Genomic DNA, 55,477 nt, shown 5'->3' on the forward strand with positions numbered 1-55,477 from the left:
TGTAGACCTCGGTCAGCAGCTCCCAGGCCCACTTGAGCGACTCGCGCTTGAAGTAGTCGCCAAAGCTCCAGTTGCCCAGCATTTCAAAGAAGGTGTGGTGGCGCGCGGTGTAGCCCACGTTTTCCAGGTCGTTGTGCTTGCCGCCGGCACGCAGGCAGGCCTGCACCGAGGCCGCACGCACATAAGGGCGCTTGTCGGTGCCGAGGAACACGTCCTTGAACTGCACCATGCCCGAGTTGGTGAACATCAGCGTCGGGTCGTTGCCCGGCACCAGCGAGCTGGACGGCACCACGGTGTGGCCCTTGGACGCGAAGAAATCCAGGAAGGTCTTGCGGATTTCCGAGACGGTGATGACAGGCGTGGTGGTGGACGTGGGGGTGGATGTGCTCATGTTCTGCCAGTTGGGGGCCGCCCGCAGCCAAAACAATGCGTTCCGGCTGGGGCGAAATGCCTAAATGCTTGATTTACTTAAACATTTGATTATAAGTTTGGCAGCCAGAGACGGGGCTGACCGGGGTCAAGCTTCCCGGGGGCGACAGCGGGGATGGCCCCAACGCGCTATGCTTAAAAGCTGCCCAAGCGGCCCCGGCCGCCCCTCCCCCCTACAGAGCACCTGAAAAGAGACAAGCCATGGATATGAAAACCTCCCCGATTTCCCTGCTGAAAGACCCCAGCCTGTTCAAGACCGACGCCCTGATCAACGGCCAGTGGGTGGCCGGCCAGGCCCGGTTTGACGTGAATGACCCGGCCACAGGCCTGAAACTGGCCGACGTGGCCAATCTGGGCCCTCAGGAGGCCGAAGCCGCGATTGCCGCTGCCAACGCCGCCTGGCCCGCCTGGCGCAACAAGACCGGCAAGGAGCGCCACGCCATCCTGCTCAAGTGGTACCAGTTGCTGATGGCCAACCAGGAGGACCTGGGCCGCATCATGACCGCCGAGCAGGGCAAGCCCTTTGCCGAGGCCAAGGGTGAAATCGCCTACGGCGCCAGCTTTGTCGAGTGGTTTGCCGAAGAAGCCAAGCGCGTTAACGGCGAAACGCTGCCCCAGTTCGACAACAACCGCCGCCTGATGGTCATCAAGCAGCCCATCGGCGTGTGCGCAGCCATCACGCCCTGGAACTTCCCGCTGGCCATGATCACCCGCAAGGTCGCCCCGGCCCTGGCCGCCGGCTGCCCCGTGGTCATCAAACCCGCCGAGCTGACCCCGCTGACGGCGCTGGCCGCCGCCGAGCTGGCCGTGCGCGCCGGCATCCCGGCCGGTGTGCTCAATGTGTTGACAGCCGACAGCGGTAACTCGATTGCCGTGGGCAAGGTGTTCTGCGCCAGCGACACGGTGCGCCACATCAGCTTCACCGGCTCCACCGAGGTCGGGCGCATCCTGATGGCGCAAAGCGCGCCGTCGGTCAAAAAGCTGGCGCTGGAGCTGGGCGGCAACGCACCCTTCATCGTGTTTGACGATGCCGACGTGGACTCGGCCGTCGAAGGCGCGATGGCCAGCAAATACCGCAACGCCGGCCAGACCTGTGTATGCGCCAACCGCATTTATGTACAGGACGGTGTGTACGACCAGTTCGTCGAAAAATTCGCCGCCAAGGTCAAGCTGCTGAAGGTGGGCAACGGCTTTGAAGACGGCGTGGCGCAAGGGCCGCTGATTGAAGACGCGGCTGTCGAGAAGGTGCAGCGCCATGTGGATGACGCACTGGCCAAAGGCGGCAAGCTGCTGGTGGGCGGCCACAAGATCAAGGGCCAGTTTTTTGAGCCGACCGTGATCTCGGAAGCCACCGCCGGCATGCTCTGCGCCAAAGAAGAAACCTTCGGCCCGTTCGCGCCGGTGTTCCGCTTTCACAAAGAGCAGGAAGCGGTTGATGCGGCCAACAACACCGAGTTCGGCCTGGCCAGCTACTTCTACAGCCGCGACATCGGGCGCATTTACCGCGTGGCCGAGGCGCTGGAATACGGCATGGTCGGCATCAACGTGGGCGTGATCGCCACCGAACACGTGCCCTTCGGCGGCGTCAAGCAGTCGGGCCTGGGCCGTGAGGGCTCCAGCCACGGCATGGAGGAGTACCTCGAGATGAAGTACCTCTGCCTGGGCGACATCCAGCGTTGATCTGACCCGCTAAACGCCACACCTATGCGCATTCTTCTTGTCGAAGACGAAGCCGAGATGGCCGCATGGCTGGTGCGCGCTTTCAAGCAAAGCGGCTTTGTGCCCGACCACGCGCCCGACGCCGGCACCGCCGAGTCGCTGCTGGCGGGCAATGAATACGATGCGGTGGTGCTCGATTTGCGGCTGCCCGACAAACACGGGCTCAACCTGCTGGCCGACATCCGCAAGGCGGGCAACCGCACGCCCGTGCTGGTGCTGACCGCGCAGGGTTCGCTGCAAGACCGCGTCAAAGGCCTGAACGTCGGGGCCGACGACTTCCTGACCAAGCCCTTTGCGATTGAAGAGCTTGAGGCGCGCCTGGCCGCGCTGGTGCGGCGCAGCCGCGGGCGCTCGCACGCGCCGCTGCAATGCGGCTCGCTCTCGTGCGCCCACGACAGCCGGGCCTTCACGCTGGCCGGCACGCTGCTGCAGCTCACGCCGCGCGAGGGTGCGGCCCTGTCGGTGCTGCTGGCACGCAGCGGCTCGCCGGTGGAAAAATCGCAGCTCTCGGCCAAGGTGTTTCCGGCCGACAGCAACGCCGGCCCCGATGCCATCGAGCTGGTGCTTCACCGCCTGCGCCGCAAGCTCGATGGCGGTGACGTGCGCATCGTGACCGTGCGCGGCCTGGGCTACATGCTGGAGGCTATTGCGGACGAGGCGCATGAAGATACTGCGGACTGACCCCGACCGCTTCGGCATTCGCGCGCGCCTGCTGACGCTGCTGCTCCCGGCCATCCTGGGCCTGCTGGCCCTGGACAGCTGGAACGACTACAGCGCCCTGCACAAGCAGGTGCAGGACGCCTACGACCAGGCCATGCTGGAGTCCGTCCACGTGCTGCGCGGCAGCCTGTCGGTGGCGCAAGACGGTGTGCTGCGCCTGAACGCACCGCTGGCGGTGCAGGCCTTGATCGATGCGACCGGCCCCTTGCAAAAGCACCTGCATATCGGGTTGACGCCGCAAGGCGCGGCAGCCCCGCGTGAGCTGACCCTGCTGGGCGAAACCGACCTGCCGGCGCCGCCCGCACGGCCGGTGGGGGCTGCCGCCCCGGAAATCCCCGTCACGGCCTGGTACGACAGCGACTACCGGGGCCAGACGGTCCGCGTGGTGGCGCTCCAGAGCAAGGTGTTTGACGGCCGCGGCCAGGCCTTTGACCTCCTGATCCAGGTGGCCGAAAGCACCGAGCCGCGCGACCGTGCGCAGGCAGCCACGCTGCGGCAGGAACTCATACGCGACACCCGCATGGTGCTGGTGATGGTCCTGCTGGTCTGGCTGGGCGTGACGTGGTCGCTGCGGCCGCTGGAGCGCCTGCGCAAAACCGTGCTGCAAAACAAAGGCCGCGACCTCCAGCCGCTGGACACCAGCGGCGTGCCGCATGAAGTGGCGCCGCTCGTCGACGCCGTCAACCAGCACCTGGCCAGCTACCGCGAGCTGCTCGAGCAGCAGTCGCAGTTCCTGGCCGACGCATCGCACCAGTTGCGCACCCCGCTGGCCATCATGCTGACCCAGGCCGGTGTCGCGCTGCGCGAAAAAGACCCGGAACAGCTTCACGCCACTTTGCGCGCCATGGTGGTACAGATCTCGCGCAGCCGGCGCCTGTGCGAGCAGCTGCTGTCGCTGGCTCACGCCAATGAGAGCGCACCGCCGGAAGATGCACCCGGTCTTGTATATCTCAACAGTGTTGCCAAAGGCGTAGTGCTGCAGCACCTGGCACTGGCCCGCGAGAAAAACCAGGACCTGGGCTGGGTGGATGCCGCGGGGGACGTGCCGGTGCTGGCGCGCAGCCTCGAGCTGCACGAGGCGCTCTCCAACCTGGTGCACAACGCCATCGTCTACACGCCGGCGGGCGGGCACATCACCGTGAAGGTGAGCAGCCAGGGCGGCATGGCACTGGCCGAAGTGCGCGACGACGGCCCCGGCATTGCCCCAGCGCGGTGGGCCGAGGTGTTTGAGCGCTTTCATTCGGCCGGCCCGTCCGGCAACGGCGCGCGCGGCGCCGGGCTGGGCATGGCCATCGCGCGTGCTTATGCCAGGCGCAACGGCGGCGACATCGAGCTGGCCGACCCGGCCTCCGGCACCGGACTGCGCGCCCTGCTGCGGCTGCCGCTGGCATCAGGCTCATAGCGTCAAGTGCACGCGATCGGGCCGCAGCCGGCGGCTTCACGGGTGCGCCCGTCGCTGTTAGTGATAACACGTATTTTGGGATCGGCCGCGTAAAACGAAAGCCGATTGGAAGCCTCGCTTCCTAACATCCGCTCCACCCCGAAAGCCGGGACACCACCACAAGGAGACAGGATGACACACCCCCCGTTTGTGACAACGCCCGCAGTGGCGCAGCCATGGAGCAAGCCCCTATGAACATGAACAACCGCAACTTCGTGCGGGGCCTGTGCCTCATGGCGATCGCCCTGCTCTTTGGCCTGGTGTCGCTGAATTACAAGACAGGCGAGTTAAGCAGGTCCGGGCCCGGGATGTTTCCCCTGATCGTGAGCTCCCTGCTGTTTGTGATTGGCGTGCTCACGGTCGTGCGTTCGCACTTCTACGACCCAGTCCCCCTGGACTACGGTGTCAAGAATATCGCCCTGATTCTGCTGAGCCTTGTCGGGTTTGCCGTGATCTCCCATTACATCAACATGATCCTGGCCATCGTGTTTCTGGTGTTTTGCTCCACCCTCGCCGGCACGTCCTATTCCCTGGTGCGCAACGTCAAGATCTCGCTGGGCCTGATCGCGGTTGCCTTTGCCTTTAAAAACTTTCTCGGCCTTAGCCTGCCTCTCTACTGATGGATATCCTGCACAACCTTTCGCTGGGTTTCGAGCATGCGCTGACCTGGCAGAACCTCCTTTATTGCGCCCTTGGCTGCACGGTGGGCACACTCATCGGGCTGCTGCCGGGACTGGGGCCTTTGTCCACCATCAGCTTGCTGCTGCCCCTGACGTATTCGATTCCCACCGGTGGGGCGCTCATCATGCTGGCCGGCATTTACTACGGGGCCCAATACGGCGACAGCGTGAGCGCCATCACGATGAAGATTCCGCATGCCAGCAGCATCGTCGCCTGCATAGACGGCTACCAGATGACGCTCAAGGGGAAAACCGGCCTGGCCCTGTTCACCGCAGGCATCTCCAGCTTCATCGGCGGCACCGTGGCCATTGTGGTGTTGTCGACCCTGGCGGTGCCACTGGGTGAGGTGGGCTTCCTGTTTGGGCCGGCCGACTACTGCGCCCTCATGCTGCTGGGGTTTTTCTGCGTGAGCTTTGTCAGCAGCGGCAGCCTGCTCAACGGCCTGGCCATGGCCATGGTCGGCGTCCTGCTCGGGATGGTGGGCACCGATGTGAACAGCGGCACCGCGCGCTACACCATGGACCTGCCTTTCCTGATGGACGGGATTGGCCTGATCAGCATCGCCCTGGGGTGCTTCGGTATTGCCGAGGTCGTGAAAAATCTCGACAACAAAAACGTGCTCACACCGTTCAACGGCGAGATCAAGCTCATGCCGACCTGGCCGGAGTTCAAGCGCATCATCCCCAGTGCCTTGCGCGGCAGCGTGATCGGCTCGGTCCTGGGCATCCTGCCCGGCGGCGGCCCAACGATTGCCCAGTTCGCGGCCTATGCGGCCGACAAGAAGTTCAGCAAATACAAGCATGAGATCGGCACCGGCTGCATCGAAGGCGTGGCCGGCCAGGCCGCCGCCGACGAGGCGGCCGCACGCACCAGCTTCATCCCGCTCATGGCCATCGGCATTCCGGAAAACGCCGTCATGGCCTTGATGATGGCCGCCTTCGTCATCAAGGGAGTCCAGCCCGGGCCCAACATGATCGCCAGCCACCCCGACCTGTTCTGGGGCCTGGTCGCCAGCATGTGGGTGGGCAATTGTTTTCTGGTCATCCTCAACGTGCCCCTGGTGCGCTACTGGCTGTCGGTCTTCAAGATTCCGTACACGGTGCTGTTCCCGGCGATTCTCTTTTTCTGCTGTATCGGCACCTTCAGCATCAACAACAGCCTGGACGACATCTACATCACGGCGGTATTCGGCCTGATTGGTTACCTGTTCCTGCGCCTGGAGATGGAGGCCGCGCCGCTCCTTTTGGGCTTCATCCTGGGGCCCATGCTGGAAGAAAACTTCCGCCGCGCCATGCTCCTGAGCCGGGGCAGCTTCAACGTGTTCGTCAACCGCCCCATCAGCGCCACCTTGCTGGCCGTGATCGGAACGCTGGTCGTCTGGCAGGTGGTGGTGTTTGTCCGCAGGCTGTGGAAGTCACCCGACCATGTCATTCATGCGGGCGCCGCTACACCGGCGGCCGTTGCGGCAGCCGCCGCTGCGCCGGTGCCCGTCGCCGCCGGCGAATAAGGCCGCCCGGCGAAGCCGGCGCGCCCCCTGAGCCCTCTTGCAGCGGTTCGGGGGGCTTGTTTCATGGGGCCGTTGTGTTGAAATAAGCCCTCCTTCAGGAGACCCTTCACCATGAACCGCAGACTCTTCGTCCAGGCCGGTGCCGCCACCGCAGTTGCTACATTTTTGATAGCTGCACATGCACAATCCACGATGGCTACAGGCATAAAACGCCAAGGAATCGTGATCCAGGTCAGCGACAACGACCCGGCCAAATGGAACCTGGCGCTGAACAACGCGAAGAACCTGCAGGACGACGTGGGCGCCGCCAATGTCGACATTGAGATCGTCGCTTACGGCCCGGGCATCGGCATGCTCAAACTGGAGTCACCCACCGGCGCGCGCATCGCCGACGCGGCCAAGGCCGGCATCAAGGTCACCGCCTGTGAAAACACCATGCGCGGCCAGAAGCTGACCAAAGACGACATGCTCGGCGGCATCAGTTATGTGCCCGCCGGCGTCACCGAAATCATGAAGAAGCAGCACGAAGGCTGGGCCTACCTGCGGCCCTGATTTCCGGGGTCTGCCCGACCCCTTCAGGCGGGCGTTGAAGATCAGGATGACTGGGCCTTAGTGACGCGAGCAGGCTCGCTACCTATAATGACTTTCCGGGCGGGTGTCGTTCAATGGTAGGACTCTTGCTTCCCAAGCAAATAACGTGGGTTCGATTCCCATCACCCGCTCCAGTCTTCCTGCACAAGGGCCTCCGACGAGGCCTTTGTCGTTTCAGGCGAGCCAATTTGCCCGTCTTGCCGCCAATAAACCCTACCGATTGTTCTAAAAATAGAACGCAGACATGCGGTTTTGGTATCTATTGCAGGCACCTTTCGCCCCCATCTTCCGTGCATGACCCGGTTTTGCCGGCATCACACAGCATAGAAGGAGCAGCGCGATGAAAAACATTCTGGGCATCTACAGCAACCCCCACGGCCACTGGGTAGGTGACGGCTTTCCTGTGCGTTCGCTGTTCAGCTACAACACCCTGGGCGCTCAAGTCAGCCCCTTCCTGCTGCTGGACTACGCCGGCCCGGCGCAGTTTGAGCCGGCCGCCAAGCCGCGCGGCGTCGGCCAGCACCCGCACCGCGGTTTTGAGACCGTGACCATCGTCTACAAGGGCGAAGTCGAGCATCGCGACTCCACCGGCAACGGCGGTGTGATCGGCCCGGGCGGCGTGCAGTGGATGACGGCGGCCTCGGGCATCCTGCACGAGGAATTTCACTCGCGCGAGTTCACCCGCACGGGCGGCCCGTTCGAGATGGTGCAGCTGTGGGTCAACCTGCCGGCCAAAGACAAGATGGCGGCGCCCGGCTACCAGGGCATTTCAGACAAAGACATCCCGCAAGTCGACCTGCCTGACGGCGCCGGCTCGGTGCGCGTGATTGCCGGCGACTACCAGGGCACCCGTGGACCGGCGCACACGTTTACGCCGATTGACGTGTGGGACATGCGGCTGAAAGAAGGCAAAACCGCCTCGCTGACCATTCCCGAAGGCCGCACCGCGGCCGTCGTGGTGTTGCACGGCACGGTGCTGGTCAACGGCAAGGAAGTGGTGCGTGAAGCGCAGATGGCGCTGCTGGACCGCGAAGGTGTTGGCCTGCAGCTTGAAGCCAACGGCGACGCCACCTTGCTGCTGCTCAGCGGCGAGCCGATTGACGAGCCCATCGTCGGCCATGGCCCCTTCGTGATGAACAGCCGCGAGGAGATCATGCAGGCGATGAAGGACTTCAACGCGGGCCGCTTCGGCCAGATGGCGCACTGACAGGCCGGCACAGCTTCAATCGGGGCTGTGCCGCCACCTTGTTCCGTGTTCCGTGTTTCAGCCGAACTTCAGGTTCACGTTCTTGGTGTAGGTGAACTCCAGCAGTTCGGCGAAACATTCCTCACGCCCAATGCCCGACTGCTTCACGCCGCCAAAGGGCGCGCCCATGAAGTGTTGGCTGGAATTGTTGATCCACACATAACCGGTGTGGATGCGTTTGGCCGCGCGGTGGGCGGTGTTCAGGTTCTGCGTCCAGATCGAACCTGTGAGGCCGAAGTCCACACCGTTGACCTGTTCAAACAAAGTGTCTTCATCGCTCCACTTGAAGACCGACATGATGGGGCCGAACACCTCCTCTTGCGCCAGCCGCATGTGCGGCTTCATGTCGGCGAATACGGTGGCTTCGTAGAAAAAACCGTCTTTAAGCGCCGGGTCGGTGGGCTGCTTGCCGCCGCACATCAGGCGTCCGCCGTCTTCCAGGCCGACGGCCACATAACGCTGAACCTTTTCCAGCTGCGCGCGGCTGACCAGCGAGCCCATGGTGGTCTGGGGATCGGTCGGGATGCCGGGTTTGTGCCGCTCGGGCAGCAGCTGGACGACTTTTTCCAGCACTGCGTCGTGGATGGACTCATGCAAAAACACGCGGCTGGTGGAGCCGCAGCTCTGTCCCGACCAGGTGAAGTTCATGCCGCCGATGATGCCGTTGACGAGTTTGTCGATATCGGCATCGGGATAAGCGATGAGCGCGTTCTTGCCGCCCAGCTCCAGCAGCACGGGCTTGAGGTTGTCGGACGCCGTTTTCATGACGGCCTTGCCGGTGGGCACGCCGCCGATCAGCGTGATCTTGCGCACCAGCGGGTGCTTGCCCATGGCGTCGCCGCACTCGCGCCCGCCGCACAAAAAGTTGGCCACACCCGGCGGAAAGATGTCGCCCACCAATTCGGCCAGCCGCAGGATGGACAGCGGTGCCTGGTCGGGCGACTTCACCACCACCGTGTTGCCGGCGGCCAGCGGCGCGGCCAGGCGCGCGGCAGCAAACATGAAGGGGTGGTTGTAGGCCACGATGCGGGCGATCACACCCAGCGGCTCCTGCAGGGTGTAGTTGAAGTTGCCGTCACCCATGGGAATGGTCTCGCCCTTGATCTCCGTGGCCAGGCCCGCAAAATAATCCAGGCAGTCGGCGGCAAAACCCGCATCCATCGCAAGCGCCGATACCGGGTTGCCGTTGTTGAGCGAGTCCAGCAGCGCGAGCGGCTTGGCATGCTCACGCAGTACGGCGGCGGCTTTGCGCAGGTAGCGCCCGCGCTCCACCGGCGGCGTGGCGGCCCAGGCGGGAAAGGCAGCGTGCGCAGCCTGCACCGCGGCATCCACATCGGCCGCATCGGCAACCGGTGCGCTGGTGATGACTTCGTTGTAGGTCGGGTTGAAGGTGTCGGCCTTGCCGCCCGCCTTGGGCGCGTGCCAGGCGCCGCCATAGTAGAGGCCGCGTTGCGTCGGCAAGACGCCGGCGGGGATTTCGTGTGCGCGCATAAATTTTTGTGTCCTCAGTCAATCAAAGATCAGTCTTTCGACCGCGTCAGCCCCGCCGTCATGGCCGCGCTGTAGCCGGTCTGCACCACCACGTCGACCACCACGGTCTCGCCCCGCTTCACGGCGGCAATGGCGTCGACCAGGATTTTTTCCAGCTCTGCGGCATCCTCGACCGGGCCAATGCCCGTCAGGCCCTGGCCGCGCGCCATCATGGCGAGGTCGGGCGCCGGGTCACTGATGCGTTGGCCTATCCAGCGGTTTTCAATCGGCCGCAGGCGCTGGCGTGCCACGCGTTCCTGGTGCACTTCATCATTAAAGAAAGACCGGTTGTTGCACACCACCACCAGCATGGGGATGCGGGCGTTGGCCGCAGTCCACAGCGCATTGACGCCCATCATGTAGTCGCCGTCGCCGATCACCGCGACCGGCAGGCGGTCAGTGCCCTTAAGGCCCAAAGCGGAGCCGATCGACATGCCGGGGCCGGAGCCTATACCGCCACCGCCGTCGTAGCCCAGGAAGTCCAGCGGATGTTTGAAATCCCACATCTCGCCGCTCCAGCTGAGCGGCAGGCGCATCAGGCACACCTTCTGGTCGCCGACGGCGCGTTTCAAGGTCGCCGCGAGCGTGGACACCATCATGTTGCTGGCGCCTGACGCGCCGGGCACGGGCTGCACCGGCGCCACCACCGGCAGCGGCCGCTTGGCCGGCGCAGGCGTCTTGCGCGCCTTGACCTGCTGGTTCAGCAAGGTCACGGCGGGCTCGGGCTCGCACAGCATGAAGACATCCACCGGCGGCAAGCCCTGGTGGTCCATGCTCCAGCCGTTGTGGCTGTAGTGGTCGACCGAGACCTGGATGATCTTGCTGCCCACGGGCTTGTCGCCCCAGGCCTGCTTGAGCGTGCCCGACAGGTCCAGCCAATCCAGGCTCAGCACCACGTCGGCTTCGCGCAGAACCTGCTGCGCGTTCGGCGTGAGGAAGGCGCCGCTGGGCGCCGCATGCAGCGCGTGGTCGGTCGGGAAGGCCGCGCCCACACGCAGGTCGGTCAGCACTTCGGCGTTCAGGGTTTCGGCCAGCTGGATGCGCTCGGCCCACGCGGCTTCGCTGCGTGTGACGCGGCCCATCAGGATCACGGGGCGGCCGGCGCCCGACAGCAGTGCTGCGGCCTGCGCGACAACATCGTCCGAAGGCCGCCCCTGGGGCGGTGCGAGGTAACGCGCCGGATCGGGGATCGCCGGCTTCTCAGCCAGCTTGGACTCCTGCAAGGCCGCATCGAAGCACACATACACCGGCCCCTGCGGTGCCGTCGTGGCGATCTGCCGCGCACGCAGCAACGCCTCTTGCGCCGACGGGATGGATGCCGGCTGGCAGTCCCACTTGATGAAGTGGCGTACCAGCGCAGCCTGGTCTTGCGCAGTGTGGATCCAGTCGATCCAGGGGCGGCGCTTGTTGGCGTCGACCGGGCCGGTGGCACCCAGCACGATCACGGGCACGCGGTCTACCCAGGCGTCAAAGATCGCCATGGAGCCGTGCATCAGGCCGACGTTGCTGTGCAGGATGGCAATCAGCGGCTTGCCGGTGACCTTGGTGTAGCCGTGGGCGATGGCGACGGCGTGCTCTTCATGCAGCACCACCATCATCTGCGGCTTTTCATTGCCCAGGTGGTTGACGATGCTGTCATGCAGGCCGCGAAAGCTGGCGCCTGGGTTGAGCAGCACGTAAGGAATATCCATCGCACGCAGCATGTCGGCGATGGCGTCGCTGGCCCAGACGGTCTGCTCCGGTTCGGAAGGCTTGGGGATGTCGCGGCGCACGGCGGAGCCGGAAGGGACGGTCATGAAATCTCCTGATGAAAAAAAGTGCAGTCGTACGGCCGCTTACTCGGGCTTGATGTTGGCCGCCTTGATGACTGCGGCCCAACGCTTCTGGTCGTCGGCGATGAGTTTGGTGAACTCCGCCGGTGTGCTGGTCTCGGCGTAAATGCCCTGCTCGGCCAGTTTTTCCTTCACGTCGGGCAAGGCCAGCGAGCGGCGCAGTTCGGCATTGAGTTTGTTGATGATGGCCGGCGGCGTTTTGGACGGGGCCACCATGCCGATCCAGATGTCGCTTTCGTAATTAGGCACGGTCTCGGCGATCGTCGGCACGTTGGGCAACAGATCAACCCGCTTGGTGCCGGTGGTGCCGAGCGCGCGCAGCTTGCCGCTGCGGATGTGCGGCAGCGCGGAATTCATGGGGCAGAACATCACGTCGACCTGGCCACCCAGCACGTCGACCAGCGCGGGTGCAGAGCCCTTGTAGGGAATCTGGGTCAGCTTGGTTCCGGTCATGGACTTGAAGACCTCGGCTGCCATGTGCTGCGGGCTGCCGGAGCCGGCAGACGCGTACGACAGCTTTTCCGGGTTGGCCTTGGCCACGGCGATCAGCTCGGCCACCGTGGTGGCCTGCACCTTGGCGGGCGAGACCACCAGCACCATGGGCACGCGGCCCATCATGGTGATGCCGGTCAGGTCGCGGTTCACGTCAAAGGGCAGCTTGGGATACAGCACCGGGTTGACGGCCACCGTCTGGTTGGGCGCGACGGCGATGTAGTAGCCATCGGGTTCGGCCCTGGCCATGAACTCGCTGGCAATGTTGCCGGCGGCGCCGGGCTTGTTTTCGACAACCACCGGCTGGCCGAAAGACTCGGACATCTTTTGCCCGAGCAGGCGCGCCAGCACGTCGTTGGAGCCGCCGGGCGGCAGCGGCACCACGATGCGGATGGGTTTGGTCGGGTAGTCCTGCGCCCAGCCCAGCGGGCTGGCAAAGGCGGCGGAAAGGCAAAGGGCGAGAACCCCTGTGCGGCGGTTGAATGGCATGTCTTGTCTCCAGTATTTATGGCGCGAATCTGCAGGCGCTAGGTCATGCTAGTGACAACAACTCAATCATTCAATCTTGAACTTTGAATCAACATTGAATGGAGCCCCCACGGTCGCTCACTTCGTGTAGCTCCCTGCCCCCCGAGGGGGCCGCCCGCCTGCGGTCTGGCAAAGCCAGTCCCGCGGCTCATGCTGGCAGGAGAAAGGGCTCGATCAGGCGGCCGGAGTGGATTCGGCCTTTGACTCTACAAACTTGGCACGCGGACGCAGCAGCGTGCCGGCAGCACGCTGCTCTTGCACATGCGCAACCCAGCCCGCCAGCCGCCCCAATACAAACAACGCCGCGGTCGCCTGGCGCGGCAGGCCCATGGCGCGTGCCGTCACGACGAGGGCGAGCTCCTGGCGGGGCAAAAGTCCGGCGCTGGTGCGCATCTCGTCGATAAAACGCGCTGTCGCCCGCAGCTCCCGGCTGGGATTCTCACGGGCAAACACCATCTCGAGCAACTGCGCGGCGCGCGGGTCGCCTTTGGGGTACAGCGGGTGGTCAAAGCCGGGAACGCTCTGGCCTTGCGCATGCAGCTTGTGGGCCCGCTTGACAAGCACGGGCCTGGTCGGCGTCTGGCCCAGAAAGTCCTCAACCCGTTCGTACATGCGGCCGACATCCACGCCGGAGGTCGCGCACAGCGCCGAGGCCAGGCAGCTGTGCAGCGTGCCGCCGGCAGACGCCACCACGCGAGCGCTCAGCGTTCCGGGCGGCAGCTCGTGGTCGGCCATCAGGATCAGCACGGCGCGCAGGGCGTCGCGGTTCTCACCGGTGGCCGGCACGGCCAGCGCATGCAGGAGGCCTTCCACCACTGATTCACCGCGTTGCATGGGCCGGTAGCTTTGCGCCGGGCCGACAAAGCCGCAGCAGGCCACGATCGTCTGCATGATCTCGCGCGCGGCAGGCAGGGTCTTGCCTTGCGACAAGCGCTCTGCCACGGAACCGCGCCGCATGCCCAGCAGCAGGATCACCAGCGCGAATGATTCGAGCACGTTGTCCTGTGCCTGTAGCGAGGTGAGTGTTTTTGCCAGCGTGATGAGTTCGGCCGAAGGCTTGCGCACCGGCCAGGCCGAAGGCTTTTCGTTGAGCTCGCCGGTCCACAGCAACTCGGCCACCGACTCAAAAGGCGCGCCCGAACGCACCAGGTCAGCCGCCAGGTGTCCACGGTAGCGCGGCCCCTGCTCGGTGATCTCGGTGATAGAGGTGGGAAAGATCGGCTCTCCCCAGTTCATCGCCGAGGCCGCCACCGCGCCGTGGCCGGAGCGCGCCAGGGAGCGCATGCCCACGCGCGTCAGGTCGTCGCGCAGGTAGAGCTTGTCTTTTTGCCCTTGCTGCGCCACGCTGCGTATCCAGCCGCGGCTGACATAGGCATAAAGCGTCTGCTGCCTGACGTTGAGGATCTTCATGGCCTCCGCCGCGGAAGCGTAATCGCGGCGCAGCGCTTTGTCGGGATGGTCCATGAGGTGCCCTGGGTCTCCTGATGAAGGGTGAATTGCCGCAGCCTGCCGGCCCGGCGCGTCAGCGCATCACGATGATGAAAATACCCAACAAAGTCAAGCCGCTGCCTGCGAGCACGGTGGCGGTGATCTTGTCCTCATTCCTGAACAGCAGGTAGCTCAGCGGAAAAACAAGAATGGGCGTGCACAACGTGACCAGTGTGGCAACCGAGAGCGGTATGTAGCGCATGGAGCCGATGACAAGCATCTGCGCGGAAATCGTGGTCACGCCGATCAGCGCAAAAAGCGCCATGCCGCTGCGGCGGGCCTGGCGCAAGCGGGAAGCCATGCCGGCTCTACCGGAACCAAACGCTAGCTGCAAAGCCAGGCCGCTGGCCGCCCCGATCAAGGCGCCCAGGATGGGTTCGTTCCAGTCGCGCACAGCCGTGCCGCGCAACACATTGCCGATGGCGTAGGCCAGCGAGCTGCCCATGCCCAGCAAAAGCACCGACTGCATCACGCGCTGCAGTGCGCGCGGTTTTTCGACGGCTGGCGCGGGCTCGCCGTCCGGCGCCATCGCGGTGACGGTGCTGCGGCGGGAGAAGAACCCGGGCTTGTAGCTCACCAGCATCAGGCCGGCAATCGTCATCACCATGCCCAGCGCGACCAGCACACTGAGCCGCTCGCCCAGCAGCAGCCAGGCCATCAGCGCGGTGAACAGCGGGCTGCTGATCTGGAAGATGCTGGCCTTGGCCGGGCCGAAGCGCACCACGGACTCGTAGAAAAACCAGCGCCCCAGGTAGGTCGAAAACGCACCGGCCGCGGCAAACATGAAGAAGGCGCGCATGTCCCAGCTCAGGCCCTCCTGGCGCAAGCTCACCTGGACCAGCAAGACCAGGGCGGAAAAAACGACGTTGGTCGCCGTGGCGATCAGAAAGCCGAGGCCGAGGTCCAGGCGGCTCGAGGCCACCTTGGTGATCAGTATGGATGCGGTGAACAGCAGCAAAGCGCCGCTCGCCAGCAGGTAGCCCAATAAAGAGTCAGACATTCAGGTCAAATACAAAATAGGCCTCTAGCCCATACGCCACCTTGGCTTATAGCTATCAAAACAGTAGCAACCTGCACGCGGCAGGTCAGATCTTGAACGCCTCAAGTGACTCGGGGGCAAACAGCTCCTGGGGCTTGAGGAGCCGTTTTGAAAGCCCCTGCTCGAAAGAGTAGCGCAAAAATGTTTGCAGCGTGGCTTCGTTCTTTTCAAAGCCGTAGGGCCAGAAATCCTCGCCCATCTCGCGCTTGACCTGCTCGACGTGCGAGGTCAGCCAGGGCAGCATGGCCTTGAGCGCCGCGGTTTCATAGAGGTCTTCGTAAGTGCGGCGCTGGGATTCTTCCAGCGCCTTCATCATCGAACGCGCCACCCAGCGGTTTGCCTCATACACATCGCGGCGAATCGCCACCGTGTGCATGATGGGGAAGATTTTCGTTTCCTTGAAGTAGTTGCGCTCAACCTGCTCGTAGTCTTCAAAGAGGCGCTTGACCTTGCCGCCGCCCTTGAGAAAGCTCGAAGGCATGCGTGCGGTGTAGAGCGCGTCGATCTCGCCGTCCAGCAGCATCTGCGCCAGCGTCTGCTCGGGGCCGATGCGCTCGACCTTGATGTTGGGCGGCAAGTCCAGCTTGATCTTTTCGGAGCGGCCGGGTTCCTCTTCACCGCCGGTGAAGTAGGTCACGCTGTCGACGGGCACACCGTAGTGGTCGGACAGGATGCCGCGTATCCACACCGGCGCCGTCATCTGGTATTCGGGGTTGCCGACGCGCTTGCCGATCAAATCCTTCGCCTCGCGAATGCCGGAGTTGGCATTCACGTAGATGCAGGAGTGGCGGAAAAAGCGCGAAGGAAATACCGGAATCGCCACGAAGGGCCGCGACTCGTTGAACATGGACACCGTGTACGACGAGAGCGACATTTCTGCGACATCAAACTCCTTGTGCCTGAGCATGCGAAAGAAGGTTTCTTCCACCGGCATGTTCAGGTAGTTCAGGTCGATGCCGTCGGGCTGCACGCTCCCGTCCATCAGGGCGCGGGTGCGGTCATAGTTCCAGCAGCCGAAGGTCAGTTTCAGTTTTGACATGTCGCGGTGTTTTCCTTGGAAAAGCGATGAAAGATTCAGTGAAGGTTATTCGGGCTTGATGCCGGACGCCACGATGGCTTTGGCCAGGCGCTCGTTCTCGCCGAGGATGGCTTTGCCGTAGTCGGCCGGGCTGCTGCCAATGGGCTCAATGCCGGCGTTGCTCAGCGTGGCGATCACTTCCGGCATCTTGGCGATCTGCGCCATCTCGGCGCTGATGCGGTCAATCGCACTCGTGGGTGTGCCGGTGGCGGCCAGCACGCCGACGATGGGTGCGAAGTCAAAGCCCGGAATGGTTTCGGCGATGGCCGGCACATTCGGCTCTTGCGCCGAGCGATGCGCCGAGTTGGTGGCCAGCAGCTTGACCTGGCCGCCTTTTACAAAGCCGACCAGCGACGGCAAGGCAGAAAACAGCACCTCGACCTGGCCGCCGATCAGCGCCGGCACCGACTGGCCGGTGCCCTTGAAGGGCACGTGCGTGATCTGCAGGCCCAGCGAAGCCTTCAGGGCCTCCATGGTCAGGTGGTGTGTGCTGCCGATACCCGAAGAGCCGTAGTTCAGCGTGCCGGGCTTGGCCTTGGCCAGTGCGACAAATTCCTGGAAGGTGTTGGCCGGCACCTTGGGGTGCACCGCCAGGTAGAGCGGCGCGCGCGCGGCCAGCGACACCGGCATGAAGTCACGCTTGTAGTCGTAGCCCAGGCTCTTGTAGATGGCCGGGTTGATGGAGAACATCGAGCCGTCCGTCACGAGGAAGGTATAGCCGTCCTTGGGGGCCGTGGCCAGCGCCTGCGCCGCGACCACGCCGTTGGCGCCGGGGCGGTTGTCCACCACCACGGCCTGGCCGAGCTTGTCGCCCAGGCGCTGCGCAAAAATGCGCGCCACCGTGTCGGGCAGGCCGCCGGCCGCGTAAGGCACGACGAACTTGATTGGGCGATTGGGGTAAGCGCCCTGGGCGCTGGCAAACTGCGGCAGCAGCGTGCCGGCCGCCAGCAAAACGCTGGCCAGTAGCAGGCGGCGCGGGGTGTTGATGGAATTCTTCATGGGGTTTGTCTCCTGGAGGTTTTATAGGCTTTGCGTGGCGGAAAAATGAAAACGAAAAAGAAACGCTAAAGATCAGGTCGAATAAGAAGGCTCCAGCGCGGGTTCACGCGTGTCCCACACATAGGACGCCTTGAAGGCGCGCCAGTCGGTGGTCTTGGGCACGATCGCCTGGAACGCGACCACGCTGGAGGGGATGCGCAACGCACCCGTACCGATGGCCGCCTCGCCCGCCTGGAAAGCTCGCACTGCCTCCAGCATCTGCTTGCGAAATTCCACCACCGCCATGTCGCTGGCGCCCAGGCGCTCATGCGTGCGGTCGGCGATCGGTCCCATGGTGACCCACATCGCGATGTCCTGGTTCGGGAAGCCGGTGATGCCGGTGAAGTTGCCGGCCTTCATCGCCGCGCGGTCTTGCCAGAAGTTGTTCTGGCGGTTGCGCAGCGGCGCGTAGTTGGCGTCCAGGTCGGGGCCGAGTTGCTGGCCTAAAAACTTGCGCCAGGTGTCGGTGTCGGGCGTCTGATCAGGGTGGCCCCAGGCGATGAAATAAAACGCCGTGTTCGTGTCGTCCATCGGCACGTTGATGTTGGCCACGTTGTAGAGGTTGTTAGGCGGAATCAGCGCGGTGGCAGGCGCCACAAATACCGTCGAGCGGATGTAGTCGTTGGCCGCCGCATTCTTGATGGGCCGGCGAATCGCCGCATAGCGAAAACCGTAGCTGCCCCGCTCCACCTGCATGCGCGGCGCCTTGTCGGTCGAAGGGCGCAGCCAGTTGGTGTCGGTGGCCTCTGCGCCTTCCACACGCGCCGGCACCATGTCTGACGAATGCAGGCTGGAGCTGTGCGCCGAATCGATCGCGCCCTCCAGAATTTGCGCCCAGTTGCAGGGGATCAGCGCCTTGGCAATCGTCACCTTGGCATCGGCGGTGGGCGCCCAGGCCGGCGGCTCGAATTCAGGCTGCGTTTCTTTGGGGCCCATGTAGGCCCAGACAAAACCGCCCCACTCTTTGACCGGGTAGGCCAGGTGCTTGACCTTTTGCGCCATGCCGCTGGCCGCGGGCTCGGAGACCATCTCCAGCACATTGCCCTCCACGTCCATCTTCCAGCCGTGATAGAGGCAGCGCAGGCCGCAGTCTTCATTGCGGCCGAATACCAGCGACACACGCCGGTGCGGGCAGTATTCGTCCATCACGCCGACGCGGCCCTTGGTGTCGCGAAACACCACCAGGTCTTCGCCGAACACCCGCGCCTTGACGGGCGTGCCGTCGGGCTCGCTCACCTCTTCGATCAGGCAGACAGGCGTCCAATGGCGGCGCATCAGCTGGCCCATCGGGGCCTGGCCTTCAACGCGGCAAAGCAGGTTGTTTTCTTCAGCGGTCAACATCGCGATACATCCTTCAAATCAACGGCTGCCCCAAGGCGGGCATGCTCAAAATGGTCGTCAAAAACAGCTTGCAAATCCGGGTCAACCGGATTATTCTTAGATGACTAAGATTATCGCGATTTGGCGATTTGTCAAGAAAATTTGTGGAGACAACGATGAGCGTTAACCCTAGCGCGCCCTCGGGCGCCCTTTCATCGGCCGAGCCCGGCTTCTTTGCGTTAAAAGTTGCACGCAAGGAAGAAGTCGCGCAAGGCATTTACCTGTTTGAGCTGCGCCATCCGGACGGCGCACCACTGCCCGCCTTCACACCCGGCTCGCACCTGACGGTGGAAGTGCCGAACGGCGTGCGGCGCAATTACTCGCTATGCAGCGACCCGGCCGACACCAGCGCGTGGCAGATCGCCGTGAAGCGCGACGGGCGCGGCCGCGGCGGCTCCGTCAGCATGGCAGACGATGTGCAGGCCGGGCAATTGCTGTCGGTCAGCGCACCGCGCAACAACTTCGAACTGGCAAGCCATGCCGCGCAATCGATCTTCGTGGCCGGCGGCATCGGCATCACACCGGTGCTGTCGATGATGCGGCACCTCAAACGCACGAATGCCGACTTCAAGCTGTACTACTGCACGCGCGATGCAGGCAGCACGGCCTTCATCGCCGAACTCCAATCCGAATTTCCCGGCAAGGTGCAGATCCACCACGACAACGGGGACATCGACCAGGCGCTGGACCTGTGGCCGGTGTTTGAAAAACCCACCGCCGCCCACGTCTACTGCTGTGGCCCCAAGGGCCTGATGGACAGCGTGGAAGACATGTCAGGCCACTGGCCTTCGGGTGCTGTGCATTTTGAAAGCTTCGGCGTCGACGCCACGGTGTATGCGGAAAACACGCCCTTCAGCGTGCGCCTTGAAAAGAGCGGGAAGACGGTGGCAGTCAGTGCCGAACAAACCATCCTGGAGGCCTTGCGCGCCACCGGCCTGCGCGTGGCGAGTTCCTGCGAGAGCGGCACCTGCGGCACCTGTAAAACCCGCCTGCTGGCCGGTGAAGCCGAACACCGCGACATGGTGCTCACGGACGAAGAAAAGTCCGATCACATCATGGTGTGCGTCTCGCGTGCAAAATCGCCGGAACTGGTACTGGATTTATGACAAACCGGCAACTCAAAATGGGCGTGGTGGGCCTGGGGCGGGCCTTCACGCTCATGCTGCCCACTTTTGTGCACGACAGCCGCGTCACGCTCGTCGGCGCGACCGACCCCATCGCACAAGCCCGCGCGCAGTTTGAAAAAGATTTTGGCGCGCCGTCGTACGAATCCATCGAAGCCTTATGCGCCAACCCGGCGGTCGAGGTGCTCTACATCGCCTCACCCCACCAGTTCCACGCCGAACACGTCCGGCTGGCCGCCTCCTTCGGCAAACACGTGATGGTGGAAAAACCCATGGCCCTCACGGTGGACGAGTGCACCAGCATGATTGATGCAGCCCGAAACGCAGGCGTTCACCTCATCGTCGGCCACAGCCACAGCTTCAACACCCCCATCAGGCGCACACGTGAACTCATCGACAGCGGCCGCTACGGCGCGGTGAAGATGATCCACGCCATGAACTACACCGACTTCCTGTATCGCCCGCGCCGGCCCGAAGAGCTGGACACGGCCGCCGGCGGCGGCGTGATCCACAGCCAGGCCACGCACCAGATGGACATCGTGCGGCTGCTGGGCGGCGGGCTGGTGCGCAGCGTGCGCGCCCACACCGGCGCCTGGGACGCCACGCGCCCCACCGAAGGCGCTTACAGCGCATTGATCGAATTCGAAGGCGGCGCATTTGCCTCGGCCACCTACAGCGGCTACGGCCACTACGACTCGGACGAGTTGCTGGGCAACATCGGCGAGATGGGCCAGGCCAAAAACCCGGCCGATTACGGCGCGGCCCGAAAACGCCTGGAGGCTGCCGCGACATCCGCCGAAGAAACCGCGCTGAAAGCGGCACGCAACTACGGCGGCAGCCTGTACACCGCCGGCACCGCCCTGCCGCAAGGCCTGCAGCACCAGCACTTCGGCCAGTTCATCGTGAGCTGCGAAAAAGCCGATTTGCGCCCCAGCCCTTCAGGCATCGCCATCTACGCAGACGGTGAAAAAACCTTTGAGGCCCTTCCCGCCCCGGCCATCCCGCGCCAGGAGGTGATTGACGAGCTTTTTGCCGCTGTTGTTGAAGGCCGCCCGCCCGTCCATAGCGGGGAATGGGCCCGCGCCACCACGGCCGCCTGCCTGGCCCTGCTCGAATCGGCCCAAACCGGCGGCAGTTGCCAGCCCCGGCACCAAGTCAGTCACAATGCCAACTCATGAGCAATGACACGCAAAACATCATCCGCCACTGGCGTGAAGCCGTTCCCAATGATCGCCTCGCGCACCTGATCCGCGATGCCTCGCGCGCCTTTCACCGGGCGCTGCAGGTCCGGCTGGCGCAGCACGGTGTGCCCTTCGGCCACTGGACCTTCCTGCGCATCCTCTGGGAGTCCGACGGGCTGACGCAAAAAGAGCTCAGCGAGCGCGCCGGCGTGATGGAGCCCACCACCTTCACCGCCATGAAGGCGATGGAGTCGCTGGGCTACATCGTGCGCAAGCAGTTGCCCACCAACAAGAAAAACATGTACGTCTACCTGAGCGAGGAAGGCCGTGCACTTAAAAAGCTGCTGGTGCCCATGGCGGAAGACACCAACAACGTCAGCATCGAAGGGATTGCGCCCGAAGACCTCAAGACCACGCGCACCGTGCTGTTGGCGATGATCGAAAACCTGGCCCGGGACGAACTGCTGCAAAGCACGCCGACCGGCAGGCGCAAGTCCGGTGCAGCGGCGGAACGCAGGCTGCGGGACAAAACTGCGGAAAACGACAAGGGCGACAGACCTGGCCGGGGAAACAAAAAAGCCGCAGCCTGAAGCAGGCCGCGGCTTTTTTTGAGCTTCAGGGCCTTCAGCCCCGGACCGTTCAGATCAGCGTCACGCCGGTCTTGGCCTGCAGCGCTTCACGCGTCACGCCAGGCGCCAGCTCCACCAGCTTCAGGCCTTCGGGCGTCACGTCCATCACGGCCAGGTCGGTGATGATGCGGTCCACCACGCCCACGCCCGTCAGCGGCAAGGTGCATTGCGGCAGGATCTTCATGTCTTCGGTGCCGTCCTTCTTTTTGGCGACGTGCTCCATCAGCACGATCACGCGCTTGACGCCGGCCACCAGGTCCATCGCGCCGCCCATGCCCTTGACCATCTTGCCCGGGATCATCCAGTTGGCCAGGTCGCCCTTTTCGCTGACCTGCATCGCTCCCAGGATGGACAGGTTGATCTTGCCGCCGCGAATCATCGCGAAGCTCTCGTGGCTGCCGAAAATGGCCGAGCCCTTGATGGTGGTGACGGTCTGCTTGCCGGCATTGATCAGGTCGGCGTCCACTTCGTCTTCGGTCGGGAAAGGGCCGATGCCCAGCATGCCGTTTTCCGACTGCAGCCACACCTCCTTGTCACCGGTGAAATTGGCCACCAGCGTCGGAATGCCGATGCCGAGGTTCACATAAAAACCGTCTTCGAGTTCCTGGGCGGCACGCGCCGCCATCTGGTCTTGGGTCCAAGGCATATCAAACTCCCGCTTTCTCGGTGATGGTTCTTTTTTCGATGCGCTTTTCGGGATTCGCATTGAGCACAATACGGTGCACATAAATGCCCGGCAAATGGATGTCGTCCGGCGCCAGTTCGCCGATCTCGACGATTTTTTCCACCTCAACGATACAAATCTTGCCGGCCATCGCAGCAGCTGGGTTGAAGTTGCGCGCCGTGAGGTTAAAGCGCAAATTGCCGGACTTGTCGGCCGTGTGCGCCTTGACCAGCGCCACATCCGGCACCAGCGAGCGCTCCATCACATAGGTCTCGCCGTCAAAGTCACGCAGTTCCTTGCCGTCGGCCACCTGGGTGCCCACACCGGTCTTGGTGAAAAACGCCGGGATGCCCGCGCCGCCCGCACGCAGCTTTTCAGCCAGCGTGCCCTGCGGCGTGAATTCCAGCTCAAGCTCGCCCGCCAGGTACTGGCGCTCGAATTCCTTGTTCTCGCCGACATAGCTGGCGATCATTTTTTTGATCTGCCGCGTCTGCAGCAGCTTGCCCAGGCCGAAGTCGTCCACGCCCGCGTTGTTGGAGATCACCGTCAGGTTCTTGGCCTGGCTGTCGCGCAGCGCGTCGATCAGGGCCTCGGGAATGCCGCACAGGCCAAAGCCGCCGACAGCCATCAGCTGGCCGTCCTTGACGATGCCTTTGAGGGCCTCCGCAGCGGAAGGGAAAAGTTTCTTCACGAATAGTCTCCTTGTGTCATCCGGTGGTCAGGATTCTTTACCGGCAATCCATTACGATACTACTTATCAAGTTACGTAGTTTTCCGTAAAGGTAAGTACTGTGGAAGTGGATTACCAGCTCGCATTCGATCTGGCACCCGTCGGGCTGGTGCTGTCACGCAATCGCTCGATTGTGGACTGCAACCGGCATTTGTGCGAGATGTTTGGCGCCACGCGAGAACAACTCGTTGGCCAGTCCTTCCTGGTCCTCTATCCCAGCGCTGACGAGTACGAGCGCATAGGCGCGCGCATGATCCCGATCCTGAACGCCAAGGGGCTTTATTCCGACGACCGCATCATGAAGCGCGTCGACGGCCGCAACAAGGGCGAGACCTTCTGGTGCCACGTCACCGGCCGCGCGCTCAACCGCAGCGCGCCGCACGAGGCCGGCATCTGGACTTTTGAAGACTTGAGCTCACGCCGGCCCGTCACCGCAGAGCTCACCGCACGCGAACGCGAAGTGGCCGCCCACCTGATGGACGGCATGACCTCCAAGGAAATCGGCCGTGCCCTCGTCATCAGCCACCGTACGGTCGAGATTTACCGCGCACGGTTGATGCGCAAATACAAGGCATCAACAACGGCGGACCTGGTGCACAAGCTGATGGCCGGCTCCTGAGCAGGCATTGCGGGCGCTCCCTGCAAGGTTTTTGCAACGGGGACAAAATCGGTTCCGGCGTCTGCGCCGTTTTCTGCCGTTTCCAGCCCCGGCCATCTTGCCGAACCCTCACCGTCCACGAGAACTCCCATGCCATTGACGCTCTACCAGGCTTCCATTCCCGTCTTTATTCGCGGCTTTAACAACCTGTCGGCCGTGCTTGAAAAAGCCAAAGCCCACGCCGCGGCCAACAACATCGATTTGGCGACCTACGTCAACGCCCGCCTGGCGCCCGACATGTACCCGCTGTCCGGCCAGGTCCAGAGCGCGAGCGACGCCGCCAAATTCGCCGCCGCGCGCATCGGAGCCATCACCGCGCCCAGCTTCCCCGATACCGAAACCACGTTTGACGAGTTGCAGGCCCGCATCGCGAAGACGCTGGATTTCCTCAAAACCGTGAGCGAGGAACAAATCAACGCCCGCGCAGGCGGCCAGGTCACGCTGAAAATTCGTGGCAAGGAAATGAATTTCGAGTGCGAGCCCTATTTGCTGAACTTCGCGCTGCCGAATTTTTTCTTTCACCTCACCACGGCCTATGACGTCCTGCGCAACCAGGGTGTGCCGCTGGGCAAGATGGACTATCTGGGAAGCTTCTGAGTTTGCCGGCCGGGTGGTGCATCTGTGGCATCTGTGGCATCTCTGCAATTGCTATTAAATCAGGAGCACCTGGTCCACGTGGTTACTGGTCCGCAGGCCTAAATGACTTAAAAAATCCCGTCACGCATGCTCATCCGGCCCTATACACACACGGACCTCAGCGCCGTCGCCCAACTCTTCACTGACGCGATCCACGGTCTTGCTGCCAGCCACTACGACGAAGCGCAGCGCGCGGCATGGGCGCCACGCCCACCCAATCTGGATTACTGGCAAACGCGCCTGAGCCCACTGCAAGTGCTGGTGGCACAAGACCCGCCGGACGGCGGTGCCCTGCTCGGCTTCATCGGCTATGAAAAAGACGGCCACATCGACCTGATGTTCACCTCACCCACGGCGGCGCGGCGCGGGGTCGCATCACGATTGCTGGGCCAGGCCGAGGCCGCGTTGCGCGCGCTCGATGTGCAAGCGTTGTTTACTGAGGCCAGCCTGCTCGGCCGGCCCTTTTTTGAGCGCCAGGGCTTCACGGTGAAAGAGGAGCAGCACATCGAATTGCGCGGCGCGAAGTTCCGGCGCTTTGCCATGGTCAAGGCCATGGCCCACGGCCAGCCCTAGCCCACGCTTCAGGACGCGCCCGGTTCCGGCGCCGGTTCATGCCGGATGGTCTCGCGATCACGGTGATGGTCGCGCAGCTTGCCCAGGGTGTGGTCCAGCACGCGCTTGAGCTTGTCGCTCGCACCGCGAAAAGCCAGGTCCTGGTTCGGTGCGTTGTGGTTGACAGCCAGCGGCTCGTGGTGCGCCAGCCGCGCCTCCATCACGCAGCGCTTTTGCTCCAGGCCGCCGGCCTTGTCGCTGTTCTCGTCGCTCATGTGCACTTCAATGCGGGTGATGTCGCCTTTGAAGCGGCTCAGCGAGGCATGGAGCTCGTCGCTGGCCCAGCGCTCGAACGATTCGCCGGTGTGCAGGGTGTTCTTGGAATTGACCTGGACTTGCATGGGAGTTTTTCCTTTCAGTGTTGGCAGCGCGCGGGCCTGCGGGCCGGGCTGCTTTGAAATCCGCCAGGGTGGCGGCTGGAAAATTCATTGTGCGCGCTATGGGGATGGCACCGTGTAGTCCTGAGCCCAACCCTGAAGTAAGGGCGGTCTTCAACGCCCTGCTTGCCGGCTGCGGCAAAGCAGCGCAGACTGTGCGGCTACGTCTTCCCAAGCGCGGCGCAACGCCCGGCGATGAACTCGCGCAACAAGCGCAAACCCGGTGTCAATTGCCTCCGTCCGGGCAACACCATGTAGATGGGCGACGCCTCAGTCTGCCATTCAGTGCACAGCGCGACCAGCCTGCCCGCCGCCAGGTCGCTCGCCACGTCCAGCCCTGACTTGTAGATGACGCCGCGGCCGGCCAGCGCCCACAGGCGCACCACGTCGCCGTCATTGGCGATGTTGCCGCCGCCCACACGCACGGTGGCCTCTTCGCCGCCCCGCCAAAAGCGCCACCGGTCATACACGTCTTCGCCCAGCATGAAACACAGGCAGCTGTGTTTGGCCAGCGCTTGCGGCGCGTCGGGCGCGCCGTGCTTTTCAAGATACGCGGGCGAGGCACACAGCACACGCCGATTGGTCAGGTCTACCGGCAAGGCCAGCATGCTCGAGTCGGGCGGTTCGCCCTGGCGAAAAGCGGCGTCCACCAGGTCGCTGTAGACATTGGTGACGCGGTCAGACAAATGCAGGCGGTACTGGATACCAGGGTGCAACTGCTGAAATGCGTCGAGCCAGGGCAGCAGCAGGTTGCGGCCAAAGTCCGAAGGCGCCGCCAGTTGCAGCATGCCGCGCACCTGCTGCTGCCCGCTGGCCAGTTCCAGTTGCGCGTCACGCAAGGCCGCCAGCGCTGGCTTGCAATGCGCCAGAAATACGTCGCCCTCGCGCGTCAGGCGCAAGCTGCGGGTGGAGCGCACAAAAAGGGGCGCCTGCAGCTCTTCTTCCAGCCGTTTGAGCGCCGCGCTGGCGGCGGCGGGCGTCAGGTCCAGGCTGCGGGCCGTGGCCGACAAACTGCCGGTTTCCACCGTGCGAACAAAGATTTCCAGGTCTTGCAGGGCTTTCATTTACAAATTTTATTTGTAAATATCTTCAATTCATAGCCTATTTATCTTCATTTTCAAAATCAATACAGTTGAGACCAGGTTCACTTCAAAGGAAAACACCATGAAAGCCATCGGCTACACCCAGGCCCACGCCCTCAATGCCCCAGGGCAGGCCGGTTTGCAGGACATCACCCTGCCCGACCCCACACCCACCGGCCACGACATCCTGGTCGAGGTCAAGGCGGTGTCGGTCAACCCGGTGGACACCAAGGTACGCGCCAGCGCGGCCCGCAGCGCCGGCCCGCAATACAAGGTGCTGGGCTATGACGCCAGCGGTGTCGTGCGCGCCGTCGGCCCCGAGGTCACGCTGTTCAAGGCCGGTGACAAGGTCTGGTACGCGGGCTCCATCGCCCGGCCCGGCACCAACAGCGAGCTGCACCTGGTTGATGAACGCATCGCCGGCCGCATGCCGCAGACACTGAGCTTTGCCGAAGCCGCCGCCCTGCCGCTGACCAGCATCACCGCCTGGGAAATGCTGTTTGACCGCCTCGGCATCGTGCCGGGCAAGGCGCCCACCAACAAGACGCTGCTGATCATCGGCGCCTCAGGCGGCGTGGGTTCGATCATGACGCAGCTGGCCACGCGCCTGACCTCGCTCACCGTCATCGGCACGGCATCGCGGCCCGAAACCCAGGCCTGGGTGAAGGAGCTCGGCGCGCACCACGTCATCGACCACAGCCGGCCGATTGCCGAAGAACTCAAGCGCATCAGCATCCCTGCGGTGGACTACATCGTGGGGCTCACGCAAACCGACAGCCACCTGGCGCAAATCGCCGAGGCCATCGCACCACAAGGCAAGTTCGGCCTGATCGACGACCCGGTGAACTTCGACATCACGCTGTTCAAACGCAAGAGCGCATCCATCCACTGGGAGCTGATGTTCACACGGCCGCTCTTCGGCACGCCCGACATGGTGGCGCAGCACCGGCTGCTCAACGAGGTCGCCCAGCTCGTCGACGCGGGCCTGATCCGCACGACGCTGACAGAAACCTTCGGCACCATCAATGCGGCCAATTTGCGCAAAGCGCATGAGCTGGTGGAGTCCGGAAAGGCGCGGGGCAAGGTGGTTCTGGAGGGGTGGGTTTGAGCGTTTAGCCGGCTCTTGCTCCGGCGGTTGCGCTCTCTGCTGAGGGTTGCTGGCCGGGAGTCGCCCGGCATGCGACTCACTTTTATCGAAACCCGCAAAGCGGGTTTTTTTGTTCGCCAAATGCGCGACATGCGCGCGGGGTTTGCTCACTTCGCGCAGCGAAGTTACGCAAACACCAAAAGTAAGCAAAAAAAGGCGCCCCTGGTTCCTGCGTCCCTTCGCTTCGCTACGGGCAACCTGCGGTGCTCAGCCCAGCCGGGGTCAAAAACAACTCGCTTCGCTCAAACAAGTTTTTGCCCTGATCCGTCTGGCCCTCCGCTCCCCGGCGCATCCACAAGGGGCAATCGGGAGCGGGGACAAAGACAAAAAAACCAATACAAATACAACAAGGACTCGCCACGGCGAGTCCTTGTTTCTTTTGGTATTCGGTATTGGTATTCGGCTGTTTGGTATTTCTTTCCCCACCCCCTTCTGGATGCGCCGAGGAGCGGAGATTCAGGCGGATCAGGGATCGCGTTGTTTGAGCCGAAGGCGAGTTTAGCGAGACCCCGCCTGAATCGAGCACCGCAGGTTGCCCGTAGCGAAGCGGAGGGACGCAGCCAGCAGGGTCGCCTTCTCTTTGCTTACTTTCTCTTGGCGAAGCAAGAGAAAGTGAGTTGCCGCCGGGCAACCCCCGGCCAGCAGGACTCAGCAAAAAACACAAAGGCCGGGACAAGCCCCGGCCAGGCAAACTCAAACCACAGGATTAGGCGAAGGCGACGCAGCCCCCTTCGCCAGCGCCGCAGCCACCCCTGCCCCATAAGCCGGATCGGCCTTGGTGCAATTGGCAATGTGCCGCTCCTGGATCGCTTTGGAGGCGCCGCCCACCGAACGCGCGGTGTTCTCGAACAGCACCTGTTGCTGCGCCGGCGTCATCAGGCGGAACAGGTTACCGGGCTGCGAGTAGTAGTCCTCGTCCACGCGGTGGTTCCAGTGGTCGGCCGCGCCTTCAATCGACAGCGGCGGCTCGGCGAAGTCGGGTTGCTCTTGCCATGAGCCCTTGCTGTTGGGCTCGTAGCCGATCTCGGCGCCCTTGTTGTCGTCCACACGCATCGTGCCGTCGCGGTGGTAGCTGTGGAAGGGGCATTTGGGCGCGTTCACCGGAATCTGGTGGTGGTTCACGCCCAGGCGGTAGCGCTGTGCGTCGCCATAGCTGAAGAGACGCGACTGCAGCATCTTGTCGGGCGAGAAGCTGATGCCCGGCACCACGTTGGCCGGCGAGAAGGCGAGCTGCTCCACTTCGGCGAAATAGTTTTCGGGGTTGCGGTTCAACTCCATCACGCCCACGTCGATCAGCGGGTAGTCCTTGTGCGGCCAGACCTTGGTCAGGTCGAACGGGTTCAGGTGATAGGTGGCCGCGTCTTTTTCGGGCATGACCTGGATCTTCAGGTTCCAGCGCGGGAAGTCCTTGTTGTCGATGGCGTTCAGCAAATCGGCCTGGGCGCTTTCGCGGTCGCGGCCCACGATTTCGGTGGCTTCGGCGTCCGTCAGGTTCTGGATGCCCTGCTGCGAGACAAAGTGGAACTTGACCCAGAAGCGTTCGTTCTTCGCATTGAGGAAACTGAAAGTGTGGCTGCCAAAACCGTGCATGTGGCGGTAGGACTTCGGAATGCCGCGGTCGCTCATCACGATGGTGACCTGGTGCAGGGCCTCGGGCAGCAGCGTCCAGAAGTCCCAGTTGTTTTCAGCGCTGCGCATGTTGGTGCGCGGGTCGCGTTTGACGGCGCGGTTCAGGTCGGGAAACTTCAGCGGGTCACGCAGGAAGAACACCGGCGTGTTGTTGCCCACCATGTCCCAGTTGCCTTCTTCGGTGTAGAACTTGACGGCGAAGCCGCGGATGTCGCGCTCGGCATCGGCCGCGCCGCGCTCACCGGCCACGGTGGAAAAGCGCAGCACCAGCTCGGTCTTCTTGCCGACTTGCGAGAAGATTTTGGCTTTGGTGTATTGCGTGATGTCGTGCGTCACGGTGAAGGTGCCGTAAGCGGCCGAGCCCTTGGCATGCATGCGCCGCTCGGGAATCACCTCGCGCGCAAAGTGCGCCAGTTTTTCCAGGTGCCATACGTCCTGCAACAGTACCGGGCCGCGCGGGCCTGCGGTTTGTGTGTTCTGGTTGTCGACGACCGGTGCGCCGGCGGCGGTGGTGAGTTTGCTCATGAGGGGGCTCCTTGGATCAAAGTGGTGGCTGGCTGCGTCTTATCGATAGAAATGATCTATTGATAGTAAATTGATTGTTGTCAAAAACTATTTTCAGCGCAAGGCCTGTCCGATAGTAATTATTCAAAGCGCCGATAGGCAAACAAGACAGTGCGCCTTGCACAAACTCATGTCGCGACCTTGTTTGACGATGCGGTGACCACGCCATCACGAGGGATGGGCGGCGCATGAAATACCACCACCCGGCTATGCTGGCAGCTTCTATTTCAGGAGCAGCTCACATGGATTCCCAATTCGACAAAGGTCTGGCCACCCGCAAACAGGTGATGGGCGAGGATTTTGTGGCCAACGCGTTTGGCAAGGCGACCGATTTTTCGATGCCCATCCAGCAGTACATCACCCGCAATGCCTGGGGCGATGTGTGGCAACGCGCCGGGCTCGACCTGAAAACGCGCAGCATGATTACCGTGGCCATGCTCACCGCCATGGGCAAGCAGCACGAGCTCAAAGGCCATGTGCGCGGCGCACTCAACAACGGCGTGACGCCCGAGCAGCTGCAGGAGGTGCTGCTGCACGCCAGCATTTACTGCGGCTTGCCCGCCGCCGTCGAGGCCTTTCGCACCGCCGCTGAAGTGGTGGATGCGCCCAAGCCATGACGCAACTTTTTAAAAGCTCAACCCCCCAAAGAAAGGGACACCACCATGCCCATCCGCTACCCCGCTCCTGAACTCAAAGACCTTCCCGACGACATCAAGGCCAAAGTCCTCGAAGTGCAGGAAAAGGCCGGCTTTGTGCCCAACGTCTTCCTGGCCCTGGCCCGCCGCCCCGCCGAATGGCGCGCCTTCTTCGCGTACCACGATGCGCTGATGCTCAAGGAAGAAGGCTCCAACCCCACCGGCACATTGACCAAGGGCGAGCGCGAGATGATCGTCACCACCACCAGCGCGGCCAACAATTGCCTGTACTGCGTGGTGGCGCACGGCGCCATCCTGCGCATTTATGAAAAGAAGCCGCTGGTGGCCGACCAGGTGGCGGTGAACTACCGCAAGGCCGACATCACGCCGCGCCAGCGCGCCATGCTCGACTTTGCGATGAAGGTTTGCCTGCAGGCCGACAAGATCGAGGACGCCGACTTTGAAGCGCTGTACGGCCACGGTTTTGACGATGAAGACGCCTGGGACATCGCGGCGATCACCGCGTTCTTTGGCCTGTCCAACCGCATGGCGAGCTTCAGCAACATGCAGCCCAATCCCGAGTTCTACCTGATGGGCCGCGTGCCCAAGCCGCCCAAACCCGCCTGACCGTGACGCCGTTGCGCGCGTGATCAGGCCCTGATCACGCCCAGCACCATGCGCACCAGCTCGTCCTCAAACTCGGGCGTGCCCAGCAGCGGCGAGTCCTCCAGCGAGGCACTGCGGATCGCGCCCATCACCGCGCGCGTGGCCACAAACATCATGGCCGGCGTGGGTGCGCGCAGCGCCGGGTCGCCCAGCTGCGACAGCGCAAACGCGTTGCGCTCGGAGGCCTCGCGCAGCGCCTGGGTGATGTTTTCATGATGGTCCATGCGCCAGGCCAGGCGGATCATGGCGCGCTTGTGTTTGGGGCCGCTGCCGAATGACTCCACCAGCGTGTGCACCAGCTCACGCACGGCGGAGTTGGCGTCGCGGCGCTCCTGCACGGCGCGTTTCATCAGGGCCTGCAGTTCATCGAGCACGCGCCGCCGTTCGCGGTTGATCATCGCCAGCAGGATGGCCTCTTTGCTGGGAAAGTACTGGTAGAGCGTGCCGATCGAGAAGCCGGCTTTTTTGGCGACCTTGTTGGTCGTCAAACCGGCCTCGCCGTCGCTTTCCACAATCTGAGCAGTGGCTTGAAAAATCGTTTCTATGGTGCGTTGGGCGCGGTCCTGCGTGGGCAGTTTTCGCATGCTGTCAGAGGAAGACGGGCCCGAAGGCGGACTGGCGTGGGTCATGGTGTGAAAACTGAGCAATAGGCGAGTTGTGAGGTGCGGCTCAAAACTGAATAATGCTCACTAACGGGCCCTTTTGCAAGTTCTTGCAAGGCTTGAATCGACCTCCATGACACCTCTTGCCACCTCTGCCGCAACGCCCGCCTCCACCGGATCGGCCAACCTTTCGGGCCTGACGGTGCGCAAACTGGAACTGGATTTGAGCCAGGGCTTTGAGCGCCACTGGCACGGCGGTGACGCCTTTTTGAGCCAGTACCACAACGCACTGTCGATGAGCTTTCCGGTCGGCGAGCAGTCCTTTATCGACGCGGTGCGCGACTGCGCCAAACTGCTGCCCCGCACGCCCGAACACGCGCTGCTGCACGAAGCCGCCGCACAATTCATCGGCCAGGAGGCCACGCACCGCCACATCCACGGGCTTTACAACGCACACCTGGAAAAGCAGGGCCTGGTCAACGGCTGGCAGCACTGGGCCACGGCGCGCATTGCGTTTGCACGCTCCAAAAATGTGAGCCCGCGCCACATGCTGGCGGTGACGGCCGCGTACGAGCACATCACCGCAGTGCTGGCGGACTTCCTGCTGCGCCACGACCGATCGTTGGACAAGGCCGACCCGAAGATGCAGATGCTGTGGCGCTGGCATGCGGCCGAAGAGACCGAGCACCGCGCCGTGGCCTACGACCTGTACCACGCGCTGCAAGGCAACTACGCCTGGCGCATCCGCTGGTACGTTTATGCCGTGCTGGTGTTTTCATTTGATTCGGGGCGGCAGACAGTGCTGAACCTCTGGCACGACGGCACGCTGTTCAGGCCCGGCACCTGGTGGAGTGCGCTGAAATACTTCTGGGGCCGCAACGGCGCCATGTGGCATGTGGCCAGGCCTTTGCTGGCCTACTTCAGGCGCGACTTCCATCCGGACCAGGAGGCGTACTCAGCGCCTGAGCAGCAAACCCGGGGGATTGCGCAGCGCTGGCTGAAAGACAACGAGAAGCGCTTTCGCGTGGTGCGATGAAGGCGGTGGCGCCCGGCCGCCGCTGCAACGCTTCATTGCTATCTAATTGATAGCTAAAGGCCAAGACACCGCCTGGGCCAGAGGCCTTTTTTCCTTAAATTATTCTTCGACAATCTTGCGCATCCAGTCGGGCAAGGGCCTGGATTTTTGCGCCGGAAAGTCCACCCAGATGGTGGTGGCGCCGCCGGCGGCGCAGATCACGCCGGGCGAATCCGTGCGCTCCATGGTGGCCCAGCTTTCAAAGGTGCTGCGGCCCGGGTCGCTCACATACATCTTCATCAGCACATCGCCCGGGTACTCAAGCTGCTTGTAGAAATTGCAGAAGGCATTGACGATCACCGGGCCCTCGCCTTTGGGATCGGGCTTGCAGCCGATCGCGTACATCCAGTCGATGCGTATGGTTTCAAGGTAACGAAAATAGCTGCCGTTATTCAGGTGGCCCATGGCGTCCATGTCGCCCCAGCGGATGGGGATCACCATCTCACGAACCAGTTTTTTCTTTTCGGGGATTTCGATCTTCATAACGGTCCTAACGATGCGCCCGGATAGACGCAAGAATGCCCAGCGTGAACAGCACGCAGGCGGTGAGCTGCACCAGTGTCGGCCAGCGGCCGTCCCAGGCAAATGAATACAGCAGCGCAAAAATGGTTTCGCTCACGATGAGTTGCCCGCACAGGCTGGCGCTGAGGCGCTGGCTGGCCATGTTCCACAAGATGGTGGCCAGCCAGGTGGAGCCCACACCGGCGATGACGCAGAGCAGCACAAACATCCAGCGGTCATCACGCGCAGCCAGCACGCTGGCGTCCGAGCCCGCAACCAGCCACATCAGCAGCGCACCCAAACCGGTGGCCACGCCCAGCCAGTTCGCCCAGTCGGTGGCGTTGACTTCAGGGTGGCGCTTGAGCCAGGCGGAGTTGAGAATCGCGAACGCCGTCCAGCACACCAGCGACGCCGATACGAACAGCATGCCACGCCAGAAATGCGCGGCGGCACCCTGCCCGGCCTCATGTGTGGAGCCCATCATCAGCGCCAGCCCCGCCAGCGTGAGCGCCAGCCCGGGCAGCAGCGCGGCCCAACGCAGCCCCTGCGGCTTGCCCAGCAGCATGACCCAGATCGGGATGGTGCCGATCACGAGCGATGGCACTTCAGTGCCCGCATCACGAATGGCCAGCACCAGCAGCAGGTAATAGCCGCTAAAGCCCAGCACACTCATCACCAGCGCCGCCCAGGCCTGGCGCAGCGTGGGCAGGCGGCGGCTGCGCATGCCGATCAGCATCACCAGCGCGGCCAGCACCCCGTAGACGGCAAAACGCCCTGCCGTAAGGTCAATCGACGAATAACCGCCCGCGCCCATCTCGACCATGCGCGGCGCGACAAACACCAGGCCCCACAGCGCTCCCGCCGCGAGCCCGGCCAGAATGCCCGTCAGCATGCGTCAGGCAACATGCGCAGTAGCCACCAGCCGCAGCCCGAGCAGGCCCATGGCGCCCGCGGCCACGCGGTCTACCAGCGCCTTGCTGCGCAAATACGCTGCGCGCGGCACGGTGGACGACAGCACCAGCGCCACCACCGCATACCAGCCGGTTTCCATCACCAGCACGCCCGCCAGCACCAGCAGCGCGGCCGGCAGCGGAAACTGCGCAGGCAGCAAAGCCGCGAACACGCTGCTGTAAACCACCACGATTTTGGGGTTGCTCAGCTGGGTGACGAGGCCGAGGCGAAATGACTGCCACACCGTCTGGCGCGAAACACCATCACCCGCGCCGCCCATCTCCAGCGGCTGGCGCGCACCACGCCAGATGTTCAAAGCCATCCACATCAGGTAGAGGCCGCCCACCACTTTCAGCGCCATGTACACACCGGGCAAGGCGGCCAGCAAGGCCTGCAGCCCGGCCAGCGCCAGCATGGCAAACACCAGCGCACCCAGGCCCATGCCGGCTGCTGCGGCCAGCCCATCGGCGCGCGAACGCGAGACAGCGATGCGCGCCACCTGCACAAAACTGGGGCCAGGGCTCACAACGCCGGCGAGCAGCGCCAGGAGGATCAGGCCTATCGGGCCCAGATAGGGCAATACAGACTCCAACATGTTCTTCTCCACGAATTGATTGATGTTGCGAATATCAGTTTACGAGTGTGTCTTAAAACCGGCTTAGAGCCGTTCACAAAACCCAGCGAAGCGGTCCTGGCTAGGCGCGACGCCGCAGACAGTGCTACAGCACGGCAAGGCGGCGCAACAACGCCAGGAGGGTTTTGTGGACGGCTCTCAGGCGCCGAAGCCGTCGTCGGCTGCGATCACCGCGCCATTCACGAAGTGGCTTTCAGTGCTGGCCAGCATGATGAGCAGCGCGTCCAGGTCTTCCGGCTTGCCCACGCGTTTGCGCGGCAGCATCTGCACCAGCTTCTTGCCTTGCTCGGTTTCCCAATGGTGGTGGTTGATCTCGGTGTCGATGTAGCCAGGGCAGATCGCATTGACGTTGATGCCGAACTTGCCCCACTCCAGCGCCATGGCCTTGGTCATCTGCACCACGGCCGCCTTGCTCATGCAGTACACGCCGATTTGCGGCAGCACACGCAGCCCGGCCATCGAGGCGATGTTGATGATGCGACCGCCGGCGTAGGTGCCCGGCGCCGCACCGCGCGAGCGGGCCAGCATGCGCTTGCCGACTTCCTGGGCCACAAAGAAGGCGCCTTTGACATTGGTGTTGAAGATGAAATCGTAGTCTTCTTCGCCCACGTCCTGTATGCGCTGCGTGGTGCTGACACCCGAGTTGTTGACGAGGATGTCGATGGGGCCGACTTCGGTTTCGGCATGCGCCACACCGGCCTTGATGCTGGCGTGGTCCGTCACGTCGAGCTCGACCACATGCGCGTCGCCGCCTGCCGCTTCAATCTGCGCGCGCAAGTCTTTGAGCTTGTCGAGCCGGCGGCTGGCCAGCACCACGGCGGCGCCGGCCTTGCTCAGTGTTTTGGCAAACTGCGCACCGAGCCCGCCCGATGCACCGGTCACGAGGGCGACACGCCCCGAGAGATCCAGGCTGTAAGCCATTAGAGGCTCCTCTCAATTAAAGCTGCACAAAAGAGAACGACCGTTCGCATCATTGCATTCGCGGCATAAAATCCAACGCGAGACAGCAATCCTTCCTGAAAATCATTATCAGCGAGTCCCCCGATGAATACCCAAGAAATTCTGGCCCAGTTCGGCCCCCGCGAAGCGATGGAATACGACGTGGTCGTGGTGGGCGGAGGCCCGGGCGGCCTGGCCACTGCCATTCGCTTAAAGCAGCTTGCCGCCGAAAAAGGCACCGATATTTCCGTCGTGGTGCTTGAAAAAGGCTCCGAGCCCGGCGCGCACATTCTCTCGGGCGCGGTGATGGACCCGAAGGCGCTGACCGAACTCATCCCCGACTGGAAAGCCCAGGGCGCGCCGCTGAACCAGCCCGTCACCGCCGACGAAGTGCTTTTCCTGACCGAGAAAGGCACCCTCAAGACGCCGGACTTTTTTGTGCCGGACTGCTTTCACAACGAAGGCAACTACGTCATCAGCCTGGGCAATGTGGTGCGCTGGCTGGCGCAGCAGGCCGAGAACATCGGCGTTGAAATCTTCCCGGGCTTTGCCGCCGCTGAAGTGCTCTTCAATGACGACGGCTCCGTCAAGGGCGTGGCCACCGGCAACCTCGGCATTGGCAAAGACGGCCAGCCCACCGACAACTTCCAGCTCGGCATGGAGCTGCACGGCAAGTACACCGTGTTTGCCGAAGGCGCACGCGGCCACCTTGGCCGCCAGCTGATCAACCGCTTCAAGCTCGACGAAGGCCGTGACCCGCAGGGCTATGCACTCGGCGTGAAAGAGCTGTGGGAAATCGATCCCGCCAAACACAAGCCGGGCCTCGTCATCCACACCGCCGGCTGGCCCATGGACAGCCAGACCTACGGCGGCGGTTTCATGTACCACCTCGAGGACAACAAGGTCACGCTGGGCATGGTCACCGGCCTGGACTACAGCAACCCTTACCTCAGCCCGTTTGAAGAAATGCAGCGCTGGAAGACGCACCCCAGCATCAAGGCTTACCTGGAAGGCGGCAAGCGCATCAGCTACGGCGCGCGCGCCATCACCGCCGGCGGCGCGCTGAGCCTGCCCAAGACGGTGTTCCCCGGGGGCGCACTCATCGGCTGCGAAGCCGGTTACCTCAATGCCGCGCGCATCAAGGGCAGCCACGCCGCCATCAAGAGCGGCATGCTGGCCGCCGAAGCCGCGTACGACGCCGTCACAGGCGGCCGCCAGCACGACGAGCTGGCCGCCTACCCCGAGGCCTATGCCAAAAGCTGGCTTGCCGCGGAATTGAACCAGTCGCGCAACTTCAAGTCCTGGTTCAAGAAGGGCTTGTACGTCGGCGCCTTCATGACCGGCATCGAGCACTGGCTGCTGCCCAAGCTGGGCATCAAGAGCCCGCCCTGGACGATTCACAACAGCACGCCCGACTACGCCAAGCTCAAACCGGCAGCCGAGTGCACGCCCATCGTGTACCCCAAGCCCGACAACAAGATCACCTTTGACCGCCTGAGCTCGGTGTTTGTCTCCAACACCAACCACGAAGAGCACCAGCCCGCGCACCTGACGCTGAAAGACGCGAGCGTGCCGGTCAACATCAACCTGGCCAAATATGCCGGCCCCGAAAGCCGCTACTGCCCGGCCGGTGTCTACGAGTTTGTGAAGAACGCCGACAACACCGACCGCCTGCAGATCAATGCGCAGAACTGCGTGCACTGCAAAACCTGCGACATCAAGGACCCGACACAAAACATCGTGTGGGTCACGCCTGAAGGCGGCGGCGGGCCGAACTATGCCGGCATGTAAGCCGCTGCGCGATCTTTCAAAAAGCCCGGTACCCGCCGGGCTTTTTTTATGCCCGTAAAAGCCTTACCGTCTTATTGCTATCAATTTAGTAGCTAAAAGACCATATATTTAAAGGGCTAGAGGCCTAAAAGGCTTGAAAAACGGGAAGACGCCTGAGGCCGGCGCCCACCCCGTACAGGTGCGCGAGGCATTGGCAAGCTTTGTGACTTTCTGTCTGCCGCGCCGCACCCACGGCTGCCGCACATACGCCGCATACGCACGCCCGCAGGCGCCTGCGAGCGAACCGTGCATTTCATTCACAAGTGCTTACTGAACGATTCGTCACGCTTTCGGTCCGGTCGCAAGCCATCCCACGCTAACTTGCGGCTTACGCTGACACGCCGCCGCCCTATGTCAAAAGACACTGCAACCAATTCGGCGAAACGGCGCTGCGTTTGCACGCAGGCTTTCAGCAACGGCGGTACGGCCTTGCGACGCACGCTTCATCCACCCGCTTCAACCGCTGCAGCGCAGCTCCTCCTGGCAACTTACCCATGACAGATAACACTCCCAGCGTGCTGCTGACCGGCGGCGCAGGTTACATCGGCAGCCACACGTTTGTGGCCCTGGTAGAGGCCGGTTACCGCCCGGTCATCCTTGACGATTTTTCGAACAGCCACCCGGCGGTGCTGCAACGGCTCGAGCAATTGACGGGCCGGCCCGCACCCTGCGAAAAAGGCAATGTGCTGGACACCGCCTTTGTGGCCGACGTGCTGCGCCGCCACCGCTGCGTGGCCGCCGTGCACTTTGCCGGCTTCAAGGCGGTGGGTGAAAGCGTGGCGCAGCCGCTCATGTACTACCGCAACAATGTGAGCGGCCTCGTGAGCCTGCTGGAGGCGATGGCCGCCACCACCGTTTGCCGCTCCGTGGTGTTCTCTTCGACCGCCACGGTGTATGGCGACCCGGCCAGCGTGCCCATCGATGAAAGTTTTCCCTGCGCACCCGAAAGCCCTTACGCCCACAGCAAGCTGGTGTGTGAAGACATCCTGGCTTCTCTGCGCGTGTCGGACCCGGGCTGGCGCACCGGCGTGCTGCGTTATTTCAACCCGGTGGGCGCACACGCCAGCGGGCTGATCGGCGAAGACCCGAACGGCATCCCGAACAACCTGATGCCTTTTGTGACCCAGGTGGCCGTGGGCAAGCGCGAGCGCCTGAAGGTCTTCGGCAACGATTACCCGACGCCCGACGGCACCGGCGTGCGCGACTACCTGCATGTGGTCGACCTGGCCGCCGGCCACGTGGCTGCCGTGCGCGCCCTGCTGGACAAAGGCCAGAGTTTTACCGTCAACCTGGGCACGGGCGAAGGCACCAGTGTGCTGGGCGTGGTGCAAGCCTTCGAGCGCGCCAGCGGGCGGCCCGTCCCGTTTGAATTCGCACCCCGGCGGGCCGGCGATGTGGCGCAGTATTTTGCCGACGTGTCGCTGGCCGGCAGCCTGCTGGGCTGGCGCGCGGCGCACACCATCGACGACATGTGCCGCGACGCCTGGCACTGGCAGCAGCGCAACCCCGACGGCTACCGCACGGCGGCCTCCAGCTCTGCGGCCTTATACGCGCCGGCGCCTGCGCGCAATAGTCCGAACGGCTCCCTCCGCCCAACGGTCAGCGCTTAGTTCCCCTTGCAACACAACGGCAGCCCCATGCACACAAAACACACCTGCTTTTCACCGGCACGAAACAGGCCATGAGCCGTTCGGACTATTGCCGATTGCTGCACCGCACAACAAACTCATCCCCTGCTTTTGACAGAGGAGAAATTCATGACTGAAGCCTTGCCTAAAGCCCTTTTTTCCGCCGTCCTGCTGGCCTTGCTGGCTTCAGCGCCGGCCTCGTACGCACAATCCCCCGCCGCCCCTGCCGTGAAGGCTGTTACAGCCGAAAATCCCGCACGCATGAAGCTGCAGCCCGGCGCCGAAAGCGCGAAGGTACGTGCGGTCTACAGCCCCGACGTGCGCGCCAACCCTTTGCAAAACGCCGGTGACGAACCGGCCGCCGCTGAATCCGGCTGGCGCTCCTACGGCATGCTGCTGGCCACGCTGGTGTTGATGGGCGTGATCGCCGTGCGGCGTTACAAGGCTGGAAGGCCCTGAGCATGAGTGGACTCGGCCGGCCTGGCGTCGCGGCGGTCAAATGGAGCGCGGCGTCCACGGCCGCACGTTTTGTGCTGCAGCTGATGGCCCAGGTCGTCCTGGCGCGCACCCTGGGGCCGGATATTTTTGGTGTGTTCGCCATCGGGATGGTGGTGCTCACCTTTGCGACCTTTGTCTCGGGCTTCGGTTTCAGCTGGAGCCTGCTGCAGCGCCAGACCCTGCATGATGAGGACGTGCGCTTTGCCTGGACCTGGCAACTCATCGTGGGCCTGGCCACCACGGCGGCGCTGTACCTGCTGGCGCCTTTGCTGGCGGCCTACTTCCGCGAGCCGCGCGCGCAGGCGGTCATTCAATGGCTCTCACTGGCCTGCCTGCTGACGGCCGCCGCCGCGCCCGCCACCTACCTGCTGCAGCGCGACCTCAACTTCCGCGCGGTCGGGCTGGTGCAGGTGGGCAGCTACGCCGCGGGCTATATCGCCGTCGGCCTGCCGATGGCGCTGATGGGGCAAGGCGAGGCTTCGCTGGTGGCTGCGTGGCTGGTGCAAGCTGCCGTGCAACTGGCGGCCAGCTACGCGCTCAAGCCGCATGCGGTGCGGCCGCTCTTTTGGTATGCCGGTGCGCGCTCCGCCGTCGGCACCGGGCATACCGTGTTTTTCACCAACATCGTCAACTGGCTGCTCAACAACCTGGACCGCGTGCTGATCGGGCGACTGCTCAATGCGCAGGCACTGGGCCTTTACAACGTGGCCTACAACCTGGCCACCATGCCCAACACGCTGTTGCTGGGCGCACTGCAGCCGGCCTTCCTGGCGGCCGGCGCGCGGCTGCAAGACGATGTACCCCGGCTGGGCCGCGCCTACCTGCAAATGCTGGCCACCATCGCCGTGCTGGGCCTGCCGGTTTTTGTGACGCTGGCTTTTATCTCGCGCGACATCGTGCGTGTGCTGTACGGGCCGGCCTGGGCCGACGCGGCCTGGGTGCTGGGCACGCTGTTCCTGTGCATGCCGGCTTATGTGATCTGGGGCCTGTCGACGCCCGTGCTGTGGAACACCGGGCGCAAGCATTACGAATTCCTGTTGCAGCTGCCATTGGTCGCCGTGGGCGCGGCAGCCTTCTACCTCCTGGCAGGCCAGGGCATCCATGTCGCTGCGGCAGTGGCCGGCGGGCTGCTGGTGCTGCGTGCCGCCGTCATCACGATTGCAGCCTTCCGTGCGCTGGACCTTCGCGCGACAGCCTTGCTGCCGGATGCCTTGCGCGGGCTGCTGTTCAGCGCGTTGTGCATCGCCGGCGTACTGGCTGCGCAGCATGCGACGGCAAGGTTTGACATCCCCCTGCTGTCGCTGGCTGCGGGTGCCCTGGCAGCTGCGGTGCTGCCGGCCTTGCTGCTGATCGTGCGGCCGCAGCTGTTGGGCCGTGATGCATCCGACATGGTGATCCGCTTTGTCCCGGGCCTTGCGAACTTCCTGCGCCGCGCCGGTGCCGTGCCTCCTTCCGCCCCTTCATCCAGCCTGTCCGCCACGCTCGGCGAGCAGCGCCCTTAAGGCTGGTATATGGAGCAGACCGTCGTCATCGCAGTCCTCGTCGCCGGCGCCATTTTGGCGGCGCTCACGGCGGCGCTGGGCATGGCGGGCGCGGTCCATGTGACCTCGCGCCGGGCGCAGGGTTATATGCACTGGATCTTCTACGCCATCCTGCTCATGGTGGCCATGGCCAACTTCCTGTCGGGCCGTGACCTTTCCAGCAGCAACACCAATTTCGACCAGGTGGTGGTCATGGTGCGGCACCCGCTGATGTCGCTGGTGCAGCCGCTGGCCTCCTTGCTGCTGCTGGCGCTGGCCGGTGAGCGTGTCATCACGCACTGGATACGCCGCGACCGCAGCGCGCAAGCGCCCTCCATCCTGCTGCTGGTCTTCATCCTGTTCTGGGGCGCCACCGTGGCGGCGCCCGCCCTGCTGGGCGCACACCCGCACCTGTCGCACGACTATGTCTACCCGCTGGTGATCGGCTTCGCAGCCGTGCTGGCAACGGCCACCGAGCGCGACCTGGCCCTGGGCGCAACACGCAACGCCCTGCTGCTCTTCATTGCCGCGGGCTTGCTGCTGGTGCCCTTCAAGCCCAGCCTGGTGATGGACGCCTCTTACACGCAGGGCCTGTTGCCGGGCGTGCCGCGCCTGGCGGGCCTGGCCCCGCATGCCGTGTCGATGGGCATGCTGGCGCAGTTGGGCCTGCTGTGCCTGCTCGCGCGCCCCTTGCAGCGCGTGTGGCTCAACCGCATGGCATGGGGCCTGGGCCTGCTGGTGCTGTTCCTGGCGCAGTCCAAAACGGCATGGATCTCGTTTGTGCTTTGCTCGGCCTGCGTTCTTGTGGTGCGCCAGGGGCCGGGCTTCATGCGCCGCGTCGGTGACCCGGTGCGGCCCGGGTTCGGCATCGTCACGCTGCTGGCCTTTATGGCGGCCGTCGCGGGCATCGCCGGCTTGCTGATGTTCGGCGAGATCGATGCACGCCTGAGCAGCTTTTTTGACAGCGCCCAGGGCGCGCAGCTGGCGTCCCTCACGGGGCGCGACCAGATCTGGGCGATCGCCTATGACGAATGGCAGCGCAACCCCGTGTTCGGCTACGGGCCGACGCTGTGGGACGCGAGCTTTCGCGAAGCCATCGGCATGCCGAACGCCACCCATGCGCACAACCAGTTCATGGACACGCTGTCGCGCTCGGGAACGGTAGGCGCGGCCGCACTGGTGCTGTATGCGCTGGTGCTGCTGGTGCTGTCCATCCGTTATGCCCGGGCCAGTGGCGGCCTGACGCTGGCGCTGTTTGTGGCGCTCACGCTGCGCGCCATCAGCGAGGTGCCGCTGCTGCTGTTCGGCTACGGCCCCGAGCTCATCGCCCACGTGCTGCTGCTGATGACGCTGGCCGCCGCCGTGCGCGAGGCGCGTGAAGCCCGCGAACGCCAACGCCGGCCGGCCGGGGCGCCGCCGGCAGCCCGCGTTGAGTCGGCTTTTTCCAGAGACCCCAAAAATCCCCTGGCCGCGGCCCGGGCCCACCCGTGACACCATGAAATTTTCCATCGTCATCCCGCTTTACAACAAGGCGCCCTACATCAGCGACACCATCGCCTCGGTGCTGGCGCAAACCTGGACCGACTTCGAGATCATCGTGGTGGACGACGGCTCCACCGACGGCGGCGCCGAGCTTGTGGGCTTCATCACCGACCCGCGCGTGCGCCTGGTGCGCCAGGCCAATGCCGGCGTTTCCGCGGCGCGCAACCACGGTATCGAACTGGCGCAAGGCGAATGGGTGGCTTTTCTCGATGCCGACGACTGGCACCACCCCAACTACCTCGCGGCACTGGCATGGGCCCAGATACGCTACCCCGGAGCCGACACGGTGGCCACCGACTACCTGCCGGTGCCCGACACCCTGGCGATGTGGCCGCCTCGCTGGCCCGCAATGCCGGAAGCCCCTGAGATTGAACTGATCACCGACCTGCCGCAGCGCTGGATGGTGTCACCCACGCTGTGCACCAGCGCGGTGTCGGTGCGGCGCGCGCGCCTGCGCGAAATGCAGCCCTGCTTTCCCCCCGGCGAATCGCATGGCGAAGACCTGGACCTGTGGTTCCGCCTGGCAGAGCAGACGCCGGTGGCGCTGCTCCACGCGCCGCTGATGGCCTACCGCCTCGCCGTTGAAGGCAGCCTGACCAGCGGGCATGCCGACCTGGCCATGCCGCCTTTCCTGGAGCGCATGGCGCAGCGCGCACTGACCGGCGCCATGCCGGCCTCGCGGCGCAACTCGGCCCTCTGGCTGGTGGCCCAGTACCAGATCACACTCGCGCGCCAGGCCCTGGCCGCCGGGCGCCGCCGCGAGGGCTGGGCCTGGCTGCTGAAAGCACGCCGCGCGGCTGCCGGAAAACGCTGGTGGCTGACGGCCGCCATGGCGCTGTTGATGCCCGGCCCGCTGGTCAGGAACTGGCAGCAGTGGCGCTTGCGCCGCACCGTGCAGTCGGTAAGCCCGGAGGCCGGATAAAAAATGAACCCCACACCGTTTGGCAAGATGCCCGCGTGCCGCGTCTCCGTGATCATCAAGGCGCTCAATGAAGAAAAGCGCATCGAAGCAACCGTGGAGAGCGCGCTGCGCGCCGTCTCTACCGTGGGCGGCGAGGTGATTCTTGCGGACTCGTATTCCAGCGACCGCACGGTCGAGCTCGCCAGCGCCTACCCGATACGCATCGTCCAGCTGGCCAACCCCGAAGAGCGCTGCTGCGGCGCAGGCCCGCAGCTGGGCTACCAGCATTCGCGCGGCGAGTTCGTCTACATCCTCGACGGCGACATGCAGATGCGCGAAGGCTTTCTGGAGCAGGCGCTCGCCTTCCTCGATGCGCACGCCGACGTCGCCGGCGTAGGCGGCCGCGTGGTCGAGCAGAACACTGAAAGCCTGGAGTACATGGCCCGCGGCGAACGCGCCTCGGCCCATCTGCAACCGGGCAAGGTCGACAGGCTGGACGGCGGCGGGCTGTACCGGCGCAGCGCCATTGAAGCGGCCGGCTACTTTTCCGACCGCAACCTGCACAGCTACGAAGAGTTCGACCTGGCGATCCGGCTGCGCGCGCTGGGCTGGCGTCTGTGGCGCCTGCCTGTCGATGCGGCCAACCACTTCGGCCACGACGCGCCGCCCTACCGCCTGCTGGTGCGGCGCTGGCGCACGCGCTACATCTGCGGCCTGGGCGAGCTGGTGCGCGCCGCGGCGGGCCAGCCGCGGCTGCCGCTGGCGCTGCAGGGCCTGCGCGAGTTGCGCATTTACCTGGCGGTGCTGGCCTGGTGGGCCATGCTGGCCAGCATCGCCTTGTGGCCCATCGCCGCCTCCTGGCGCCTGGCGTTTTTCTGCGCCATCGCCACGGCGCCTGTGCTTTTGATGACCTGGCGCAAACGCTCCGTCACCAAGGCGGTGTACGCCGTGGTGTCGTGGTGTTTCAACGCTGCCGGGCTGCTGCGCGGCTTGCTGCACCGCCAGCGCCCGGCGCGCGAGGCCATCGCCAGCAAGGTGCTCAAGGAGCCGGCCGCCGCAATGCCGCAGCCGGCGCAGGAGGCCCTCCATTGAAGGGCGCGACGCAGCAGTTTGCCGGTGTGCAGATCCTGCGCTTTGCCGCGGCCATGCTGGTCGTGGTGATGCACATCACCCAGGCGATTTCCATCCACATCACCGGCACCGGGCCCGGCCACTACTGGGAAAGCGGCTCCGCCGGGGTGGACATCTTTTTTGTGATCAGCGGCTTCGTCATGGCCATGTCGACGGCCTCGCTGCCGGCGGACGGACCCTCGCGCCTCAGTGCCGCCTGGGTCTTTATGCGGCGGCGCCTGCTGCGCATCGCGCCGCTTTACTGGTTCTACACCCTGCTCAAGGTGGCGCTGCTGCTGGCGATGCCCGCCCTGGCTGCGCGCTCCTCGGTAGAGCCCGGCCACGTCGCGGCTTCGCTGTTTTTTGTTCCCGCGATGAGCCCCTGGGGCCTGGTGCAGCCGACGCTTCCGGTCGGCTGGACGCTGAATTTCGAAATGCTGTTTTACGCGGTGTTTGCCGTGGCCATTGCGCTGGGTGCGCCGCGCATCCGCTTTTGCCTGGCCGCTTTTGGGCTGCTGTTTCTGGCCGGCTACGTGTTGCCGGGCTCGGTGGCGCTGGGTTTTTACACCCAGACCATCGTGTTCGAGTTCATCCTCGGCGTGTGCATCGCGCACGCCTTTTTGCATTTCAGGCACGCATCGCCGTGGATGGGTTTGGCCGTGATGGCGGCCGGAGCACTGTTCATGTTCGCACCCGACTGGGGCCATTCGACCGACCGCTTCGCCACCTGGGGCTGCGGCGCCGCGCTGGTAGTGCTGGGCGCGGTATGGCTGGAGCCCTGGACCCTGCGCGCGCCGCTGGCTTCGCGCCTGTCATTCCTGGGTGACGCCTCTTATTCCATTTACCTGTCGCACACCTTTGTAGTGCCGGCCGGCGTACTTGCGCTCAAGCGCCTGGGCGTGCAGGACAGCCTGGCCATCGTCGTGGCCGTGAGCCTGGCCGTGGTGGTGGCCGGCTGCCTCTCTTATGTCTGGCTGGAGCGGCCCATGACGGCTTTCTTCAAGCGCGTCCTGTTCGGCGCGCCCAAGCTCCCCAGCCCTCTTGCCCCTATACAGGAAAGCAACCATGCGAAGTGAATCGCTGCCGCGCACCGCCACCGGCGCGCGTGAAAGCCGCTATATCTACATTGCCTGCCCGTGGACGCCGCTGGGCGGCGGCATGTTCAAGGTGGCCGACTACCTGATCCAGGCGCAGGCCTCTTCGTCGGCCATCGCCTCGGCCGGTGCAGCCGAGCTTCGCCCGCTGGACACACGCGGCGGCGCGAACGCGGTGTATTCCTTCTGGGTGCTGGCGACCGCCCTGGTGCGCATCGCGCGCGGCAGGCTCAGCGGCCGGCTGGCCGGCGTGCATGTGAACATGGCCGAGCGCCTGAGCCTCTTTCGCAAAGGCGCCGTCATCGTGGCCTGCCGCGCGCTGGGCGTGCCCGTGGTGCTGCACCTGCATGCGGCGCAGTTGCACCCCTTCTACCATTCGCTGCCGCGCCCGCTGCAGGCGCTGACGCGCTGGGTGTTCTCGTTGCCGGCCAGCTGCGTGGTGCTGGGTTCCGCGGCGCGGCGCTTTGTCATTGAAGACCTGGGCGTTGCGCAAGATCGCGTGGACATCGTCATCAACGGTGTGCCGGAGCCGACCCATGCGCGGCGCATCGCCGGCGAAAGCAACGTGCAGCGTGTGCTCTTCCTGGGCAACCTGTCGGAGCGCAAGGGCGTGTCGGACTTGCTGCAGGCACTGGCCTTGCCGGGCTTTGACACCGCAACGCTGGAAGTGACGCTGGCCGGCGGCGGCGACGTGGCAACCTATGAAGCCAAGGCCAGGGAACTGGGCATTGCCGGTTTTGTGCGCTTTGCCGGCTGGTCTGACCAGCAGCAGGTAGCGCGGCTGATGTCGCGCACCGACGTGCTGGTGTTGCCGTCTTATGACGAAGGCCTGCCGCTGGTGATTCTGGAAGCGCTGGCCAACGGCGTGGCGGTGGTGTGCAGCCCCGTCGGTGAGATCCCGTCGGTGCTGCAGGACGGTGTGAATGCCTGCTTCGTGCAAGCCGGCGACGTGGCCGGCATCGCGGCCGCCCTGCAGCAGGTCCTGCAGGACGACGGGCTGCGCAGCGCCCTGGAGCGCAACGGCCGCGCGATGTATGAACAGCATTTTTCCATCGCCCGCTTTTTCTCCAGCGTGGCGCGCATTCACCAGCGCGACTTCGGCGTGGCCGGCCGGTCGCTGCGTGCGCCCGCGGCTTCACAGGACACCACCGCATGATCAAGGACGCCAACAGCATCCCCAACGGCAGCCGCCTGGAGGCGGACGTCTGCGTGGTCGGCGGCGGCCCCGCCGGAATTTCGCTGGCGCTCAGCCTGGCCGACGGCGGGCATTCCGTGCTGCTGCTCGAATCCGGGCAACTGCAGCCGCATGCGCCCACGCAAGACCTGTATGAGGGCGACGTGGCCGACGAGCAGTTGCACAGCCCGCCCGGCAAGTACCGGCAGCGGCGGCTGGGCGGCTCCTCGGCGATCTGGGGCGGGCGCTGCATGCCCTTCGACCCGGTCGACTTTGAAACCCGCGCGCACATCCCGCACAGCGGCTGGCCGCTGTCGTATGACGACTTGCTGCCCTGGTACCCACGCGCCAATGCCCTGGCCGAAGCCGGGCGCTTTCTTTACGACGCCTGCGAAGCGCTCGCGCCCGAGACCGGCCCGCTGATTGCCGGCTTCGACAGCCGGCGCGTGCTGACCAACGGGCTGGAGCGCTTTTCCTGCCCCACCCACTTTGGCAGCCGTTATGCCAAACGGCTGGCGCTGGCGCCCACGCTCGAAGTCTTGCTGGGCGCCAATTGCACCTCGCTGCAGCTGCAGCCCGACGGCCAGGCCGTGCGGGAGCTGCAGGTGCGAACGCTGCAGGGCACACAGTTCTCGGTTGCCGCGCGCAAGACCGTGCTGGCCACGGGCGGCCTCGAAACCGCCCGGCTGCTGCTGGCCTCTCGCGACGTCACGCCGCAAGGTGTGGGCAACCAGCACGACGTGGTCGGCCGCTATTACATGTGCCATATCGCCGGCAACGTGGGCACGCTGACGGTGCACGGCCCTACCCGCAATGTGCGGCACGGCTACGAAATATCGCCTGAAGGCATTTACTGCCGGCGCCGCATCGCGGTCGCCGCCGGCGAGCAAAGACGGCTCGGCCTGGCCAACGCCGTGGCGCGCCTGCACTTTCCGCGCATCACCGATCCGGCGCACCGCAGCGGCGTGCTGTCGGGCCTTTTCCTGGCCCGCAAGATGATCAGCTACGAGTACGGCAAGCGCCTCAAGGACGGCGCACCGCCTTCGGCCGGGGTGTACGCGCGCCACCTGCTCAACGTCGTGACGGATCCGCTGGACACCACCGCCTTCCTGGCGCACTGGCTGACGAAACGCACCCTTGCAGACCGCAAATTCCCCTCGGTGATCCTGCGCAACCGCACCAACCGCTTCAGCCTGGAGGTGCACGGTGAGCAGGTCCCGCAGCCCCACAGCCGGGTCACGCTCACCGATAGCGCCGATGCGCTCGGCATGCCGCGCCTGAAGGTCGACTGGCGCTACAGCCGCGCCGACATCGATTCCGTGGGCGCCAGCCTGGATGTGATGGCGCAGGAGTTCGGGCGCAGCGGCAAGGCCCGCTTCGAGTACGACCGCCATACGCTGGAGGAAGACCTGATGCGTTTCGGCGCCTATGGCGGCCACCACATCGGCACCACACGCATGGGCACGGACGTGCGCAGCAGCGTGGTGAACGCCGACTGCCAGGTGCATTCGGTGCGCAACCTGTTTGTGGCCGGCAGCGCGGTGTTCCCGACGTCCAGCCAGGCCAACCCGACCCTGACGCTGATCGCGATGTCGCTGCGGCTGGGCGACTTTTTGTCACGGCAATTGCGCGCAGAGCGCTCGCCGCTGCAGATGCGGGAGGCGGCATGAAAGTCCTGGTTCTGGGCGCCTCCGGCCATATCGGCGCGCGCTTGCTCGAGATGCTGCGGGCCACGCCCTGGGCTGCGGCCACGGGCGCGTCCCGGCACATGAGAAACGACAGCAGCTGGCTGGAGATTGACAGCCGCGACCCGCGCGAGCTGGTGCAGGCCCTCAAAGGCTTTGATGCGGTGGTGAACTGCGTCGCAGGCGATGCGGCTTCGATTGCCGGCGGCGCGCGCGCGCTGGCGCGGGCTGCACTCGAGGCCGATTGCCGGCGCATTGTTCACCTGAGCACCATGTCGGTGTACGGCCGCGTCGAGGGCAACGTGCGTGAAGACACAGCACTGGACCCCAGCCTGGGCTGGTACGGCCGTGCCAAATGCGAAGCCGAGGCCGCCATGCGCGACTTTGTGCAGCACGGCGGCGAGGCGGTGCTGCTGCGTCCGGGTTGTGTGTTCGGCCCCGGCAGCCAGCTGTGGGTGGGACGTATCGGCCGGTGGCTGCAGGCCGGGCGCCTCGGCGACCTGGGCATCGCGGGCGACGGCTGGTCCAACCTGGTTCACGTCGACGATGTGTGCCAGGCGCTGCTGCTGGCACTGCAGTTGCCGGTGCCGCAGGACGAAATGCCTGTGTTCAACCTGGCGGCGCCCGACAGCCCGCGCTGGAACGACTACTTCGTCGACCTGGCCCTGGAAATCAGGGCGACACCGGTGCGCCGCATCGGCCGGCGCCGGCTTCAGCTCGATGCCTGGATGGGCGGCCCCCCGCTCAAGGCCGCGGAACGCCTACTGAAACGTTTGGGCAGCCACAGCATGAAGTTGCCCGATGCGCTGCCGCCGGGTTTGCTGGGCCTGTGGTCGCAGCACATACACCTCGACACGCAGGCGGCCACCGACCAGCTCGGTGTGCAGTGGACCCCTTATGCCGACGGCCTGCGTGATTCCGCGCAATGGTTTTGCGCACCCGCCGCCACCGGCCAAACCACCCTGGACAACATGATATGCACGCCCTGAAGGCCGACACCCACCGAAAGTTCGGGCAGTCCGCCCCGCCGCTCATGCTGAAGGGCGCCCTGCTGGACCCGGCCTTTCGCGTGGTCGTTTGCCTGCGCCTGTGCCAGGCAGCGGACCGGTTGCCTGCCGGCTGGCGCTGGCTGGCCCTGCTGCCCGCCCGTTTGCTGCATCGCCTGGCCAGCCAGCTGGCGGGCGTCGAGATACCGTGGCGCACCGCCATCGCGCCAGGCCTGGCGCTTACGCACGGGCGCGGCATCGTCGTCAACGCCGGTGCGCGCATCGGCAGCAATGTCACGCTGTTCCACGGCGTTACGCTGGGCCAGCGCGACCACATCGATGCGCAAGGCCGCAGGCACACGCTGTACCCGGTGATCGAAGACGAAGTCTGGATAGGCCCGCACGCCATCATCGTGGGCGGTGTGACGGTGGGCAAAGGCAGCCGGATTGCGGGCGGCGCCTATGTATTTGAAGACGTGCCGCCCTACTGCGTGGTGCTGGGCAACCCGGGCAAGATCGTGCGGCGCGACTGCACGCCCGACGTGGACAACCGCTACAGCGAAGAAGAGCTGCCGGTAGCGCAGGCCGGGCATCCCCCCTCCAGCCACCCCACCCAACCCAGTCCGCTATCAAATCAATAGCAACTCGCCCACGTCCCATCTGGGCTGGAGGCCAATTTCATCACTAATTCAACGCCGGTTGAAAGACGCCAGCCGCAGCGCGCGCGAGAGAAACAGCGGGTTGCCGATCACATAACGCTGGAACAGGCGGCGCGGCTCCAGCGCCAGGCGGAACACCCACTCCATGCCCACGCGGCGAATCCACAGCGGAGCGCGCGGCGTCTTGCCGCCGAGGAAGTCAATGATGGCGCCGCCGCAGACAATCAGGCAGGGATGCGCCAGCACGGCGCGCAATCCGGCAGCGACCTCTTCCTGCCGCGGCATGCCCATGCCGAGCACGATCAGCGCCGGCCTGTGCTCCGCCGCGAGCGCGGCATACGCCCCGGCCTCGAGAAAACCGTTGGCATGAATCACCTTGCTGTGCGGCGCAAGCTCTTGCCGCACATGCTGGGAGGCTGTTTCCAGCCAGGGGTCACGCGTGCCGAACAAGGCAATGCCCCGGCCGTCAAACGCGCGTATCAGCCGCGGAATCAGGTCGGTGCCATTGAGGTTGAGGCCCGGCTCCATGCGCAGCAGCTTGAACAGCGTGGCCATGCCCGAGCCGTCCCTGAGCACGCGGTCCGCCGAATGCAGGGCGTCAAAAAAAGAGACCGACGCGGCCATGGAGTTCATCGCATGCGCATTCGCAAAGGCCAGCACCGAGGGCGCACGGGGATAGCTCAGTTCGGCCAGCAGCGCCTGCCCTTCAGACGCGCCCTGCACGCGCTCGATCTTTTCCACCACCAGCTGCCAGCGACTGCGCCAGTCGGGCGGGTTCGCGCTGCGGGAATTCAGCATGGCATCACCGGCATCACGCCCCGGCCAGGCAACACCATGAGAAAATTGCCCCCATGGTCAAAGCCCTTCTTCGTGACAACTTCCGCGACAACTTGCAGCGCACCATCCGCATCCTCGCGGCCCTGACCGTCGTCGTGAGCGCGGCGGTACTGTACGTGGCCGGCGCCCAACCCGTCGCCGTGGGCCTTTTCCCGGCCCCCTGGGACAAGCTGGCCCACCTGCTGACTTTTGCGGTGGTCGGCATGGCGGCCGGCCTGGCCGGCGGCCTGCGCGGCTGGCGCATGGCCCTCAGCTGCGTGGCGGGTGCCCTGCTGGTGGGCGGCATGGACGAGTTGCACCAGATGTTTTTGCCGGGCCGCTCGGCGAGCTGGGCCGACCTGGCCGCGGACGCGGCAGGCGGCCTGCTGGGTGCGGCTGTACTGGCTGTCCTGCATCGTCTGGCGAGCGGACGCCTCACGCATCATTAAGCACGGAGCCCACCAGCGCGACGCCGAACTCGCGCAGGCTGTGGGTGAAGCGCGTCATCTGCGGCACCGAGCTCTCGTTCTGCCGCGCCACCACCAGGGCAGCGCCCGCACGCACCGCCACCGTATGGGCGTCGGCGCATTCGCTGGCCGGCGGGGTGTCGATGATGATGATGTCGAAATCCTGGCCCAGCGACTGCAGCAGCCTTGAAAACTCCTGCCGGCCCAGCAACTCCTGCGGGTTGGGCGGGATGACGCCCGCCGGCAGTACCGACAAATCCTGCAGCGCCGCAACGCTCACAACCGCCTCCGGCCCGGCGCGGCCCGCCAGCATGTCTGACAGGCCCGCCCCTTTGCCGAGGTTGAACAGCAAATGCTGGCGCGGCGCCCGCATGTCCGCATCGACCAGCAAGGTGCGCTGACCCAGTTGCGAAAACACGATCGCCAGGTTGGCCGCGATGTAGCTGCGGCCCTCTTTGGAACCGGCGCTGACGATGGCCAGGCCGCGGCGCTCGGCGCCGGTGTCGAACCAGCGCAGCATCAGCTGGCTGCGTAGCGCCCGCAATTGCTCGACGGGCTGGCTGTCGGGCTGGTAGGCCGCCACCAGCTCGCGGCTCAGGTTGCTCTCGCGGGCCAGGTAGGGATAGTCGAACTGGACCGACAGCGCAAAACGCACATCGTCATCCGTGAGCAGGCCCAGGGCCTTGCCGGAATCGCCAAACCGCGTGCCGCGGTCGCGCTGAAAGTGCAGGATGCGTTCGGCATCCAGCGGCGCCAGCCGGCCCGCATCCACCAGGATCGTACCCATGGAGCGGCCCGAGCCGGTAGCGGGTTTGCTGGGCACCGTCAGGGGAACGGGGCGCACCGCCGTCGTGTTGCTGCTGTTATTGATGTTCATGGCTATCCTCAGTTGCCTAGCGCCAGACGGCGGGGGCCCGAAAGCCGGGCGACTCCCGCGCTCGATGAGATGCTGGCCAGCACCGGCAGGCCCAGCATCTGCACCAGGTCTTCGGCAGACCGCACGCGGCGGTTGGCCAGCTCCAGCAGCAATGCGCAGGCCACACCCAGCAGCGTGCCGCCAAAGGCCGCTATCAGCAGGTTGACCAGCATCCTCGGGCTGGACGGGTTGACCGGCGGCATCGCCACATTCAGGCGCACCACGTTGGTCTGGTTGGTCAGGCTTTGCAGGCGCGTCTGTGAGGCGCTCTGGCTGACGGCCTCGTAGGCGCGCTGCGCCGACTCGACATCGCGGCGGTAGACATTCAGTTCGTCGCGCTGTTTGTTCAAGGCGAGAACCCGGGCTTTTTGCGCGCCGACGGCGCCCTGCAACTCGCGCTCCCTGTCCTTGCCAACGCGGTAAGTCGTCTCGATGGAGGCGTTGATGCGCGCCGTTTCACTGCCCAGCCGGCTTTTGAGGGCCGCCAGCTCGGACTCCGCACGCTGGCGTTCGGGGTGGTTCTCGCCCAGGCGCACGCTGACTTCCTGCACCTTGGCCTCCTGCCGCGCCACGTCGGCCTTCAGGCCGTTGATCAGCGGGCTTTGCATGACCTCGGCGACCGTGTCGCCACGCGCGCCGCGCTTGCTCTGGCTGTCGGTGGTCTCACCCTGCACGGTGGTCAGCTGGGACGATATCTCCGCCAGCTTGGTGGTTTCATAGTCCACGCGCTCGTCGGTGCTGACAATGCCCGCTTTTTGCTGGTAATCCGACAGGCGGGCCTGGGCTTCCTCAAGCTTGGCACGCGATGTCTTGGTCTGGGCATCAAACCATTCCGCGTAGATGCGGGCGGGTTCGGTCTTCAACGCCAGGTTGATCTCAAGGTAAGCCTGGGCAAAGGCGTTGGCGATGTTCGCGGCACCGTCCGGATCGCTGCCCTTGTAGGTGATGTTGATCACATTGCTTTCCCGTGCAGGCCGCACGTCCAGCCGCTTTTGCAGGGAATCCGCCAGCCATGACTCGAGTGTCCCGCGGCCTTCCGTGGCTTCCAGCCAGCGGGCTTTGGCAGCCGGGTCTTCATCGAGCTTGAGCATTTTCACGACGCGTTGCGCGACACGGTCGCCGCCGATGATGTCGACCTGCGTGGCCATGTAGCTGGGCGCCACGACACCCTGCAAGGGCGCACCGCCGGCCACCGGGTCGGGCGAACGGATGTCCACCAGCACGGCGGTCTGGGCTGTGTATTTTTTGGGCAGGACCAGGCTGACCGCCAGCGCGGCGGACACCGCAAGCAGGAGGATCAGCAGGGCCACCCGGTAACGGGCGCGCAGGATCAGGAGGAATTGGTGGAGCGTCATGGGCAGTCCGTCTGGCGTAAATTAAAAAAGGCTTTCGCGAACGTAGATCACGTCCTCGGGGCGAACGGGGTCGGTCAGGTTCGGCGTGATTTCCACCACCTTGCCGGAGGCGTCGCGGCGGTGCAGCTTCAGGCGGTTCTGGCTGCCGCGCACGGTAGGCCCGCCGCCCTGGGCCAGCGCCTGCATCACCGTCATGCCGCGCTCAATGCGGTAAGGGCCTGGGCGCTGCGCCTCGCCGTAGATGTAGAACATGGGCGCCTTGTTGACGTAAAGCGTGTCCCCGCCGGCCAGCACGATGTCTTCGTCGGATTTGGCGTTCAGGAACAAGCCGGGAATGTCGATCACCCTGCGAAACGGCTTGCCCTCGCGCTGCCCGGTGACGATCAGCACGTCGTCGCCCGTCGCTGTGGTGCCGCCGGCGGCGGCCAGCATGTCGCTGACGCGGGTGTTGAAGGTCTCCAGCGGGAAGCGTCCCGGCCGGCTGACCTGTCCCAGCACCGCCACCTGGTTGCCGCGCACCTGGCGCAGCACGATGTTGACCTGCGGCACTTTTACGAAGCCGCCGCTGCGCAGGGCATCGGCGATCTTCCTCTCGGCCTCGGCAATCGTCAGCCCGCCGAGCTGCACGCTGCCCACCAGCGGATAGCTGATCACGCCGCTTTCCGACACACGCGCATCAATGGAAAGGTCGGGGCTCTGGTAGACCTGCACACCGATGGCGTCGCCGGCGCCCAGCCGGTAATCCTGGTTGTTCGGCACCGCAGGCCCTTGCGGCGCCGCGGCAGGCGCTGGCGCTGGCACTGCGGCCGTCGCCGCAGCTTGAAGCGATGGGGGTTGCGCCGTCTGCGCAAACATCGGCGTAGCGGCCACGCAGAACACGGCCGTCACAAGGTATCGGGTGATGGATTTCAAAGATAGTGGTTTCATCTTGTCGCCTTTCGGGGAAGCAGTCATCAGAAGCTCGCATCGGCCGCCACGCCGAATGTGTTGCTCTTGTAGTCAAAGCCCGGCTGATTGGACTTGCGCCTGTCGCTCTGGACCGTCGCACTCAGCTTGAGCGCACGCATGGCCTGCCACTCGACGGCCAGGGACAGCAGGTTGGTGGTGTCGCGGCGGCCGCTGTCGGCAAAGCCCGGCAGCGGGCCCTTGAAGTTGCGCGCGCCGTGGTCGTAGCGCAGGCGCACGGCCGTCTTTTCAGTGGCCTTCCAGGTCGGGGCGACAAAGAAGCGCCAGCCCTCGTAGTAGCTGGCGGTGGTGGTCTGGTAACTGCCCAGCTCGCGCACCACGCCGCCCGCCAGGCTGGTTTTGGGCGTGATGGCCCAGGCCGCATCGAGCTGGCCCGTGACACCGGAGAAGTCGCGTGCGCCCAAACCATCATGATTCCGGTCGAAATGCGCGACCTTGGCCCGCAGCGTGGTCTTTGCCGTGGGCGCCCAGTCGAAGCGGAACTCGTGCTCGCGGTCCGTGAAGCTGCCGGCGGCCACCGGCGACAGCACCCGCCCGGGGTATTCGCCCCTGCCG

General features: G+C 64.5%; 54 protein-coding genes and 1 tRNA gene (2 of these 55 only partly in view). 31 read left to right on the plus strand and 24 right to left on the minus strand.

What is annotated here, in order from left to right; genetic code table 11:
• Positions 1-391 carry the 5' end (the start) of an alanine--tRNA ligase gene (gene alaS, locus DT070_RS20350; protein WP_122957519.1) on the minus strand. 2,258 nt of this gene lie to the left of the window's left edge, so the window shows 391 of its 2,649 coding nt (coding positions 1-391); its start codon is at positions 389-391; the stop codon falls past the left edge of the window.
• Between the two features lie 239 nt (positions 392-630).
• On the opposite strand from alaS, the gene DT070_RS20355 reads away from it, so the two are divergent.
• The 8 genes from DT070_RS20355 (at position 631) to DT070_RS20390 (ending at position 8,295) form a co-directional block, all read left to right on the plus strand.
• On the plus strand, positions 631-2,109 hold the full coding sequence (locus DT070_RS20355) for an NAD-dependent succinate-semialdehyde dehydrogenase (RefSeq protein WP_122957033.1): 1,479 nt from the start codon (positions 631-633) through the stop codon (positions 2,107-2,109).
• Between the two features lie 24 nt (positions 2,110-2,133).
• The gene (locus DT070_RS20360) at positions 2,134-2,829 is read left to right on the plus strand and encodes a response regulator (protein ID WP_122957034.1); all 696 of its coding nucleotides are present in this window, start codon (positions 2,134-2,136) and stop codon (positions 2,827-2,829) included.
• Entirely contained in the window at positions 2,810-4,270 is a 1,461-nt protein-coding gene (locus DT070_RS20365) for a sensor histidine kinase (protein WP_122957035.1), read from the plus strand. The genes DT070_RS20360 and DT070_RS20365 overlap by 20 nt, the downstream gene beginning before the upstream one ends.
• Before the next feature lie 236 nt (positions 4,271-4,506).
• Positions 4,507-4,929, plus strand: coding sequence for a tripartite tricarboxylate transporter TctB family protein (locus DT070_RS20370; RefSeq protein ID WP_122957520.1), 423 nt, complete (start codon positions 4,507-4,509; stop codon positions 4,927-4,929).
• A complete protein-coding gene (locus tag DT070_RS20375; protein WP_122957036.1) occupies positions 4,929-6,497 on the plus strand; it encodes a tripartite tricarboxylate transporter permease in 1,569 nt (522 codons plus the stop codon). Before DT070_RS20370 ends, DT070_RS20375 begins: the two co-directional genes overlap by 1 nt.
• Positions 6,498-6,608: 111 nt before the next feature.
• On the plus strand, positions 6,609-7,049 hold the full coding sequence (locus DT070_RS20380; protein ID WP_122957037.1) for a DsrE family protein: 441 nt from the start codon (positions 6,609-6,611) through the stop codon (positions 7,047-7,049).
• Positions 7,050-7,148: 99 nt separating this feature from the next.
• Positions 7,149-7,222, plus strand: a tRNA-Gly gene (locus tag DT070_RS20385).
• 206 nt (positions 7,223-7,428) lie between these two features.
• On the plus strand, positions 7,429-8,295 hold the full coding sequence (locus tag DT070_RS20390; protein WP_122957038.1) for a pirin family protein: 867 nt from the start codon (positions 7,429-7,431) through the stop codon (positions 8,293-8,295).
• 57 nt (positions 8,296-8,352) lie between these two features.
• Here DT070_RS20390 and DT070_RS20395 read toward each other — a convergent pair whose 3' ends face one another.
• From DT070_RS20395 to DT070_RS20430, 8 genes are all read right to left on the minus strand, one after another.
• Positions 8,353-9,825, minus strand: a complete 1,473-nt coding sequence (locus tag DT070_RS20395) for an aldehyde dehydrogenase family protein (protein WP_122957039.1) — start codon at positions 9,823-9,825, stop codon at positions 8,353-8,355.
• Between the two features lie 29 nt (positions 9,826-9,854).
• A complete protein-coding gene (locus DT070_RS20400; RefSeq protein ID WP_122957040.1) occupies positions 9,855-11,660 on the minus strand; it encodes a thiamine pyrophosphate-binding protein in 1,806 nt (601 codons plus the stop codon).
• 39 nt (positions 11,661-11,699) lie between these two features.
• Positions 11,700-12,677, minus strand: a complete 978-nt coding sequence (locus DT070_RS20405) for a tripartite tricarboxylate transporter substrate binding protein (protein WP_122957041.1) — start codon at positions 12,675-12,677, stop codon at positions 11,700-11,702.
• Positions 12,678-12,890: 213 nt separating this feature from the next.
• Positions 12,891-14,180 carry a citrate synthase gene (locus DT070_RS20410; RefSeq protein WP_228778633.1) on the minus strand — a complete coding sequence of 430 codons (1,290 nt, stop codon included), beginning with the start codon at positions 14,178-14,180 and terminating at the stop codon, positions 12,891-12,893.
• 58 nt (positions 14,181-14,238) lie between these two features.
• A complete protein-coding gene (locus DT070_RS20415; RefSeq protein ID WP_122957042.1) occupies positions 14,239-15,204 on the minus strand; it encodes a DMT family transporter in 966 nt (321 codons plus the stop codon).
• An 85-nt stretch (positions 15,205-15,289) separates the two neighbouring features.
• Positions 15,290-16,282, minus strand: coding sequence for a 4,5-dihydroxyphthalate decarboxylase (locus DT070_RS20420; protein WP_092131532.1), 993 nt, complete (start codon positions 16,280-16,282; stop codon positions 15,290-15,292).
• A 45-nt stretch (positions 16,283-16,327) separates the two neighbouring features.
• Positions 16,328-17,320, minus strand: coding sequence for a tripartite tricarboxylate transporter substrate binding protein (locus tag DT070_RS20425; RefSeq protein WP_122957043.1), 993 nt, complete (start codon positions 17,318-17,320; stop codon positions 16,328-16,330).
• Between the two features lie 72 nt (positions 17,321-17,392).
• Positions 17,393-18,700, minus strand: coding sequence for a Rieske 2Fe-2S domain-containing protein (locus DT070_RS20430; protein ID WP_122957044.1), 1,308 nt, complete (start codon positions 18,698-18,700; stop codon positions 17,393-17,395).
• A gap of 155 nt (positions 18,701-18,855) precedes the next feature.
• On the opposite strand from DT070_RS20430, the gene DT070_RS20435 reads away from it, so the two are divergent.
• Genes DT070_RS20435 through DT070_RS20445 form a run of 3 tightly spaced genes read left to right on the plus strand, consistent with a single transcriptional unit; the run spans position 18,856 to position 21,634 of the window.
• The gene (locus DT070_RS20435) at positions 18,856-19,845 is read left to right on the plus strand and encodes a PDR/VanB family oxidoreductase (RefSeq protein ID WP_122957045.1); all 990 of its coding nucleotides are present in this window, start codon (positions 18,856-18,858) and stop codon (positions 19,843-19,845) included.
• Positions 19,842-21,041, plus strand: a complete 1,200-nt coding sequence (locus tag DT070_RS20440) for a Gfo/Idh/MocA family protein (protein ID WP_122957046.1) — start codon at positions 19,842-19,844, stop codon at positions 21,039-21,041. The genes DT070_RS20435 and DT070_RS20440 overlap by 4 nt, the downstream gene beginning before the upstream one ends.
• Positions 21,038-21,634, plus strand: a complete 597-nt coding sequence (locus DT070_RS20445; RefSeq protein WP_228778632.1) for a MarR family winged helix-turn-helix transcriptional regulator — start codon at positions 21,038-21,040, stop codon at positions 21,632-21,634. Before DT070_RS20440 ends, DT070_RS20445 begins: the two co-directional genes overlap by 4 nt.
• 49 nt (positions 21,635-21,683) lie before the next feature.
• On the opposite strand, the gene DT070_RS20450 is transcribed toward DT070_RS20445, so the two are convergent.
• Together DT070_RS20450 and DT070_RS20455 are read right to left on the minus strand one after the other, a co-directional pair.
• A complete protein-coding gene (locus DT070_RS20450) occupies positions 21,684-22,319 on the minus strand; it encodes a 3-oxoacid CoA-transferase subunit B (protein ID WP_122957047.1) in 636 nt (211 codons plus the stop codon).
• 1 nt (position 22,320) lies between these two features.
• A complete protein-coding gene (locus DT070_RS20455) occupies positions 22,321-23,028 on the minus strand; it encodes a CoA transferase subunit A (protein WP_122957048.1) in 708 nt (235 codons plus the stop codon).
• Between the two features lie 100 nt (positions 23,029-23,128).
• Here DT070_RS20455 and DT070_RS20460 point away from each other — a divergent pair, with 100 nt between their 5' ends.
• The 3 genes from DT070_RS20460 to DT070_RS20470 all read left to right on the plus strand — a co-directional run bounded on the left by DT070_RS20460 (position 23,129) and on the right by DT070_RS20470 (position 24,934).
• Positions 23,129-23,686: a PAS and helix-turn-helix domain-containing protein gene (locus DT070_RS20460; protein ID WP_122957049.1), complete on the plus strand. Its 558-nt coding sequence runs from the start codon at positions 23,129-23,131 to the stop codon at positions 23,684-23,686.
• A gap of 129 nt (positions 23,687-23,815) precedes the next feature.
• Positions 23,816-24,322 carry a DUF1993 family protein gene (locus tag DT070_RS20465; protein ID WP_122957050.1) on the plus strand — a complete coding sequence of 169 codons (507 nt, stop codon included), beginning with the start codon at positions 23,816-23,818 and terminating at the stop codon, positions 24,320-24,322.
• A 126-nt stretch (positions 24,323-24,448) separates the two neighbouring features.
• The gene (locus DT070_RS20470; protein ID WP_122957051.1) at positions 24,449-24,934 is read left to right on the plus strand and encodes a GNAT family N-acetyltransferase; all 486 of its coding nucleotides are present in this window, start codon (positions 24,449-24,451) and stop codon (positions 24,932-24,934) included.
• Positions 24,935-24,942: 8 nt separating this feature from the next.
• Here DT070_RS20470 and DT070_RS20475 read toward each other — a convergent pair whose 3' ends face one another.
• On the minus strand, positions 24,943-25,314 hold the full coding sequence (locus tag DT070_RS20475; protein ID WP_122957052.1) for an HPF/RaiA family ribosome-associated protein: 372 nt from the start codon (positions 25,312-25,314) through the stop codon (positions 24,943-24,945).
• A gap of 197 nt (positions 25,315-25,511) precedes the next feature.
• Complete coding sequence (locus tag DT070_RS20480) at positions 25,512-26,414, minus strand: LysR family transcriptional regulator (RefSeq protein ID WP_122957053.1); 903 nt, start codon at positions 26,412-26,414, stop codon at positions 25,512-25,514.
• Positions 26,415-26,514: 100 nt separating this feature from the next.
• Between DT070_RS20480 and DT070_RS20485 the strand changes: the two genes are divergently transcribed.
• On the plus strand, positions 26,515-27,540 hold the full coding sequence (locus tag DT070_RS20485; protein ID WP_122957054.1) for a zinc-binding alcohol dehydrogenase family protein: 1,026 nt from the start codon (positions 26,515-26,517) through the stop codon (positions 27,538-27,540).
• 732 nt (positions 27,541-28,272) lie between these two features.
• Here DT070_RS20485 and DT070_RS20490 read toward each other — a convergent pair.
• Positions 28,273-29,733 (minus strand): catalase, encoded by a 1,461-nt coding sequence (locus DT070_RS20490; RefSeq protein WP_122957055.1) that lies wholly within the window; start codon positions 29,731-29,733, stop codon positions 28,273-28,275.
• 281 nt (positions 29,734-30,014) lie between these two features.
• Here DT070_RS20490 and DT070_RS20495 point away from each other — a divergent pair, with 281 nt between their 5' ends.
• Positions 30,015-30,389: a carboxymuconolactone decarboxylase family protein gene (locus DT070_RS20495; RefSeq protein ID WP_122957056.1), complete on the plus strand. Its 375-nt coding sequence runs from the start codon at positions 30,015-30,017 to the stop codon at positions 30,387-30,389.
• A 45-nt stretch (positions 30,390-30,434) separates the two neighbouring features.
• A complete protein-coding gene (locus DT070_RS20500) occupies positions 30,435-31,034 on the plus strand; it encodes a peroxidase-related enzyme (protein WP_122957057.1) in 600 nt (199 codons plus the stop codon).
• Positions 31,035-31,057: 23 nt separating this feature from the next.
• On the opposite strand, the gene DT070_RS20505 is transcribed toward DT070_RS20500, so the two are convergent.
• Complete coding sequence (locus DT070_RS20505; RefSeq protein WP_122957058.1) at positions 31,058-31,657, minus strand: TetR/AcrR family transcriptional regulator; 600 nt, start codon at positions 31,655-31,657, stop codon at positions 31,058-31,060.
• A 151-nt stretch (positions 31,658-31,808) separates the two neighbouring features.
• Between DT070_RS20505 and DT070_RS20510 the strand changes: the two genes are divergently transcribed.
• Positions 31,809-32,711: a metal-dependent hydrolase gene (locus tag DT070_RS20510; protein WP_122957059.1), complete on the plus strand. Its 903-nt coding sequence runs from the start codon at positions 31,809-31,811 to the stop codon at positions 32,709-32,711.
• 99 nt (positions 32,712-32,810) lie between these two features.
• Here the strand turns inward: DT070_RS20510 and DT070_RS20515 are convergent, their stop codons facing one another.
• The 4 genes from DT070_RS20515 to DT070_RS20530 form a co-directional block, all read right to left on the minus strand.
• Positions 32,811-33,233, minus strand: coding sequence for a thioesterase family protein (locus tag DT070_RS20515; protein ID WP_122957060.1), 423 nt, complete (start codon positions 33,231-33,233; stop codon positions 32,811-32,813).
• Positions 33,234-33,240: 7 nt separating this feature from the next.
• Positions 33,241-34,143, minus strand: coding sequence for a DMT family transporter (locus DT070_RS20520; protein WP_122957061.1), 903 nt, complete (start codon positions 34,141-34,143; stop codon positions 33,241-33,243).
• A 3-nt stretch (positions 34,144-34,146) separates the two neighbouring features.
• On the minus strand, positions 34,147-34,797 hold the full coding sequence (locus DT070_RS20525; protein WP_122957522.1) for a LysE family translocator: 651 nt from the start codon (positions 34,795-34,797) through the stop codon (positions 34,147-34,149).
• 177 nt (positions 34,798-34,974) lie between these two features.
• The gene (locus tag DT070_RS20530; RefSeq protein WP_122957062.1) at positions 34,975-35,757 is read right to left on the minus strand and encodes an SDR family oxidoreductase; all 783 of its coding nucleotides are present in this window, start codon (positions 35,755-35,757) and stop codon (positions 34,975-34,977) included.
• A 123-nt stretch (positions 35,758-35,880) separates the two neighbouring features.
• Here DT070_RS20530 and DT070_RS20535 point away from each other — a divergent pair, with 123 nt between their 5' ends.
• The 12 genes from DT070_RS20535 to DT070_RS20590 all read left to right on the plus strand — a co-directional run bounded on the left by DT070_RS20535 (position 35,881) and on the right by DT070_RS20590 (position 50,384).
• On the plus strand, positions 35,881-37,566 hold the full coding sequence (locus DT070_RS20535) for an electron transfer flavoprotein-ubiquinone oxidoreductase (RefSeq protein WP_122957063.1): 1,686 nt from the start codon (positions 35,881-35,883) through the stop codon (positions 37,564-37,566).
• A gap of 533 nt (positions 37,567-38,099) precedes the next feature.
• Entirely contained in the window at positions 38,100-39,215 is a 1,116-nt protein-coding gene (galE, locus tag DT070_RS20540) for a UDP-glucose 4-epimerase GalE (protein ID WP_122957064.1), read from the plus strand.
• 147 nt (positions 39,216-39,362) lie between these two features.
• A complete protein-coding gene (locus DT070_RS20545) occupies positions 39,363-39,692 on the plus strand; it encodes a hypothetical protein (RefSeq protein ID WP_122957065.1) in 330 nt (109 codons plus the stop codon).
• A 2-nt stretch (positions 39,693-39,694) separates the two neighbouring features.
• Positions 39,695-41,233 carry a lipopolysaccharide biosynthesis protein gene (locus tag DT070_RS20550; protein ID WP_122957066.1) on the plus strand — a complete coding sequence of 513 codons (1,539 nt, stop codon included), beginning with the start codon at positions 39,695-39,697 and terminating at the stop codon, positions 41,231-41,233.
• Positions 41,234-41,242: 9 nt separating this feature from the next.
• Positions 41,243-42,742, plus strand: a complete 1,500-nt coding sequence (locus tag DT070_RS20555; RefSeq protein ID WP_122957067.1) for an O-antigen ligase — start codon at positions 41,243-41,245, stop codon at positions 42,740-42,742.
• A gap of 4 nt (positions 42,743-42,746) precedes the next feature.
• Entirely contained in the window at positions 42,747-43,715 is a 969-nt protein-coding gene (locus DT070_RS20560) for a glycosyltransferase family A protein (RefSeq protein WP_122957068.1), read from the plus strand.
• 3 nt (positions 43,716-43,718) lie between these two features.
• Positions 43,719-44,786: a glycosyltransferase gene (locus DT070_RS20565; RefSeq protein ID WP_122957069.1), complete on the plus strand. Its 1,068-nt coding sequence runs from the start codon at positions 43,719-43,721 to the stop codon at positions 44,784-44,786.
• The gene (locus DT070_RS20570) at positions 44,783-45,880 is read left to right on the plus strand and encodes an acyltransferase (protein ID WP_122957070.1); all 1,098 of its coding nucleotides are present in this window, start codon (positions 44,783-44,785) and stop codon (positions 45,878-45,880) included. The genes DT070_RS20565 and DT070_RS20570 overlap by 4 nt, the downstream gene beginning before the upstream one ends.
• Positions 45,870-47,054, plus strand: a complete 1,185-nt coding sequence (locus DT070_RS20575) for a glycosyltransferase family 4 protein (RefSeq protein WP_122957071.1) — start codon at positions 45,870-45,872, stop codon at positions 47,052-47,054. The genes DT070_RS20570 and DT070_RS20575 overlap by 11 nt, the downstream gene beginning before the upstream one ends.
• Positions 47,051-48,742: an FAD-dependent oxidoreductase gene (locus tag DT070_RS20580; RefSeq protein ID WP_122957072.1), complete on the plus strand. Its 1,692-nt coding sequence runs from the start codon at positions 47,051-47,053 to the stop codon at positions 48,740-48,742. Before DT070_RS20575 ends, DT070_RS20580 begins: the two co-directional genes overlap by 4 nt.
• Positions 48,739-49,746, plus strand: a complete 1,008-nt coding sequence (locus tag DT070_RS20585) for an NAD(P)-dependent oxidoreductase (protein WP_122957073.1) — start codon at positions 48,739-48,741, stop codon at positions 49,744-49,746. Before DT070_RS20580 ends, DT070_RS20585 begins: the two co-directional genes overlap by 4 nt.
• Positions 49,734-50,384: a serine O-acetyltransferase gene (locus DT070_RS20590; RefSeq protein ID WP_122957074.1), complete on the plus strand. Its 651-nt coding sequence runs from the start codon at positions 49,734-49,736 to the stop codon at positions 50,382-50,384. The genes DT070_RS20585 and DT070_RS20590 overlap by 13 nt, the downstream gene beginning before the upstream one ends.
• Before the next feature lie 48 nt (positions 50,385-50,432).
• Here DT070_RS20590 and DT070_RS20595 read toward each other — a convergent pair whose 3' ends face one another.
• Positions 50,433-51,200, minus strand: a complete 768-nt coding sequence (locus DT070_RS20595; protein ID WP_122957075.1) for a WecB/TagA/CpsF family glycosyltransferase — start codon at positions 51,198-51,200, stop codon at positions 50,433-50,435.
• Between the two features lie 53 nt (positions 51,201-51,253).
• On the opposite strand from DT070_RS20595, the gene DT070_RS20600 reads away from it, so the two are divergent.
• Positions 51,254-51,667, plus strand: a complete 414-nt coding sequence (locus tag DT070_RS20600; RefSeq protein ID WP_122957076.1) for a VanZ family protein — start codon at positions 51,254-51,256, stop codon at positions 51,665-51,667.
• Here DT070_RS20600 and epsG read toward each other — a convergent pair.
• The 4 genes in view from epsG to epsL are tightly spaced (at most 26 nt apart) and all read right to left on the minus strand, a layout consistent with a single transcriptional unit that may run on beyond the window.
• Entirely contained in the window at positions 51,654-52,562 is a 909-nt protein-coding gene (epsG, locus tag DT070_RS20605; RefSeq protein ID WP_206074048.1) for a chain length determinant protein tyrosine kinase EpsG, read from the minus strand. The two genes, DT070_RS20600 and epsG, sit on opposite strands and share 14 nt — an antisense overlap.
• An 8-nt stretch (positions 52,563-52,570) precedes the next feature.
• Complete coding sequence (gene epsF / locus DT070_RS20610) at positions 52,571-53,956, minus strand: chain length determinant protein EpsF (RefSeq protein WP_122957078.1); 1,386 nt, start codon at positions 53,954-53,956, stop codon at positions 52,571-52,573.
• 21 nt (positions 53,957-53,977) lie between these two features.
• Positions 53,978-54,883 (minus strand): polysaccharide export protein EpsE, encoded by a 906-nt coding sequence (gene epsE / locus DT070_RS20615; RefSeq protein ID WP_122957079.1) that lies wholly within the window; start codon positions 54,881-54,883, stop codon positions 53,978-53,980.
• A 26-nt stretch (positions 54,884-54,909) separates the two neighbouring features.
• A protein-coding gene (epsL, locus tag DT070_RS20620; protein ID WP_122957080.1) for an XrtB/PEP-CTERM-associated polysaccharide biosynthesis outer membrane protein EpsL crosses the window boundary here: on the minus strand, positions 54,910-55,477 show its 3' portion. It continues 635 nt past the right edge of the window; only the last 568 of its 1,203 coding nucleotides appear in the window; its start codon lies beyond the right edge, outside the window — the gene reads right to left on this strand; the stop codon is at positions 54,910-54,912.

Origin of the sequence: Polaromonas sp. SP1 (assembly GCF_003711205.1) — a bacterium.
Lineage (GTDB): Bacteria > Pseudomonadota > Gammaproteobacteria > Burkholderiales > Burkholderiaceae_C > Polaromonas.

Excerpts from the sequence above, each read along its gene's own strand:
- DT070_RS20515 (WP_122957060.1), bottom strand. The coding sequence starts at position 33,233 with ATGAAGATCGAAATCCCCGAAAAGAAAAAACTGGTTCGTGAGATGGTG.
- DT070_RS20520 (WP_122957061.1), bottom strand. The coding sequence starts at position 34,143 with ATGCTGACGGGCATTCTGGCCGGGCTCGCGGCGGGAGCGCTGTGGGGC.
- DT070_RS20445 (WP_228778632.1), top strand. The coding sequence starts at position 21,038 with ATGAGCAATGACACGCAAAACATCATCCGCCACTGGCGTGAAGCCGTT.
- DT070_RS20405 (WP_122957041.1), bottom strand. The coding sequence starts at position 12,677 with ATGCCATTCAACCGCCGCACAGGGGTTCTCGCCCTTTGCCTTTCCGCC.
- DT070_RS20470 (WP_122957051.1), top strand. The coding sequence starts at position 24,449 with ATGCTCATCCGGCCCTATACACACACGGACCTCAGCGCCGTCGCCCAA.
- DT070_RS20355 (WP_122957033.1), top strand. The coding sequence starts at position 631 with ATGGATATGAAAACCTCCCCGATTTCCCTGCTGAAAGACCCCAGCCTG.
- galE (WP_122957064.1), top strand. The coding sequence starts at position 38,100 with ATGACAGATAACACTCCCAGCGTGCTGCTGACCGGCGGCGCAGGTTAC.
- DT070_RS20370 (WP_122957520.1), top strand. The coding sequence starts at position 4,507 with ATGAACAACCGCAACTTCGTGCGGGGCCTGTGCCTCATGGCGATCGCC.
- DT070_RS20395 (WP_122957039.1), bottom strand. The coding sequence starts at position 9,825 with ATGCGCGCACACGAAATCCCCGCCGGCGTCTTGCCGACGCAACGCGGC.
- epsG (WP_206074048.1), bottom strand. The coding sequence starts at position 52,562 with ATGAACATCAATAACAGCAGCAACACGACGGCGGTGCGCCCCGTTCCC.
- DT070_RS20535 (WP_122957063.1), top strand. The coding sequence starts at position 35,881 with ATGAATACCCAAGAAATTCTGGCCCAGTTCGGCCCCCGCGAAGCGATG.
- DT070_RS20485 (WP_122957054.1), top strand. The coding sequence starts at position 26,515 with ATGAAAGCCATCGGCTACACCCAGGCCCACGCCCTCAATGCCCCAGGG.
- DT070_RS20450 (WP_122957047.1), bottom strand. The coding sequence starts at position 22,319 with ATGCCTTGGACCCAAGACCAGATGGCGGCGCGTGCCGCCCAGGAACTC.
- DT070_RS20380 (WP_122957037.1), top strand. The coding sequence starts at position 6,609 with ATGAACCGCAGACTCTTCGTCCAGGCCGGTGCCGCCACCGCAGTTGCT.
- DT070_RS20595 (WP_122957075.1), bottom strand. The coding sequence starts at position 51,200 with ATGCTGAATTCCCGCAGCGCGAACCCGCCCGACTGGCGCAGTCGCTGG.
- DT070_RS20580 (WP_122957072.1), top strand. The coding sequence starts at position 47,051 with ATGATCAAGGACGCCAACAGCATCCCCAACGGCAGCCGCCTGGAGGCG.
- DT070_RS20505 (WP_122957058.1), bottom strand. The coding sequence starts at position 31,657 with ATGCGAAAACTGCCCACGCAGGACCGCGCCCAACGCACCATAGAAACG.
- DT070_RS20585 (WP_122957073.1), top strand. The coding sequence starts at position 48,739 with ATGAAAGTCCTGGTTCTGGGCGCCTCCGGCCATATCGGCGCGCGCTTG.
- DT070_RS20465 (WP_122957050.1), top strand. The coding sequence starts at position 23,816 with ATGCCATTGACGCTCTACCAGGCTTCCATTCCCGTCTTTATTCGCGGC.
- DT070_RS20510 (WP_122957059.1), top strand. The coding sequence starts at position 31,809 with ATGACACCTCTTGCCACCTCTGCCGCAACGCCCGCCTCCACCGGATCG.
- DT070_RS20560 (WP_122957068.1), top strand. The coding sequence starts at position 42,747 with ATGAAATTTTCCATCGTCATCCCGCTTTACAACAAGGCGCCCTACATC.
- DT070_RS20360 (WP_122957034.1), top strand. The coding sequence starts at position 2,134 with ATGCGCATTCTTCTTGTCGAAGACGAAGCCGAGATGGCCGCATGGCTG.
- DT070_RS20430 (WP_122957044.1), bottom strand. The coding sequence starts at position 18,700 with ATGTTGACCGCTGAAGAAAACAACCTGCTTTGCCGCGTTGAAGGCCAG.
- DT070_RS20390 (WP_122957038.1), top strand. The coding sequence starts at position 7,429 with ATGAAAAACATTCTGGGCATCTACAGCAACCCCCACGGCCACTGGGTA.
- DT070_RS20530 (WP_122957062.1), bottom strand. The coding sequence starts at position 35,757 with ATGGCTTACAGCCTGGATCTCTCGGGGCGTGTCGCCCTCGTGACCGGT.
- DT070_RS20500 (WP_122957057.1), top strand. The coding sequence starts at position 30,435 with ATGCCCATCCGCTACCCCGCTCCTGAACTCAAAGACCTTCCCGACGAC.
- DT070_RS20550 (WP_122957066.1), top strand. The coding sequence starts at position 39,695 with ATGAGTGGACTCGGCCGGCCTGGCGTCGCGGCGGTCAAATGGAGCGCG.
- DT070_RS20400 (WP_122957040.1), bottom strand. The coding sequence starts at position 11,660 with ATGACCGTCCCTTCCGGCTCCGCCGTGCGCCGCGACATCCCCAAGCCT.
- DT070_RS20555 (WP_122957067.1), top strand. The coding sequence starts at position 41,243 with ATGGAGCAGACCGTCGTCATCGCAGTCCTCGTCGCCGGCGCCATTTTG.
- DT070_RS20525 (WP_122957522.1), bottom strand. The coding sequence starts at position 34,797 with ATGTTGGAGTCTGTATTGCCCTATCTGGGCCCGATAGGCCTGATCCTC.
- DT070_RS20425 (WP_122957043.1), bottom strand. The coding sequence starts at position 17,320 with ATGAAGAATTCCATCAACACCCCGCGCCGCCTGCTACTGGCCAGCGTT.
- DT070_RS20420 (WP_092131532.1), bottom strand. The coding sequence starts at position 16,282 with ATGTCAAAACTGAAACTGACCTTCGGCTGCTGGAACTATGACCGCACC.
- DT070_RS20375 (WP_122957036.1), top strand. The coding sequence starts at position 4,929 with ATGGATATCCTGCACAACCTTTCGCTGGGTTTCGAGCATGCGCTGACC.
- DT070_RS20410 (WP_228778633.1), bottom strand. The coding sequence starts at position 14,180 with ATGGACCATCCCGACAAAGCGCTGCGCCGCGATTACGCTTCCGCGGCG.
- DT070_RS20435 (WP_122957045.1), top strand. The coding sequence starts at position 18,856 with ATGAGCGTTAACCCTAGCGCGCCCTCGGGCGCCCTTTCATCGGCCGAG.
- DT070_RS20365 (WP_122957035.1), top strand. The coding sequence starts at position 2,810 with ATGAAGATACTGCGGACTGACCCCGACCGCTTCGGCATTCGCGCGCGC.
- DT070_RS20495 (WP_122957056.1), top strand. The coding sequence starts at position 30,015 with ATGGATTCCCAATTCGACAAAGGTCTGGCCACCCGCAAACAGGTGATG.
- DT070_RS20490 (WP_122957055.1), bottom strand. The coding sequence starts at position 29,733 with ATGAGCAAACTCACCACCGCCGCCGGCGCACCGGTCGTCGACAACCAG.
- DT070_RS20415 (WP_122957042.1), bottom strand. The coding sequence starts at position 15,204 with ATGTCTGACTCTTTATTGGGCTACCTGCTGGCGAGCGGCGCTTTGCTG.
- DT070_RS20545 (WP_122957065.1), top strand. The coding sequence starts at position 39,363 with ATGACTGAAGCCTTGCCTAAAGCCCTTTTTTCCGCCGTCCTGCTGGCC.
- DT070_RS20475 (WP_122957052.1), bottom strand. The coding sequence starts at position 25,314 with ATGCAAGTCCAGGTCAATTCCAAGAACACCCTGCACACCGGCGAATCG.
- DT070_RS20575 (WP_122957071.1), top strand. The coding sequence starts at position 45,870 with ATGCGAAGTGAATCGCTGCCGCGCACCGCCACCGGCGCGCGTGAAAGC.
- DT070_RS20600 (WP_122957076.1), top strand. The coding sequence starts at position 51,254 with ATGGTCAAAGCCCTTCTTCGTGACAACTTCCGCGACAACTTGCAGCGC.
- epsF (WP_122957078.1), bottom strand. The coding sequence starts at position 53,956 with ATGACGCTCCACCAATTCCTCCTGATCCTGCGCGCCCGTTACCGGGTG.
- DT070_RS20480 (WP_122957053.1), bottom strand. The coding sequence starts at position 26,414 with ATGAAAGCCCTGCAAGACCTGGAAATCTTTGTTCGCACGGTGGAAACC.
- DT070_RS20590 (WP_122957074.1), top strand. The coding sequence starts at position 49,734 with ATGCACGCCCTGAAGGCCGACACCCACCGAAAGTTCGGGCAGTCCGCC.
- DT070_RS20565 (WP_122957069.1), top strand. The coding sequence starts at position 43,719 with ATGAACCCCACACCGTTTGGCAAGATGCCCGCGTGCCGCGTCTCCGTG.
- epsE (WP_122957079.1), bottom strand. The coding sequence starts at position 54,883 with ATGAAACCACTATCTTTGAAATCCATCACCCGATACCTTGTGACGGCC.
- DT070_RS20440 (WP_122957046.1), top strand. The coding sequence starts at position 19,842 with ATGACAAACCGGCAACTCAAAATGGGCGTGGTGGGCCTGGGGCGGGCC.